Origin of the sequence: Acidovorax sp. (genome assembly GCF_046294525.1) — a bacterium.
Lineage (GTDB): Bacteria > Pseudomonadota > Gammaproteobacteria > Burkholderiales > Burkholderiaceae_C > Acidovorax.
Window position 1 is genome coordinate 168,764 of record NZ_JBKBKQ010000001.1, and the last position, 53,710, is coordinate 222,473.

A 53,710-nucleotide genomic window follows, 5' to 3' on the forward strand; every position below is an offset into this window, starting at 1 on the left:
CGTATGAGGCCGAAAGCCGCCGCCTGGCGCGCTTCTCGCGCATGGGGCACACGCCGGGGCGGCTGGCGGTGCCGCCGGCGACGATTGAGCTGCCGGGCAGCCGGGAGTTTCCGTTCACGCTGGATCTGCGGCGAAAAATGAGGCCGTAGAGAAGCCCCCTGAGTCGCTGCGCGCCTTCCCCCCAGGGGGGGCGACGCCCTCGCTGCGGGGCGACCCTTGCTCGGCATCTCTGGCCTGGGCCGTGCCGTTTTCGACGGGGTGGGTAACCCGCAGAGTGCCGGAGACCAAATGCCCGAAAATCGAGTGCAGTGACAAACCCCAACGACCGCCTCTTGCCCACCGACCTCCCCGAAAGCGCGGCCCAGCTGGCTGCTGCGCTGGCGCCCACCGCTGCGGCGGGGCATTTTGACGAGCTGCGGGGCGCTGCGGCCCCCGCGCGCACGGCTCCCACCGACCGCATCGCAGGCGCTACATCAGCTCCCATTTCAATAGCAAATAACCAAGGCCTGTCGCGCCCATGGGCCGATTTTTTTGAACAACTGGGGCCTGAAGGCTTCCCCGACCTGGATCGGCGCATGGCGAGCCTGCAGCGCCAGGTGCGCGACAACGGCATCACCTACAACGTCTATGCCGACGCCGACGGCCCGCAGCGGCCCTGGTCGGTGGACCTGTTCCCGCTGATCCTGTCGCAGCACGACTGGGCGCTTATCGAACGCGGCGTGCTGCAGCGCGCCCGCCTGCTCGACCGCGTGATGGCCGATGTCTATGGCCCGCAGGAGTTGCTGCGCACGGGCCTGCTGCCCAGCGCGCTGGTGCAGGGCCACCCCGGCTACCTGCGCCCCATGCATGGCGTGCAGCCCGTGGGCGGCACGCACCTGCCGATTGCAGCCTTCGACATGGCGCGTGACGCGCAGGGCAGCTGGTGGGTCGTCACGCAGCGCACGCAGGCGCCATCGGGCCTGGGGTATTTGCTGGAAAACCGGCTGCTCATCTCGCGCCTGTTCCCCGAGGCGTTCAGCCAGATGCATGTGCAGCGCCTGGCCGCCACCTACCGCGCACTGCTCGACGGGCTGCGGCAGATGAGCCCGGCGGGGGCGGATGCGCGCATCGTGCTGCTCACGCCCGGCCCGTACAACGAGACTTACTTCGAGCACGCCTACCTGGCTCGCTACCTGGGCCTCACGCTGGTGGAGGGCAACGACCTCACCGTGCGCGATGCGCGCCTGTACCTCAAGACGCTGCACGGCCTGCAGCCGGTGCACGGCATCCTCAAGCGCCTGGACGACGAGTTTCTGGACCCGCTGGAGCTGCGCAGCGACTCGCGCCTGGGCGTGCCCGGTCTGCTGCAGGCCATCCGCGCAGGCAATGTGCTGGTGGCCAATGCGCCTGGCTCGGCGTTTCTCGAATCATCCGCGCTGCTGGGCTTCATGCCCGCGCTAAGCCGTCATCTGCTGGGCGAAGAACTGGCGCTACCGTCCCTGCCGACGTGGTGGTGCGGCGAGCAGGCGGCCCAGCAGGCCGTGCTGCCGCAGCTGCTCCACAGCGTGATACGCCCCACCTGGCCCAACCTGCAGCGCCCACCCGTGCTGGGCGGCATGCTGTCGGCACAAGACCTCGCCGAATGGGCAGCGCGCATCCAGGCCCAGGGCGACGAATACACCTTGCAGGCCTACCAGCCGCTGTCGCAGATGCCCACCTGGCGCCCCGGCAGCGGTGACGGCCCGGGGCCAGGAGCAGTTGGCGGCCACATTGCGCCGCGCTCCGTCATGCTGCGCGTTTTTGCGGTCTGCGACGGGCCGCAGTCGTGGCGCGTGCTGCCCGGAGGGCTGGCGCGCATCGCCAACGACGATCGCGAGATTACCTCCATGCAGCGCGGCGGCAGCAGCGCCGACGTGTGGGTGCAGACCGGCGGACCGGTGGACACCACCACGCTGCTGGCGCACAACCAGGCTGCGCCCGCCGTGGTGCACCGCAGCCGCCAGGTCACAAGCCGCGCGGCCGAGAACCTTTTCTGGCTGGGCCGCTACACCGAGCGCACCGAAAACACCACGCGTCTGGCGGGCATCACGTTGCAGCGGCTCAATGGTGAAGAGCAGTCGTCCCAGCCCCTGCTGGCGTGGCTGAGCACGCTGGCCGTGAGCCAGGGGCTGGTGCTGCCCTCCGTGCCGCCGGCCACGCAGGCGCGGCGCGTTTTTGAACGATCGCTGGTGGCGGGCCTGGCACAGCCCGCGCAGGTGACCAGCGTGGGCTACAACCTGCGCGGCATCGTCGGTGCCGCCTCGGCCGTGCGCGACCGGCTGTCGCAGGAGCATTGGCACCTGATCGTGAGCACCGAGGCGGAATTTTTTGCGCAGCCCCACACAGGTGACGATGCCCACGGCGACGGGGATCACGACTACTCGCACCTGGATGCGCTGCGCCAGCTGGAAGCCTTGAGTGGCCGCACCGCCGCCATGACCGGCCAGCAGACCGACCGCATGACGCGCGACGACGGCTGGCGGCTGCTGTCCATCGGCCGGCACCTGGAGCGCCTGGGCTTTCTGGCGGCGGCGCTGCACAGCGGGTTGCAAACGGGCGCCGTGTTCGACGAAAGCGGCTTTGAGGCCATGCTGGCGCTGTTCGACAGCACCATCACCTTCCACGCGCAATACCAGCTGCGGCGCGACATGCCGGCGCTGCTGGACCTGCTGGTGATCGACCGCGACAACCCCCGGTCGCTGGCCTGGGTGGCGCAAACGCTGCGCGGGCGCATTGCCAAGATCGAAGCGGCCGCAGGCACAGTGGGGGAGTCGGCCAACGCGGGCATCCCCGACGTGGCAGAGCTGTCTCTTCCCATCCTGTGCACCCAGGACGCCGACGGCCGCTACGCCGCGCTGGAGGACTACCTGGAACGCTGCGTGCGCGGTTCCCTGGGCCTGTCGGACGTGCTGGCCACGCGGTACTTTGCACACTCTGCCGATGCGGTGCGGCACAGCGTAGGGGTATGAGGTGGGATACCCCCCCGAGGCGCTGCGCGCCTTCCCCCCGCTCTCGCAACGTTGTGCGTTGCGGGCAAGGGCGCGCAGCCCTCGCATCAGCTCGCGCCTGTCTCGCACGCTGCCTCCTATGCCAAAGAATAGATTTCCATGAGACTGCGCGTCATCCACGAAACGGTGTACCAGTACACCCCAGCGGTGCAGAACGCCCAGCACCTGGCGCATCTGCGGCCGCGGTCGGCGGGGGGGCAGCAGGTGCTGGCGCACACGCTGCAGGTGGACCCCACTCCGTCGCAATGCATTACCGGCCAGGACGTGTTTGGCAACGGGCGCGCGTTCCTGTTGCTGCCCTTCACCCACGAGCGGTTGCGGGTGCGTGCAGAGACCTTGCTAGAAACCTCAGCCCGGCCTCCGGCCCCGCCAGGCGCACCGTGGGAAGCCGTGCGCGAGCGTCTGGGGTACCAGCGCGGCATGCCTTACCACCCGGCGGCAGAGTTTGGCTTTGCGTCGCCCTACATTCCCCGGCATGCCGACTTTGTGGACTATGCGCGCGACAGTTTTGTACTCGGTCGCCCACTGATGGACGCGGCACGCGAGTTGATGGCACGCATCCATGCCGACTTTGCCTACACCGCCCATCTCACCGATGCGGGCACGCCCGCGCTGGAGTCGCTGCGCCTGCGCCGCGGCGTGTGCCAGGACTTTGCGCACGTGATGATCGGCTGCCTGCGCAGCATGGGCTTGGCCGCACGCTATGTCAGCGGCTACCTGCTGACAGAGCCCCCACCCGGCCAACCCCGGCTGGTGGGGGCCGATGCGTCCCACGCCTGGGTGTCGGTGTGGTCGCCGTCGCTGAAGGCAGAGGGGGATAGAGATGGCGGGGGCAATGCACCCGAGTGGTTTGATCTGGACCCGACCAACAACCGCGCAGCGGGTGAAGACTATGTGACCTTGGCCATCGGTCGGGATTTTTCAGACGTCTCGCCGCTGCGCGGCGTGATCCACGGCGGCGACCGCCATGTGCTGCAGGTGGGCGTGACGGTGGAGCCGGCGGAGCCCGCCCGACGCAATTGACCATGGCGTCGACTGCTGCATGCGCACACAGTCGCCGCCAGCAAAAAAATCCTATAAAACAGGCGCTAGCGCTTGCCCAGCAATGGTTTCTTGCTACTGTTTTTGTCAACCCCTTTGACAACTGGCGCAGGTGAAGAAGCCGATCCGGGGGCAATACCCGCCGATGTGGGCGCAGGCACCGGCGCTGGGCGTGGCGCGGCGGGGCGGCTGACGGCGTCGCGGACCACGTCGTGAACAAACCGCAGCTTGGCCGGCGCTTCACCGATCAGGGCAAACGGGTAGGCGTCGGACTGCCCCAAGCTGCGCGTGAGGCTGTTGAGCAGCAGCGTCAGCGGCACCAGGTTCCGCAGCATGGTGTCAAAGTCGGGCACAGGCTGGGCAAAGGGGTCCACCGCGGCGCTGCGCTGTGGGCCAAAGATGCCCGGCACAGTGACCTGTGTGCCGTAGCTCGCTGCGGTTTCCAGCAAGTCGATCATGTGCAGGTAGTGCGCCCAGGTTTCGGCCCAGTCTTCCCAGGGGTGCGCGGCGGCATACGCGCTGACATGGTGCTCCGCCCAGTCCCCAGTGTCATTGCCTTTGGCGTAGTGGGCCTCCAGCGCCGCAGCGTAGTCCTCGCGCTCGTCGCCAAACACGGCGCGAAAGTCCTCCAGCCGGCCGCCATCGCGAATGAGCTGATCCCAATAGAAGTGGCCGGACTCATGGCGCAAATGACCGATGAGGGTGCGGTATGGCTCGCGCAGCGCAATGCGGCGGCGGGCGCGTTCATCGTCGTCGGCCTCGGCCACATTGAGCGTGATGGTGCCTTCGTTGTGCCCGGTGAGTACGGGCGGCCCGCCGGGCAACTCGGCCAGAAATTCGAACACCGGGCCGCTGCGCCCTGGGGCGGGCTCCAGGCCCAGGCGGGCCAGCGTGTAGAACAGGCGCCGCTTGGCGGCCTCGATCTGCATCCAGCGCCCCATGTTGGCCGCCTCCGAAAGGTCCGGCAGGATCCGCGTCTGCCGGCACGACACGCACAACATGTCGGGCTCGTCCGCCGGCACCGCAAAGTTGCAGGCTTGGTATTCGGTGTGGTTGCGGCACATGCGGTAGTACTTGCCGCTGCTGCCAGCCTTTCCTCCCCCCTCTTTGGGGCCCACGCGACGCCACAGCGTGGGCGGCGCTTCAGGTGGGGTGGTGTCCGGCTCTGATGCAGCGGACGGCTCGGGCGCCGCAGCAGCCTCCTCCGGTTGTGGTGCCACGCGGGCCAACGCCGACATGGCCAGCACGTCAGGCAGAAAGGCCAGCATGTGGCCGCAGTGCAGGCATTGCACGCTGTCAAAAAAAACCAGGTGACCGCAGTGGTCGCAATTGAAGATGCGCATGGTTTGAATGAGTACGTGGCGGGCGTGTTGGTCAGGCAGACAACAAAAGGCAGACCTGGGACGATGCCCCAGGTCTGCCAGTGTTGCATGGGAACCTGCGCCGTAGCGCGAAGGCTCAACCGCGACGGTCAGGGACGCACAACAATGCTGTTGCGCACTTCGCGGACGTTCTTGGTGTTGCGGGCGATGTTTTCAGCCTGGTTCTTCTCGGCTTGCGACTTGGCAAAGCCGGACAGCTGGACCGTACCGTTCAGCGTTTCGACGCTGATGGAGGTCGCGGACACACTCTTGTCTTCCGCCATCTTGGCCTTCACGGCAGTGGTGATGCCTGCGTCGTCCACATAGGCGCCCACCGTCTGCTGCTCGCGGGCAACCGAGCAGCCCGTGGCGGTGATGATGGTGGCGCCGGCCAATGCGGCAAATGCGAGAGCGCGAACGTGTTTCATGGTGTTGTCCTTTGGTTCAGTGGGTTGGAAACGCGGGTGCTGAAAAGCATCAAATCTGCCGGTCTGTTGCACCCTCCGCGACCGGCGGATCAGGAATTCGAGTTCTGTGTAGCTGGGTCTACGTTCAGTAGGCGGTATGTTGGTGACGGCGCGACATCCACATCACCAGCGTGGCCAGCAGGGCACCGGATGCGGCTGCAATCACGATGGACTTGCCCGGCTGCTCCGCTACGTACTTGCCGGTGGCATCCGCAGCTTCCATCATCTGACGGCGCGCACGGGCGCTCGCCTCGGCGCAGTAGTCGATGCCCTTGGTGGCAAGCTCCTGGGCGCGGGCTGCCAGGTCGTCAATGGCGGGGTCAGTGTGACTGCGCAGGGAGCGCACGCCTTCTTCAGCGCGGTCCAGCGTGTTGTTGGCGGCGCTGCGGGTGGACTTCACCGCGTCTTCTGCGCTTTGCAGCACGTCGTCGCTCAGGTTGCGGGCACTGTTGGCAACTTTGTCGGTGGCGGTCTGGATGCTCATGGAAAAACTCCTTGGGATGCGGGGTTGAGGGATTCGACGCCGAAGCGCCGTTGTCGAACGGGTCTCGGAACGTCAGCGCCTCTTCAGAAGGCCCAGCACAAAGGTCACCACGGCCATGATCACGAAAACGAAGAAAAGGATCTTGGCGATGCCCACGGCACCGGCGGCTATGCCACCAAAACCGAACAGGGCTGCGATGAGCGCAATAACCAGAAAAACCACTGCGTAGTGCAACATTTCTACTATCTCCTTCTATCGGGGCCACTGTGTGGGCTGGTGGGTTGGCGAGAGAAGTTCAACGCCTGGAGATGACTGTAGGCAAGTGCGTTCGTGGCGGCTGCCGGTAGCTGGCGCGCTCCCTTGTCGGCAGCATTGCGCCGCCAGCGTAGGACGGCGCCCACCTGCTGCGGCACCAAATCGTTGGCCACAGGAATGGACGACGGGACGAGGTCTCCCAACGTTGGAGGCCGGCCCCGGCAGAGCGGACCAGCCATCGGGCCTGAGGCCCGCGGCAGTCAGCCGGCTGTGCGGCCTGCGATCTTGGGAAGATCGCTCGTTCCGCGCTGCAGCGGCAGCACGGCCGACAGAAGCGTGCCCTCTCCGGGCCGTGATGTGAGCACTAGGCGGCCGCCCGCTGCTTCCACGCGGTGGCGCATGCCCGACAGGCCGTGCGAGGTCGGCCGCACCGTGGTAGGGTCAAAGCCCACGCCGTCGTCGCGCACCTGCACGGCCACGTGGGTGGGATAGCCATGCACCGACACCAGCACCTTTTTGGCCTGCGCGTATTTGCCGATGTTGGTGAGCGCCTCTTGCACCATGCGGTACACGGTGAGTTGCATGGCATCAGGCAGCTTCACGGCCTCCAGGCTGGTTTCCACCTCAATGCCGGCGCGGTCCGCAAACTCGCGCGTGAGGATCTCAATGGCGGCGGTCAGCCCCAGGTTGGCCAGCGACGACGGGCGCAGGTCCTCGATGATGCGCCGCTTGAGCGCAATCCCGCTGTTGAGTGTTTCGGTCAGGTGCTTGAGTCGCTCGCCCACGTCAGGCGCCGTGGCATCAATCTTGGACTTGAGCCGCGCCACGTCGAGCTTGGCGGCAGTGAGCAAGGCGCCCAGTTCGTCGTGCAGTTCTCGCGCCAGGTGGCCCCGCTCTTCCTCCCGCACATCCTGCAAGTGGGTTGCCAGTTCGGTCAGCGTGGCGGTGCGGTTGCGCACCAGGCCCTCCAAGCGGTCGCGCTCGCGCTCCAGCAGTTCCTGCTCGCGCTGGTTGACGGCCTGCAGCGCCTGCGCCTGCCGCAGGTACATGTAGAACGCCAGCAGCCCGATGGCCGTGACGGTTGCAATGCCGATGCGCGACAGCATGAGCGATTGCTCGATCTGCTCCTTGCCCTGCTCCACGCGCACATCGCTGCGTGCAATCAGCTCTTGAGCGTGCTTTCGGATGGCCTGCATGTGTTCCTTGCCCACATCGGTGTGCAGGATGAACTTCCAGGCATCTTCGTTACCCTGGCGGCGCAGGCGCAGGCTCAGTTCCATCTCCGCCAGCTTGCGCGATATCTGGCGCGACAGCAGCGCGAACTCCTGCATGTCCGCGGGGGACGACATGAACTGTGCGCGCAGCCTGTCGAGGTTGGTTTGCACCGAGCCCACCGCCTTGTCATAGGGCTCCAGGTAGCTTTCGTCACCAGTGAGCAGGTAGCCGCGCTGGCCGGTCTCTGCGTCGAGCATGCTCTGCAGCAGGGTGTTGACGGCGGTGCGCGTGGCTTGGCCTTGCGCCATGAGCTCCACCGCGTCCTGCGAGCGCATGTGCCCCGTCTCGTTGATGCCCACCAAAACCATGGCCGCGAGCAGCGCCATGGGCAGGCTCAGCGCCATCTTTCGGACCTTCGGCAGCCACCGTCGGGTGTTTTCTTTGAGGTTCATTCGCATATTCTGGATAATGGCCGATCAGCTGGTAGTGGCATCGACCGATGATGACCATGCCGACCCCCCGTTGAAATCAACATGCACCGGAGTGGCCCCGCCGCTCCCTTGAAAGAAAGATCAATGATCAAGATTGGCATTGTGGATGACCACGCAATTGTTCGTTCCGGGCTGCGGCAGTTCCTGTCGGAGCATGTGGACCTGCGTGTAGAAGGTGAAGCGGGCAACGGCCGTGAAGCCATTGACCTGGTGCGCAACAAGGAAATCGATGTGCTGGTGATGGACCTTTCCATGCCGGGCCAAAGCGGCCTCGATGCACTGGCCATGCTGCGCGCCAAGGCGCCCGACATGGGCATCCTGATCCTGAGCGGATACCCCGAGGAACACTACGCCATCAACCTCATTCGCCAGGGTGCCAGCGGTTACCTCAACAAGGAATGCGATCCCGCAGAAATCGTGGAAGCGATCCGCACCATCGCCCTTGGCCGCCGCTACCTCACGCCCGCCGTGGCCGAGCTGCTGGCCCAGCAGCTCAACCGCAAGGACGATGCCCCGCCGCACGAGCAGCTGTCCGAACGCGAGTTCCAGGTGTTCCTTAAACTCGCCAAGGGTGAAACGGCAGGCGACATCGCCAAGTCGCTTTCGCTGAGCGTGAAGACCGTGAGCACCTACCGCACGCGCCTGATGGAGAAGATGAGCCTGTCGTCCAACAGCGACCTCACCTACTACGCGCTCAAAAACCGTCTGATCGACTGATAGGCTGGGTTGGCCTGAGGGGCTCTGCCTCTCGGACCCGAGCCCGCCCTGCGCGCAAAAATTACGGGCGGGCTCATCATTGTTGCCAATGCTCGCCATGGCCCGCGTCATGGTTGCGCGTTGCGCTCTGGTCGGAGCCGTTTCAGCCCGTCCTCCCGGCTCGGTCAAAAAACTCTTTGCCTGTGGCATGAAGCTCGGCCTCCATCTGTGCAAGCGAGATCTGGGCGAGCCTGCTCAGAAGGGGTGGGAGTTGCCAACGGTGAGCCCGGCCCGTGGGACGGTGCGCGGGTAGAGAGGGTCAGGCGGAGGGGCCGGCCGCTGACAGGGGGTGCTGCGCCACAGGCTCCATGGCGCCGGGGCTTGTACTGTGCTGGATGCAATAGTCCACCAGCGCGTCGATTTCGTTGGATTTGTCGAACACCGCGTCCACGCCGAGCTGGGCACAGCGCATCCGCACATCGGGAGTGGCGTAGTTGCTCAGCACGACCATCTTCTGACCGGGCCGCCGAGACCGGCATGCCGCAAGAACGCCCAGGCCACTGCCCTGGCGCAAGAACAGATCCACGATGGCAAGGTCCCACTGGTCGCCGTGCGAACTCAGCCAATCCTTGCCCTCGTCTTCCGTTTCCGCCACACCCACGGCCTCCACCGACGCCAACTCTTCCAGCGTCCCGATGAGGTTCTCGCGGATGGTCGCGTTGTCTTCAACGATATAGGTGCGCAGTTTCACAGACAGGTCCACATTGGCGAACGTTGCGGGGCGCGCGGTTCGAACCGTAAATTTAGGCTTTCCCCTCGGAGGATTCTGCCAGCGGCCACAGGCTGGGGATGTAGGAAAACTCCTACCCTGACATACCCGCGCAGACACTGCAGTGTGGCACGCGCTGCAGGCGCATGGTGCTCCATTCCATGGAGCGTCCGTCCAGCATCAACAGGCGCCCGGCGAGGGACGGCCCGACCCCGATGATGAGCTTGAGCGCTTCGGCCGCCTGTACTGCGCCCACCACACCCACCAGCGGTGCAAAAACCCCCATGGTGGAGCAACGCACTTCTTCAAAATCCGCCTCGGGCGCGAAGATGCAGGCGTAACACGGCGAGTGGGTATCGCGCGTATCCACGACGGTGATCTGCCCGTCAAACCGGATCACCGCCCCCGCGACCAGCGGGACACCATGGCGCACGCATGCCGCGTTGACGGCCTGGCGCGTGGCGTAGTTGTCGCTGCAGTCCAGCACCACGGTCGCCGCCGGAACCAAACCTTCCAGTGCAGCGGCATCCGCCCGCGCTTGCACCGCCGCCACCTGCACATCGGGGTTGATGGCAGCCATCGCCTGCGCTGCCGACTGCACCTTGGGCAGGCCGACGCGCTCGGTGGTGTGTGCAATTTGGCGCTGGAGGTTGGTGAGATCCACCACGTCGTCGTCCACCAGCGTAATACGCCCCACGCCAGCCGACGCCAAATACAGGGCCGCAGGCGAACCCAGCCCGCCTGCGCCAATGATCAGTGCATGGGCGGCCAGCACGCGCTCCTGCCCTTCAATGCCCACCTCGTCGAGCAGGATGTGGCGGGAATATCGCAAGAGCTGGTCGTCGGTCATAGGGCGAAAAAACTCACGAAGCAAAAAAGAAGAAAGGGGACGTAAAAAAGGCCGGATTCGCTAGAAATCCGGCCTGGGGTCAGAGGGTGCGCGAAACGCTCAATTCTCTTTCTTTTCGTCCTTGCGCTCGGTCAGTGTCTTGCTGATGAGCACAGGACGACCCTTGAGCTGGTTGAGCGCCTGCGCGAGCTGGAAGTCCTTGTCCGAGCCGAACTCGGGCATCTTGCGGTCGGCTGCGGGCTTCTTGGCCTCTTCTTCCATGCGCTTGCGGGCTTCCTCGCGCGCCTTTTCACGGGCTTCGTCCTTCTTTTCCTCGCCCTGGCCGCTGCCCAGGTGCTTTTCGAGGTCGGCCTCGCGCATGCGCAGCGCTGCAAAGATGTTCCCCTCTTCCGACTCGTCGATCATCACGTCGGGCACGATGCCCTTGGCCTGGATGGATTTGCCGCTGGGGGTGTAGTAGCGCGCCGTGGTCAGCTTGATGCCGGTGTCCGGCCCCAGCGGACGCACGGTTTGTACCGAGCCCTTGCCGAACGTCTGGCTGCCCATGACGGTGGCGCGCTTGTGGTCCTGCAGCGCACCGGCCACGATTTCGCTGGCCGAGGCCGAGCCTTCGTTGACCAGTACCACCAGCGGCACGGTCTTGAGGGCGGCCGGCAGGCGGCGCAGCGGATCTCCGCCGCCGCGGCGCTGGTAGAAGTCGGGCGAGGCCTTGTACGTGGCCTTGCTGTCGGGCAGCTGGCCGTTGGTGGTGACCACGGTCACGTTCTCGGGCAGGAAGGCGGCGGAGATGGCAACGGCGGCGTCCAGCAGGCCGCCCGGGTCGTTGCGCAGGTCCAGCACCAGGCCCTTGAGGTTGGGTTCCTGCTTGTAGACCTCTTCGACCTTGCGCACAAAGTCGTCCACCGTGCGCTCCTGGAACTGGGACAAGCGAATCCACGCGTAGCCGGGTTCCACCACCTTGCCCTTCACGGACTGGGTCTTGATTTCCTCGCGCGTGATCGTGACCGGGAACGTACGACCCTCGTCCTTGCGGAAGATCGTGAGCGTGACCTTGGTGTTGGGCTCGCCGCGCATGCGCTTGACGGCCTCGTTCAGCGCCAGGCCCTTCACTGCCGTCTCATCGATTTTGGTGATCAGGTCGTTGGTTTTGAGACCCGCGCGGAAGGCAGGCGAGCCTTCGATGGGCGAAACAACCTTGATCAGGCCGTCTTCCTGAGTGATCTCGATGCCCACGCCCACAAAACGGCCAGACGTGCCCTCGCGGAATTCCTTGAATGACTTCTTGTCGAAATACTGGGAATGCGGATCCAGGCTCGCCACCATGCCGGTGATGGCGTCGGTGATGAGCTTTTTGTCATCGACCGGTTCCACGTAGTCGGTCTTGACCAAGCCGAACACCGCAGACAGCTGCTGGATTTCTTCGAGCGGCAGCGGCGTCATGGCCCCGCGTGCCACCGTCTGCAGCGACACCGTCGTCAGCGCACCGGCGACCACGCCCACCGATACCCACCCCGCAATTTTGAGTTTGTGGCCCATACAACACCTTTTCCCGCTTTAATCAATATACACCCGCAGCCCCCGCGCCGCCTTCGTAGAAACATCAAGGCGGACAGGCACTAGGATTGGCCGAGCCCGCCGCAGTTCCGCGCGGGCACTCAGTTTTGCGTGGAGATAAGCCGGGGTTTCCCCGCCTTTACGTGCGCTTTACGCCTTGCCCTGCGACGCCACCGCAGCTGCGGCCTTGGCCGCCGCCTCGGCGTCGCCCAAATAGTAGTGGCGGATGGGCTTGAGGTTGGCGTCCAGCTCGTATACCAGTGGAATCCCGTTGGGAATGTTCAGGCCCACGATGTCGGATTCGGAGATGTTGTCGAGGTACTTCACCAGCGCGCGAATGGAGTTGCCGTGCGCCGCCACCACCACGCGCTTGCCCGAGCGGATAGCGGGCGCCATGGCCTCGTTCCAGAAAGGCAGCACACGCGCCACGGTGTCCTTCAGGCACTCGGTCAGCGGCACGCTGCCCTCGGGCAGGCCGGCATAGCGGCGGTCGCTGCGCTCGCTGCGGGGGTCGGTGGCTTCCAGCGCGGGCGGCGGGGTGTCGTAGCTGCGGCGCCAGACCAGCACCTGCTCGTCGCCATACTGCTTGGCCATGTCGGCCTTGTTCAGCCCCTGCAGGGCACCGTAGTGGCGTTCATTCAGGCGCCAGTCCTTCACCACAGGCAGCCAAGTGCAATCCATTTCGTCCAGCGCGTACCACAGGGTGTGGACGGCACGCTTGAGCACGCTGGTGAACGCCAGGTCGAACTCGTAGCCCTCGGCCTTGAGCAGCTTGCCCGCCGACATGGCCTGCGAAACGCCGGTGGGGGTCAGATCGACGTCGGTCCAGCCGGTGAAGCGGTTTTCAAGATTCCAGGTGGATTCGCCGTGGCGGATCAGGACAAGTTTGTACATGGCAGGGCGGGGGCAAAATCAAGCATTCTAAAATTACGCAGTTCGCCAACCCAAGGAATCTTTGTGAAATTCATTATCGACAACTGGTATCTGTTCATCGTTGCACTGGCCTCGGGCAGCATGCTGCTGTGGCCGGTGCTCAAGAACGCCAGTGGCGGCTCGCTCTCGCCTGCGGGGGCCGTGCAGCTCATCAACCGAGAGAAGGCTGTGGTCATTGATGTCTGTGAGACTGAGGAATTTGCCGCTGGCCACGTGGGCGGCGCCAAGAATGTACCCCTGGGCCAACTGGAAGAACGCCTGCCTTCGGTGGTCAAGAACAAGGCACTGCCGCTGATTCTGGTGTGCGCGAGCGGCGCCCGCGCCAACCGGGCCGTGGGCATTGCCAAAAAACTGGGCTACGACAACGCCCAGGCCATGGCCGGCGGACTGAAAGCCTGGCGCGAAGCCAGCCTGCCTGTGGAAAAAGCCTAAACCGCCCCCATCTGCCTCAGATATTCACTCTCCACGCTTCAGGAAGGACCTCGCCATGCAAGCCGTCAAGATGTACACCACCGCCGTCTGCCCCTACTGCATCCGGGCCAAGCAGATCCTCAAGTCCAAGGGCGTGGAGCAGATCGAGGAGATCCGCATCGACACCGACCCCGCAGCGCGCAGCCACATGATGGAGATCACCGGCCGCCGCACGGTGCCGCAGATCTACATCGGCGACACCCACGTGGGCGGTCATGACGATCTGGTGGCATTGGACAGCCGCGGCGAGCTGATGCCCTTGCTGGGCGCTGCCTGAGCGCACCTTCGGGCGCTGCATAATGCAGCCCCATGTGCCCGCTGCGGGAGCTGATCCCCGGCGGGTTTTGTTTTGCTAGCAATTCTGTAAGAGCAAAGAGACTTCATCACCATGGCCGACCAAGAAAACCCCGTCTTCCAGATCCAGCGCGTCTACCTCAAGGACATGTCGCTGGAGCAGCCCAACTCCCCCGCCATCTTGCTCGAGCAAGAGCAGCCCAGCGTCGACATCCAGCTGGGTGTTGAAGCCACCCCCGTCGCCGAAGGCATCTTTGAAGTGGCCGTCACGGCCACCGTGCAGACCAAGATCAAGGACAAGACCGTGTTCCTGGTCGAAGCCAAGCAGGCAGGCATCTTCGAGATCCGCAACGTGCCTGAAGACCAGATGGGCCCCATCATGGGCATCGCCTGCCCACAGATCGTGTACCCGTATCTGCGCGGCAACGTGGCCGACATCATCAACCGCGCTGGCTTCCCGCCCGTGCACCTGGCAGAAATCAACTTCCAGGGCATGTACGAGCAGCAGCAAGCTGCGGCGGCGGGCCAGGCCTCGCCGATCATCACGCAATAAATCTTCCAGCGCGGCTTGAGGCCTTTTTGGCCTCTAGCGCTTTATACACAAGCGCTAGCAGCTATGAAAATCATAGTATTAGGAGCCGGTGCCTGGGGCTCGGCGCTGGCCATGAGTGCGGCCCAGCACCCCGCCGGCCACGCCGTCACTTTATGGGCGCGCGACGCGGCCCAGGCCCAGGTCATGCGCAGCCAGGCGGAGAACACCCGGTATCTGCCGGGCATTGCTTTCCCTGCTTCTCTTGCCGTGGCCGACGGCGACTTTCACGCGCTGCTGCCAGGGGCCGACTTGGTTATCGTCGCGACGCCCATGGCGGCGCTGCGCGACATGCTGCGGGCGCTGGCCGGCTGCACCGCCCCCGTGGCGTGGCTGTGCAAGGGTTTCGAGGCGGTGCCGCCCGACGCGGATCTGGGCACTTTTGGGCTGATGGCGCATGAGGTGCAAGCGCTGGCAGCTCCCGATTTGATAGCTGGCGTGTTCAGCGGCCCCAGCTTTGCGCAGGAGGTGGCCACGGGCCAGCCCACCGCGTTGGTGGCAGCGAGTCCCCATGCAGCCGTGCGCGACGCGCTGGTGCGCGCCTTCCACAGCCCCAGCGTGCGCGTGTACGCGAACGAGGACATCGTGGGCGTGGAAGTGGGCGGCGCCGTAAAAAACGTGCTGGCCATCGCCACCGGTTTGTGCGACGGGCTGGCGCTGGGGCTCAATGCCCGCGCCGCGCTCATCACCCGGGGATTGGCCGAGATGACGCGCCTGGGCGTAGCCCTGGGTGCGCGGCCTGACACTTTTATGGGCCTGTCGGGCCTGGGCGATTTGGTGCTTACGGCCACAGGCGACCTGTCGCGCAACCGGCGCGTGGGGCTGCTGCTGGCGCAGGGGCAGACGCTGCAGCAGGCCGTGCAGTCGCTCGGCCACGTGGCTGAGGGGGTGTACAGCGCTCGCACGGTGGCGCAGCGCGCTTCGGTACTGGGGGTGGACATGCCCATCACCCGCGCCGTGGTGGCGCTGCTCGACGGCGAGCTCACCCCGGCAGCTGCGGTGGCGCAACTGATGGGCCGGGGGCCGGCTTCCGAGCTGCCGTAGTCTCACGTTGACACCCGCAAAAACGCCACAGGGCGCCCCGTCTGACGGAGGCGCCCTGTGGCGTTTTTGTGCGTGTTGCTGCAGGCTGCGATGGCCTGCCGCGAGATCAGAACACGCCGAACAGCATGAGCAACAGAACAACCGAGAGGGGTACGCCGAGAAGCCACAAGATGATGGGCATGGTGATCTCCTGAAAAAGGTGAATGGGATAAGCAAGTGACTCCACCTTATCCCCGCCCCCGGCGTGCCCCTGTGCGCCAGCGCTGCGCCTGCCCGTAGTCCCCTGCCTACCGGTTGTCGGCCCAGCGCCCGCCTACACCTGCTCCAGCGCCAGCAGTTCGTCCACCGTCTGGCGGCGGCGGATCAGGCGGGCCTGGCCACCGTCCACCAGCACCTCGGCAATCAGGGGGCGCGTGTTGTAGTTGGAGGACATGCTGGCGCCGTACGCGCCCGTGTCGTGAATGACCAGCAGATCACCCACCTGTGCGGCAGGCAGGTCGCGCGGCAGCACCACACCGCCGTCACCCTGGGTGAACACGTCGCCCGATTCGCAAAGCGGGCCCGCCACCACGCTGGGCTGCTCGGCCGCCTGGGCGCCATCGCGGCGCAGCACGCTCATGGCGTGGTAGCTGCCGTACATGGACGGGCGCATGAGTTCGTTGAAGCCGGTATCGACGAGCACAAAGTGGTTGCTGCCCGCGTTCTTGGTGGCGCGCACCTGGCCCAGCAGCACGCCCGATTCGGCCACCAGGAAACGGCCGGGCTCGATCTCCAGGCCCAGTGGGTGGCCCACGATGGCCTCGGCCTGCTGGCGCGCGGCGTCCCACAGGCCGTGGTAATGCTGCGTATCCACCACCGGGTCGCCGCTGCGGTAGGGGATGGACAGGCCGCCGCCCGCCGAAATCGCCTGCAGGTCATGCCCTGCCGCATGGGCAGTGCGCACCAGGCCCACCATCGCGCCGCAGACCTCGGCCAGGTGGCTGTAGTCCACGCCCGAGCCGATGTGCATGTGCAGGCCCACCAGCTTCAGGCCGTGCTGCGCAATGGCGGCCAGCGCCGCGGGCAGGTCGGTGTGCCAGATGCCGTGCTTGCTGTGCTCGCCGCCGGTGTTGGTCTTGTTGCTGTGGCCATGGCCAAAGCCCGGATTGATGCGGAGCCACACCGCGTGGCCGGGGGAGCGCGCGCCCAGCTGGTGCAGCATGTCGATGGAGCCTGCGTTGACCGGCACGCCGTGCTCCACCACGCAGTCGAGCGTGGCGGCGTCGAACAGGTCGGCGGTGAAGACGATCTCCGACGGCTCGCCCCCCGCCACATAACCTGCCGCCAGCGCACGCAGGATCTCGCCGCGCGAGACCGCATCCACCTTTACGCCCTGCTCGCGCATGAGCTTGAGGATGTGGATGTTGGAGCAGGCCTTCTGCGCAAAGCGGATGGTCTCGAAATTGGACACCTGCGCAATGCGCTGGCGAATGGTGGCCGCGTCATACACCCACAGCGGGGTGCCAAACTGGTCGGCCAAGGCCCAAAGCTGGGCGGGGGAGAAGGGGTTGGACATGGGGAGGCTCCGAAGGCAGAAGGCGTGAACGATTCGCGGATGATGCCGCCACCCATGTATTCAGTCGAATGCTTTGATTTACGCCACCCATTCAGTATTGATATGCTCTGCGCATGACTGGCATGACCGAGCCCCCCCTCACCCACCGCATCACCCACCGCCATATCGAGGTCTTCCGGGCCGTGATGACCGCCGGCAGCGCCACCGGTGCGGCCGACCTGCTGCACAGCTCGCAGCCCACGGTGAGCCGCGAGCTGGCGCGGCTCGAATCGCTGCTGGGCTATGCGCTGTTCGAGCGCGTGCAGGGCCGCCTGCGCCCCAACGCGCGGGCGCTGGCGCTGTGGGACGAGGTGCAGCGCTCCTGGCAGGGGCTGGAGCGCGTGGTGGACCGGGCCGTGGCGCTGGGGCGGTCGGATGCGGTGCAGCTGTCAGTGCTGTGCCTGCCGGCCCTGGCGCATGCGCTGCTGCCGGGTGCGGCGGCCCGGCTGATGCGGGAGCACCTCCACGCGCGCCTGTCCATTACCCCGCAGGAATCGCCGCTGCTGGAAGAGTGGATGAGCGCCCAGCGCTTTGACCTGGGCCTGTGCGAGCAGGCCACCGCCCCGCCGGGCACGCGGGCCGAGGTGCTGCTGACGCTGGACGAGGTGGCCGTGCTGCCGTCCGACCACCCGCTCGCCAGCCAAGCCGTGCTGGACCTTACGGACTTTGCCGACCACGCCTTCGTCAGCCTCTCGGCCGACGACCCTTATCGCCGCCTTATCGACGCGCGGTTTGCCCAAGCGGGTATTGCGCGCGCCCTGCGGGTCGAAACGCATAGCGCCACCGCCGTGTGTGCCATGGTGGAACAGGGCCTGGGTTTGGCCATCGTCAACCCCGTGACGGCGCTGGCTGCGGCGGCCAGCCACCGGCTGGTGCTGCGTCGGCTGGCGTTCTCCATACCGTTCAGTGTGGCGGCGCTGCTGCCGCTGTACCGCCCGCCCCTGCCCGAGGCGGCACCCATGCTGCAGGCGCTGCAGCAGCAGGCAGCCGAGGTAGCGCGCCAGGTGGAACAGGCCCTGTCAGCGCCGCGATGAGCCGGGCCAGCAGACTGTCAGTGGACCAGCACTATAATTTTGATAGCTTTCAGCGCCTATGCAGAAAGCGCTAGAGGCATATTTGACTGATATTTTCAGGGCGGCGTGAGGCTGCGCACCTTGGCGGCCAGCCGCGCTTCCACCGAGGGCGAGACGAACTTGGTCACCTCGCCGCCCAGCACGGCGATCTCACGCACAAAGGTGCTGCTGATGAACTGGTACTTGTCGCTGGGGGTGAGGAAAACGGTCTCCACCTGCGGCATCAGGCTGCGGTTCATGCCCGCCAGCTGAAACTCGTAATCAAAGTCGGTCACGGCGCGCAGGCCGCGGACCATGGCCTTGCCGCCGCGCGACACAACAAAGTCGCGCAGCAGGCCCGAGAAGCTTTCGACCTGCACCTGCGGGTAGTTCTTGACCGCCTCGCGCACCATGTCGATGCGCTCTTCCAGCGAGAACAGGGTCTTCTTGTGGTGGCCCGCCGCCACGGCCACGATCACGCGTTCGAACAACTGGGTGGCCCTGCGCACCACGTCTTCATGCCCCAGGGTGATGGGGTCAAAGGTTCCGGGGTACACGGCGAGCACGTTCTGGGCCATGGCTGGTTGTCTCCTCTATGGCGAATGGACGGTGGCCCGGGGACTGAAGCAGGGTCGCGGCCCCGCGGGAGCCCCGCCGGACCGCGTGGGGCGCATTATGCAGTGCACTGCAACATGAACCCGGTGCGGCTGGCCGACGGCCGTCTGGGGCCTCAGACCAGGGGGATGCCCTGCAGCAAAGACGACGGCGCGGCCCCATCCGGCACCTGCCCCGGCGCCAGCAGCATGAGCCGCGCCACCAGCGCCACCAAATCCTGCTGGCGCTGGGTACGCGTCTTGGCCAGCAGCGCGCTCAGCTGCGTACGCACGGTGGTGATGCGCGAGCCGCGCGCGTCGGCAAAATCCTGCGGGGTCTGGCCGCGCATCAAGGCCAGCAGCAGGTCGGCCTCAGTGGGGCTCAAGCGGTAGGCCTGGCGGGCCAGCGCCACGGCGGATTCGGCGCCCAGGCTGCGCTCCAGCACCGCCCAGGCCACGCCCGGTGCGCGCTGGTGCACGCCCAGCGCGGCAAGTTCGCTCACGGGCAGGGTCACCAGCAGAAGCCCGCCGGTCAGTTCCACGCAGCCGCTGCGCCCCGCCAGCGACTGCTGGAACAGCGCGCGCAGCGCCGAATCGGCCGTGCTGGCCAGCACCGGCGCGTGCAGCAGGGTGCGCAAGGCGGCGCTTTGGGGGCGCGTGCTCAGCGCCCGCGCACGGGCATTGGCGTGCAGCAGCCGGCCCGCAGTGTCAAAGAACAGCAGGCCCACGGGCAGCTGCTCCATCAGCGCCTCCACCCCCTGGGTGCGCGCCCGCAGCGCCACCATTTCACGGTGCAGGAAGGCCGCGCGCTGCACGCCGCCAAATTCGGCCTGAAAGCGCGCCACTTCCTCGGGCGCAAAGCCCTCGTCGTCGCCCTGGCGGTAGACCGACATGAACAGGTTGCCGACCGGGTGCGACGCGCCCTGGCTGCCGCCAAACATGCGCGTGCCAATGCCGTATTCACGCAGGAAGTCGCTGTAGATCTCGGTGCGCCGAAAGCCGCGGGTGGCTTGCGCCGGAGCGTCCGTGGCCACCCAGTTGCCCGGTGCCGCACCCAGGCGCGCGCGCTGCGCCATGGCGTCGTCCCACAGCGGGTCTTGCAGGCGGTAGTGCGTGGCGTAGCGCTGCGCGGCTTCCTGCGTGACGCCCATGGCCAGCAGCGCAGGCGCGCCGTCGCTGGACGGCGACTGCAGCCAGTAGTCCACCGAGGGGTGTGCGGCAAACTCCGCCCCCCACTGCGCGAGCTGGTCCAGGTCGCGCGCCAGAAAGGCACCGCCCAGCAGGTCGGCGCGGAAGCTGGCCGCATAGCGGGCCAGCGCATCGCTCCAGCGCGCATCGTCGGCCACGGAGCCCAGTAGATCACCCAGAGCGTGGTGCAAACGAATCCTTTCTTCAATAAAAAAGGCGCGGATCGTAGGTGCCTCCACCTTCCCCGTCATCGTCCATCTGAACGATGTTGCGCCAACGCTGGGTTCCTTCAGGTAGCGGATGTGCAACGGGACGCTGGCTTTCTACATTCGCCTGCGTGTCGCTGTTCGCATAAGCGGGCTGCAAATTCCACTCTATTTTGAATCCAGCAACTATGAATCGTCATCACCGCCCTATCCGCCTGCTTGCCGTCGCATGCACCATGTTGTCAGCAGCAAGCGCCCAAGCCCAATGGGCCACCGTCAATACCGTCAGCAATCCACCCGGCGCGTTCACCATTACCTGCACTGATTTCCCGATCCCCTCCGCCGAGCAAACCTGTGCCATTACGCCTCCGCCGTCAGCGCCCGGCGCCACCGTCCAAGGCAATTGCGGCGGCAACGTCCGACAGCCCGATGACCCGGCCCAGCCGAACACCTGGTTGTACCTGGTGGGGCCCAGGCCATTGAACCCGCCCACGGCCACCTGCACGCTAACGGTGAACTCCCCAGCGACCGCCGGCAGCGCCACCGCCATCCCCACCCTGAGCGAATGGGGTCTGATCGTGATGTCGCTGCTGGCAGCGGGCTGGGGCTTGGTGGCGGTGCGTCGCCGCAACGAAATGTAGGTATTTTGGCCTCCAGCGCTTATCCAGCATTCGCTAGCAGCTATTACAAATATAGCAATCACTTTCCGCACGGCGCTCTGCTGCCGAGCGCTGCATCGTTCACCTGAACGATGGCAACGGGCCGCGGGCGGCCTACCATCCGCAGCCCGCTGGACTGCTTGATGGCCCGCTCGTGCGCCGCTCCTCTCTTTGTGACCTCCGCCCCGCCTCCCGCCATACAGCCGGCGCCCGCCGCCATCAGCGACGCCCTGTTCGACACCCCTCACTGCCTGAACTGCGGCGCCGTGCTCTCCGGCCCTTTCTGCGCGCAATGTGGGCAGAAGAAAGCCGCGCGCATGGGCGGCAGCACCGTGCGCAAGGAAGCCTGGGCGCGCTTTCGGTGGTTTGAGTGGGCAGCCATCCGCAACGCGCTGCGCGTGCTGCCGCAGCCAGGCACCATGGCGCGCGAATATGTGCTGGGCCAGCGCAAGGAGCACCCGCACCCGCTCACGCTGCTGTTCCTGTGCATCGGCTTTTTGCTGATCGTGCTCGGGCACACGGAGTACCTGCGGCCCGATCTGCCCAGCGAGGCCGCGCAACGCATGTATGCGCTGGTCACTGGGTATTCGAAATGGTCGTTCTCGCTGGGGGCGGCGGCCGCGTTTGCCAGCACCTGGCTGGTCTTTCGGCGCCGGGGCTACAACATGGCCGAGCTGCTGGCGCTGGCTCTGTACTGCCAGGCTGTGTTCATCGCGCTGCAGATGTTGAACCAGCTGCCGTTGGTAGTGGCGCATTCGCCGGGGCTCCTCAAGTGGCACAAGCAGTGGTCGCCCTGGTACATGACGGCGCTGCAGACGCTGATGTTCATGTTGGCGCAGCGGCAGTTCTTCCTGCTCGACCTGCGCCGCGACGCGGGGTGGCTGCTGTTGGCCGGTGCGCTGTTTGCGGGCCTCAAGTGGCAAGCCACCCAGTTGTATGCGCGCGCGGTGGTGGAGCTGGTGCTGTGGCAGATGGCCGGCTGAACCGTGAACCAGTTCACAGAACCTTGTCGGCGGCCCGCCACATCCTTCACCTGAATGATGCTGCCGGGGCGGCAAGGCCCCTACGATCCGCCGCAGTTCAACACGCGCAGCGAGGAGCCCCATTTGACTGGTCCAGTGACCGCCCCCCAGCACCTGGGCATTCCCGGATTTGACGCCCTGATGGCCGAAAGCCTGGAGGCCCTGGGCGAGCCCGGCATGGTGGAGCGCCTGCTGCGCCGCCTGGGCGAGGCGCTGGGCAGCAACAAGGTGGTGCTGTTCTGCCCCCTGCCCGGCTCGGATGACCCGCTGGCCGCCTACCAGTGGGGCATGCCCGACGATTTTCTGGCGCGCTACGCTCAGTTGATACAGGGCTGCGACGCCTGGAGTGCGGCTCTGGAGCGGCAGCAGGACGCGGCGCTGTCGCGCGGCGGATCGCTAAGCCAGCAACTGGTGGGAACGGCCGCGCTGCGCAAGGGCGCGTTTTATGCCGACTACCTCCTCCCCCTGGGCATCGACGCCATGGTCAACAGCATCGTGGAGGCATCACCCGAGGTCGGCATGCACGTGCTGGCGATGTACAACGACCTGGGCCAGAGCGAGTTCACACGCGAACAATTCGCCCGCCTGCGTGCCGCCACACCGTGGGTACGCGGCCTCATGCGCGCACAGCGCCGCCTGCAGCAGGCCCAGCGCCACACCACCGCCCTGGAGCGCACGCTAGACCAGCTGCCCCTGGGCGTGATGCACGTCAACCGCCGCGGCGACGTGCGCTACCTGAACGAAAACGCCCGCGCCTGGCTGGGCATTGAAGACGCCTGCCGCATCCTGCTGCGCGGCGCCCAGGGCTGGCAGGCGCGACAGCCGCAGCAGCTGGGCCAAATCCACCCCGCGCTGGTGCCGCTGCTGGGTGCCAGCCTGACCACCCAGATTCCCGTCTCCGCCCGCCTGCAGCCCCAGCACGCAGGAGCACCCGCCACGCTGGTGGCGCTGGCCGCACCGCTGCGCGGGGCTGGCGCGGGCCAGGCAGCTGGCGAGCCGCTGGCCCAGTTTGTCCTGGTGCCCGAAACGCCTCCGCACGCGGGCGCCACGGTGTCGGTGTGCAGCGCGCTGTATGGCCTGACGCCCGCCGAAGCGGCCCTGCTGCCCCTGCTGCTGCAGGGCATGACGCCGCGCGAAATGGCCGACAACCGCCAGGTGAAGATGCCCACGGTGCGATCGCAACTGGCCAGCCTGTACGCCAAGACCGGCACGCGGGGCCAAGCCGAACTGGCCCAGCGCGTGCTGCGGGTAGCTGCACTGGTCGCCTGACCCCTCTTTTTTCTCTTCGCAATCGCTTTGAACGCCGCATGAAAGGCCCCTGCCCATGAAGAACCTTCGCTCTCCCCTCCCGCTGCGCCCCGTCACGCTGGCCTGCTGCGCGCTCATCGGCCTGGCCGCCGGAGGCCTGGCCATGGCCCAGAAGACCGCCGCCACCGCCAAGCCCAGCAAGGCCCAGCTGGTGGCCGAGCTGGCCGCCACGCTGCAGGCCTGCTCGTACGACGGCAGCCCGTTGGCGTTCTCGCCGCCCGACCTGTCCAAGGGCGGCGGCACCGGCAAGCAGGTGGTGGCCGAGATCATGAAATACACCGGCCTGCCCGCCAACTTTGTGGTGGTGGAGGGCAAGGTGCCCAACGCAGCCGCCGTGATCATGCAGGGCCCCGACCAGGTGCCGCGCCGCGTGATTGCCTACAACCCCGCCTTCATGGGCCAGGTGATTGAGGCCACCAAGTCCAACAACTGGGCGCCCGTGAGCATCATGGCGCACGAGATCGGGCACCACCTCTCGGGCCACACCATCGTGCCCGGCGGCAGCCAGCCGCCCATCGAGCTGGAGTCCGACAAATTCAGCGGCTTTGTGCTCTACAAGATGGGCGCGCCGCTGGCCGACGCCCAGCGCGCCATCGCCACGCTGATCCCCGAGAAGGACGGCGAAACCCACCCCGGCCGCAGAAAGCGCCTGGCCGCCATCGAGGCAGGCTGGAAGGAAGCCTGCGAACTGCAGGGCGGCGGGCCACAGTGCTCCGGCGGGCTGCCGGTGCGCACAGCGGCGGCAGCGCCCGCTGCGCCATCGCCAGCACAGACACCTGCCACACCGGTGGCCAAGGCCCCGGCACCCACGGCTGCGCCAACCCCCACGCCAACCGCCCCTGCGGCCAAGGCGCCAGCCCCGGCCCTGACTGCTGCCGCTGCCGAAACCCTGCCCAAGGCCGATGTGGCCGCCATCCCGTCCAAGGGCACACAGTTCATCTACGACGAGTTCGGCATCCTGGACCCGGCCATCCGCGCGCAGTTTGAAAAGCAGATGTACGAACACGCGCAGGCCACGGGCGTGGAGATCGTCACCCTGCTGGTGAAGGACCTGGACGGTAAAAGCGCCGAGGACTATGCGCACGCCATGCTGCGCCAACTGCGCGTGGGCAAGCTGGACGTGGGCAACGGCGCCGTGCTGGTGGTGGCGCCCGAGCAGAACCAGGCCGCCGCGGTGCTGGGCTCTGGCGTGGCGCTGGAGATGGGCAGCCACGACAAGACCGAGCAGCTCAAGCGCTGGATGAACACCGCCTGGGCGCTGTGCAAGAAAAAGAATGCCTGCGGCACCTGGACCGAAAACCTGATGCTGGCGGCCGACCACATCCGCCGCGACACCCGCCACGCCGACTGGACCATCGCCTACCAGTCGCTGGGCGACATCCAAAAGGCCGACGCCGCGGAAAACGGCAAGGTTACCGACCCCAAGCAAAGCAAGGTGTGGCGCAAGATCGTGCGCCTGTCGGGCACGGTGGAAAGCGTGAACCCACCCGCCGGCAACAAGGCCGCCTGGGTCAACGACGCCAAGGTCAAAAACGGCATGCAGCCCGTGCTGATGCGCAGCACCGAAGGCCTGACCACGATGCTCTACGTGGACCCGCGGACCGCCGCCCTGCAGCCTGGCGGCAAACTGGAGCCGGGCAAGACCTACACCGTGATCGCGCGCGCGGCCGGCCTGTCGTGGAACCCCAAGGACACGCAGTCGCTGGACGTGCTGAGCTACAGCATCACCGAGTAAGCCGGAGGCCTGCATCACATGTCTCCCCCTACCGGATCGATGCTGCTGGCCGGCGGCGCCAACCTGCTGCTGGCCGCTGCCTGGATGTTTGGCGCGCTGATCGGCAGCAACGGCATGGACGGCCAGCGCGGCGGCGTCTTCCTGGCCGGCATGGCGCTGGCGCTGGCCTTGCTGTGGGCTGGCAGCCTGGTGCTGGCGCGCAGCTTGACCGGGTGGGGCCTGGCGCGCGACTGGCATGTGGCCGTGTGTGTGGTGCTGGGCGCGCTCATCGCCGTGGCCGCGTGGGTGGCGCTGGCCTTTGCCGCGACGGTGGTGATGGCCATGGTGGCGAGCCGTTGAGCCCCGCCCGCCCACCTGTCGCAGCCCCTCTCAACCGATGACGAAAACCCGCATGACGACCTTCCCACAACCCACCGCAGCCGCAGCCCTGCTTGTGGCCTGGGCCCTGGCCGGACAAGCCCATGCCGCCGAACATTTCTGCGGCCGCGCCACGGCCCATCCCATCGACAAAACCCTGGCCGCCGCGGCCGAGCGCAGCGGCGGCGTGACGGCGGACCTGCTCGACGCCCAGTCTGCCGCCTACGCTGCGTGGGACAAGGAGCTCAACCGCATCTACGCCCAGGCACTGAAGGCCGCCGGCCCCGCGCGGCGCGACACCCTGCGCGCCGCGCAGCGCGCATGGCTGGCGTTTGATGCCGCCCAGCACCAGTGGGACATGGCGCTGTTTGCCGACCAGGGCAGCTCGGCCGCGCTGAATGTGGGCGGCGCTGCACTGGAGCGCCGCCGCGCCCGCGTGTGCAAGCTGGGCGACGACCTGGACAGCCTGAAGGACTCGCCATGATGCGCCGCCAGGTGGTGCGCGCATTGCCCTGGCTGGCCCTGGCCGTGCCCGCCACATGGGCGCTCGCCCAGGCCCCGGGTGATGGCAAGGTGTGGCTGCGCGTGCGCAACGACAGTACCGAGGCTTTCACCCACGTCTGGCAAGGCCTGCCGCAACAGGGCACGGATGTGGACCTGGGCCCGCTGCGGCCGGGCGACACCAGCCGCTGGCATGCACTGCCACCCGTGCTGGCCCACTACCGCAAGACGCGCATCCAGATCGGCCAGCGCCAGCTGACGCACGTGACCGACACCGCCTTCCCCGGTGGGCAAGCCACGCTGGCGCCCGGGCGCTACACCTTGATTTACACGCTGGAGGGTGGCGCGCTGCGGCTCATGGTGGTCTCTGAAGACGCAGCCGCACGGTGATGCGCAGCCCGATCTGCTAGCTCAGATAGCTATAAAAACAATAGCTATCAGCGCTTTCTTGATAAGCGCTAGAGCACTTTTCATTCAAAAATCTCCCAGTCCAAGAGGGCGCCCGGCGTGGCGTGGGAAGCCGCCGCCTGGGGTCAGCCGCGCTTCAGCAGGTGCGCGTGCACCGCGCCAGCCTTCAGGTGCCGGTACAGCACGAGACCGGTTTCGGCCAATTCCGCGTCTGCCCAGGCGCGGGGTGCCTCAAGGTAGATGAAACCCTCCGCCGTCACGGCCTTGGCAGCGGCGTGCAAGGCGGGGGCAAACAGGTCGCCGTCAAACGGCGGATCGATCAGCACCAGGTCCAGGCTGGCGGGTGCGGCCTGCTTCAGCGCGGCCACGCCGTCGCCGCGCTGGATGCGCACGGCGCTCGCCTTCAGCTTGGCCTGCAGCACCTGCAGCTGGGCAACCAAGGCGGCGTCGCTTTCCACCAGCTGCACCGATGCCGCGCCGCGCGACGCGGCCTCCAGCCCCAGCGCGCCCGTACCCGCAAACGCGTCCAGGCAGCGCCAGCCCGCAAGGTCTTGTCCCAGCCAGTTGAACAGGGTTTCGCGCACGCGGTCGGGCGTGGGGCGCAGGCCGGGGCGCTGGGCCACGGGCAGGCGGGTACGCTTCCACTGCCCGCCGATGATGCGGATTTCGCCCGCGCCCTTGGGGGCTGCTGCGGCGGCGGGTTTGTCCTTGGCGCCCTTTTTGGGCGCCACGGGGGGTGCCGCTGCCGCCGCCTGCGCCTTGCGGATTTCGGCCGTGATGGCGCTGCCGCGCAGGCTCGACCGGCTCATGGCTGCTTGCCCCCCACTACCACGGTCACCATGCGGTCGGGCTGCAGCTTTTTGGCCATGGCGCGGCGCACGTCAGCCACCGTCAGGGCTTCGACCTTCTTCGTCCACTGGTCCAGGTAGTCCAGCGGCAGGTCGTTCCAGGCGATGTTGGCCACGTTGCCCAGCAGCTTTTTGTTGCTGTCTATGCGCAGCGCAAAGCCGCCGATGAGGTTGTCCTTGGCGGCGCGCAGCTCGGCCTCGGTGGGGCCTTCGGCCACAAAGCGGGCGATCACGTCGCGCGAGACCTGCACGGCCTGCGCCGCCTGGTCGGGCCGCGTCTGCAGGCCCACGGTGAAGGCGCCAGCGTGCAGGCCCGCCGCAAAGTAGCTGTACACGCTGTACGACAGGCCACGCTTCTCGCGTACCTCATTGGTCAGGCGTGACACGAACCCGCCGCCGCCCAGAATGTGGTTGCCCACCAGCAGCGCGAGGAAGTCCGGGTCCTTGCGCTGAAAGCCGGGCTGGCCGATGAGCACATGGGCCTGGGCCGAGGCGAAGGGGATGTTCCGCTCGGCAGGTGCCGAGAGCGCATCGATCTCGCTCACGGGCGGCAGCGGCGCGCAGCCGGTGGTGGCGGGCAGGCGCGACAGCAATGTGGCCACCAGCGTCTGCGCCTGCGGTCGCGACACGGCGCCCACGATGCTGACCTTGGCGCGGCAGGCGCCGATGTGCTGGCTGTGGAAGGCCTGCATGTCGGCCACGCTGATGCGGGCCAGGGTCTCTTCGGTGGTGCGCACGCCGTACGGGTGGCTGCCGTACACGGCCGTGCCAAACGCGTGGGCCGCGACGGTGGAGGGGCGGGTCAGCGATTCCTTGATGCTGGCGCTCCAGCGCGCGCGGTCGCGCTGCCACACGTCGGCCGGAAAGCTGGGCTCGCCGATCTGGCGCGCGGCCAGGCGGGCGGCCTTGTCGAGCAGCGGCGGGTCGGTCAGCGACCGCAGCGAATATTGCAGTCGGTCGTTGTCGGCCGCGGCCTCAAAGCTGGCGCCCAGGTCGGCCCAGGCCTCGCCCAGGCCGTTTTCGTCCAGCGCGGGCTCGTCGCCCAGCGCCTTCACGCCCTTGCTGGCCATGTTGGCCACCGCGCTGGCTAGGCCCGACTGGCCCGCCGGGTCGCGGCGCGTGCCGCCGTCAAAGTCGATCTGCACGTCCACCATGGGGATCACGGGGCTTTCGACCAGGTACACCTTGGCGCCGCTCGGCTCCGTCCAGTGCTGAATGGGCAGCAACGCCCAGGCAGAATTTGAGTAAAAAACCACTCCAGCGCTTATCAGCAAAGCGCGAGCAGCTATCTTTTTAATAGTATTCATGACAAATAGGGGACTGCGCAAGACAGGTTCGGTTCAGTGGCGGGCCGCACCGGGCGCGGGCTGCGCGCGGGGGGGCCGGGGGGCGTCCAGCGGCTGGGGCAGCAGCGTGGCCACGGTGAGCTGGTCGTCACCAAAATACTTGGCGGCAACGGCCTGCACCTGCGCCGGTGTCACGGTGCGCAGCAGGGCCAGCAGGCGCTCGTTGGCATCCAGCGGAAAGCCCTGCACCCAGTTGCCGCCCAGCTCCTGCGCCTGGCTCATCACCGAGTCGCGCTCATACACGGTGGAGGCGATCCATTGGGTCTTCACGCGGTTCAGCTCGGCCTCGCTCACGCCCTCGTTCGCCACCCGGGTCACCTCGGCGCGCAGCGCGTCTTCCACCTGCTGGGCGGTCTTGCCGGCCGCAGGCACGCCACTCAACATGAACAGGCTGGGCCCGCGCCCCGTCACCATCGCGCCGCTGCTGGCGCTGTCGGCCACACGGTTGTCGCCCTGGGTCAGGGCGCGGTCCAGCCGCGCGCCGTCGTAGCCGTTGAAAACGGCCGACAGCACCATCAGCGCCAGTGCGTCGCGGTCCGCGTCGGTGAGGTTCTCCACCCGCTGCAAGCTGGGCGCACGAAAGGCCAACGCCACATAGGCCTGCTCGGCCGGGGCCTTGACGGCGATGCGGCGCAGGCCTTTCTGCTCGGGCTCGGTGCGGGGCTTGCGCGCGGGCAATGCGTGGGCCGGCAGGCTGCCGTAGTACTTCTCGGCCAGGGCACGCACTTTGGCTACGTCCACATCGCCAGCCACCACCACGGCGGCGTTGGTGGGCGTGTACCACTGGCGGTAGAAGGCGCGCACGTCCTCGGGCGTCATGGCGTCCAGGTCGCTCATCCACCCCACGATGGGGCGGCGGTAAGGCGACGCAATGAAAGTGGTGGCAAAGAGCTGCTCGGCCAGCATGGCACGGGGCTGGTCTTCGGTGCGCAGGCGGCGCTCTTCCTTGACGACTTCGATCTCTTTCTTGAACTCTTCGTCAGGCCAGTGGCTGTTGGCAAACCGGTCCGATTCAAGCTTCATCACATCTTCGAGCCGGTTGGACGGAATCTGCTGGTAGTAGCCCGTGTAGTCGCGGCTGGTGAAGGCGTTTTCGCGTCCGCCCAGGGCCGCCACACGGCGCGAGAACTCGCCCGGCGGCAGCGTCTTGGTGCCCTTGAACAGCATGTGCTCCAGCACGTGGGCCACGCCGGTCACGCCGTCCACCTCATCCATGGAGCCTACGCGCACCCAGACCATGTGCACCGCAGTGGGCGCGCGCCGGTCGGGCTGCACGATGAGCTGCATGCCGTTCTTGAGCGTGAACTGCTGCGCGCCCGAGGCGGTGGGGGCAGGCTGGGCAGCGGGTGGAACAACCGGCGTGGTGGTCGCAAGGACACCCCCGGACGAGAAGCAGGCCAGCAGGGCCAGAAGGGTGAAGGCGCGTTTCATAGAATGGGGTGATTCTAAGAACCCGCCAATGTTCAGTTTTTTCAAGAAAAAGCCCACCCCCGAGACCACCCCGGCCCCGGACACCGCCCCCCCGTTGACGCCCGAGGCCCCCCCTGCCGCACGCGCGCCCCAGGCACCTGCAGCCCTGCCTCCTGCAGCCGCAGCACCGGCACCCTCGGCCTTTGGCTGGCTGAAGAATCCGTTTGGCACCAAACCCGCCGAGCCCGCGCCTGTGGCGGAGCCGCCCCCGGCACCGGCGGCGCTCCCAGTCCCCGCATCCGTCCCCGCATCCGTCCCCGCTTCGGTGTCCGCGCCTGTCGCTGCGCCTGCACCTGTGCCCGTGGCTCCCGCCACGCCTCCTGCGCCAGCCCCCGTTACACCCGCACCCGGCCCGGCACCGGCGCCCTACGTAGCCACGCCGGTGACGCTGCCCCCCGTACATGCGCCCATGCCTGCCGCGCCGGTCCCGGCGGCCGCTCCGGTCTCGGCCGCGCCGGCCACCGCGCCCGCCCCCGAACGCAAGGGCTGGCTGGACCGCCTGAAAAGCGGCCTGCGCAAGACGGGCACCAGCATCACCACCGTCTTCACCGGCACGCAGATCGACGACGCGCTGTATGAAGAGCTGGAAGAAGCCCTGCTCATGGCCGACACCGGCGTGAAGGCCACCACCCACCTGCTGGCCGACCTGAAACGCCGCGTGAAGGAAGCCAAGGCCACCGACCCCGCCGCCGTGAAGGGCCTGCTGGCCGACGCGCTGGCCGACCTGCTGCGCCCGCTGGAGAAGCCACTGGTCATTGGCGAATACACGCCCACCGTGATCATGGTGGCGGGCGTCAACGGCGCGGGCAAGACCACCTCCATCGGCAAGCTCACCAAGCACCTCGCGGATGAAGGCGCGGCCGTGCTGCTGGCCGCCGCCGATACCTTCCGCGCCGCTGCGCGCGAGCAGCTCGGTGTCTGGGCGGACCGAAACACGGTGGAGATCGTGAGCCAGGAAGGCGGCGACCCTGCCGCCGTGAGCTTTGACGCCGTGACGGCCGGCAAGGCGCGCAGCAAGGATGTGGTGCTGGTGGACACGGCGGGCCGCCTTCCCACGCAGCTGCATCTGATGGAAGAGCTGAAGAAGATCCGCCGCGTGGTGACCAAGGCCGACGCCACGGCCCCACACGAGGTGCTGCTGGTTATCGACGGCAACACCGGCCAGAACGCGCTGGCCCAGGTGCGCGCGTTTGACGACGCGCTGCAGCTTACCGGCCTGATCGTGACCAAGCTGGACGGCACGGCCAAGGGCGGCGTGCTGGCCGCCATTGCGCAGGAGCGCCCCGTGCCGGTGTATTTCATCGGCGTGGGCGAGAAGCTGGAAGACCTGGAAACCTTCAACGCGCGCGAGTTCGCCCAAGCGTTGCTCGCATAGTCACCGGGGCCCTGCCCCGCCCCCCCGCGAATTTCACATTTACGGAATCGGGCAATTCCCCCATGATGGCCTTTCGGACCGCCCCGTACCGAAAGGCCCATGTTCATCGAACTCGTCAAAGGCGTGGCACTGCTGCTGGCCCTGTGCTTTCTGCACGGGGTCAACATCCGCGTGTGGCGCCAGCGCCCGCGCGTGGGACAGGTGTTTTCGGGCATCCTGTTCGGCGGCATCTGCGTGGTGGGCATGCTGACGCCGGTGGTGCTGATGCCGGGCGTCATCTTCGACGCGCGCTCGGTCGTGCTCAGCATGGCGGGCCTGTTTGGCGGACCCGTGGTGGCCGGCATTGCTGCTGCCATGGCCATTGCGGGCCGGCTGTGGCTGGGTGGCGCGGGGATGGAGGTGGGCGTGATGGTGATCACGCTATGCACGGTGATGGGCCTGGCGTATCGCGAGGGGCGCGCCCGCGGATGGCTGGGTGTTGAGCCCCTGCCGCTGGCGTTTTTTGGACTGCTGCTGCACACGGCCGTGATCGGGCTGTTCCAGTTGCTGCCCCCGGCGACCGTAGTGCGCGTCAACGAAACCCTGGCGCTGCCCTTTCTGCTCACCTTCACCCCCGCTACGGTGGTGCTGGGCCTGCTGCTGCGCGACGTGGAGGCGCGCCTGGCCACGGAGGTGGCGCTCAAGGACACGGCAGCGCGGCTGCACGCCATCACGCACGCCATCCCCGACGTCCTGCTGGTGCTGGACGCCAACGGCCGCTATGTGGAGGTGCTGTCGCCTGACGACGACGCCCTGGTGGCCAGCGCCAGCCAGCTCGTCGGCAAGCGCCTGCACGACGTGCTGCCGCACGACCAGGCAGAGCGGTTCATGGCACTGATCCGCGACACGCTGCGGTCGGGCCAGACCCACAGCATCGAGTACGAGATCACCACACGCGCGGGCCTGCGGCACTTTGAAGGGCGCGCCCAGCCGCTGGCTGCGCGCGTGGGCGGCCAGGCAGCCGTCGTCTTTCTCGCGCGCGACTGCACGCAACGCAGGCAGGCCGAGAGCGCGCTGCGCGAGTCGGAGCTGCGCTTCCGGTCGCTGCTGCGCAACATCCCGTCCATCTCCGTGCAGGGCTACTTGCGCGACGGCACCACGAGCTACTGGAACAAGGCGTCCGAGCAGCTGTACGGCTACCCCGCCGAGGAGGCCCTGGGAAGCAACCTGCTGGAGCTCATCATCCCGCCGCCCATGCGCGATGCGGTGCGCACACATGTCGAGCACATGTTTGCCACGGGCGAGGTGATCCCCGCGGGCGAGCTGCAGCTGCAGCGCAAGGACGGGTCGCTGGTGCATGTGTTTTCCAGCCATGCCTACATCCACGTTCCCGGCCACCCGCCCGAGATGTTCTGCATCGACATCGACATCTCCGGCCGCAAGGCGGCTGAGGAAGAGGCGCGCTACCTCGCGTTCTACGACGCGCTCACCCAGCTGCCCAACCGCCGGCTGCTGGTGGACCGGCTGCAGCAGGTGCTGGCAAACAGCGCCCGCTCCGGCCTCACGGTGGCCGTGCTGTTTGTGGACCTGGACAACTTCAAGACGCTGAACGATTCGCGCGGCCACGAGGTCGGCGACCTGCTGCTCACGGAGGTGGCGCGGCGCCTGCGCGACTGCGTGCGTGAGCAGGACACCGTGGCGCGCCTGGGCGGCGACGAATTTGTGGTGGTGCTGCAAAACCTGAGCGGCGACCCGTCCGAAGCCGCCGCCCTGACCCGCACGCTGGGCGAGCTGCTTCTGGCGCAGTTGCGCCAGCCCTATGACCTGGCGGGCCATGAACACCACTTCACAGCCAGCATCGGCGTGACGCTGCTGCGCGACCACAGCGACACGGTGGATGAAGTGCTCAAGCAGGCCGACATGGCCATGTACCGTGCAAAGGACGCCGGCCGCAACACGCTGCGCTTCTTCGACCCCGACATGCAGCAGGCCGTGAACCGCCGCGCGCTTCTGGAGGCCGAGCTGCACAACGGTCTGCGGCAATCGCAGTTTCTGCTGCTCTACCAGCCACAGGTGGACGCCGAAGGCCGCGTGGTGGCCGCCGAGGCGCTGGTGCGCTGGTGCGCTGGCAGCACCCCGTGCAAGGCGTGGTTCCGCCGTCGGAATTCATCCCGCTGGCCGAGGAGACGGGACTGATCCTGCCGCTGGGGCGCTGGGTGATGGAAACCGCGCTGCGCCAGCAAGCCCAGTGGCGGCTGGACCCGTCCCTGGCGCACCTGGGCCTGTCCATCAACGTGAGCGCCCGCCAGTTTCTGCAGGACGATTTTGTGCAGCAGGTGCGACAGGCCTTGCTCCACACCGGCGCCGAGCCCGCGCGCATCAAGCTGGAGCTGACCGAGAGCCTGCTGCTGGACAACGTGGACCACGTGGTTACCACACTGCTGGCCCTGCGCACGCATGGGCTGGGCTTCTCGCTGGACGACTTCGGCACGGGCTATTCGTCGCTGAGCTACCTCAAGCGCCTGCCGCTGGACCAGATCAAGATCGACCAGGGCTTTGTGCGCGACGTGCTGCTGGACCCGAGCGACGCGGCCATCGCGCGGTCCATCATCGCGCTGGCAGACAGCCTGGGGCTGGACGTGATTGCCGAGGGTGTGGAGACCGAGGCGCACCTGGACTTCTTGCGCACCCATGGCTGCCGCACGTTTCAGGGCTACCTCTTTGGACGGCCGCTGCCGCTGGCGGACTTTGAGCAGATGGCCCGCACGGCGCCTGCCCGCGGAGCGCCGGGCGCGGCTTAAGCGTGCAACGCCACCGCCGCATCCGCCATTTGCGCGTCCACCCATCCGCCGTATTCGGCAGAAGCCTGCACGGGCTGCACCACCAGTTGCGGCAGCGTGTAGGGGTGCTGCGCCCGAACCAGCGCCAGCAGGGCTGGCACCGCTCTGGGCATGGTCTTGCAGACCACGCGCACCTCGCGGTCCTCCTGCAAGGCGCCCTGCCAGCGAAAGTACGCGGTGATGGGCTCCACCTGCACGCAAGCCGCCAGCCGCGCCTGCAGCACCGCCTGCGCCAGCCGACGGGCTTCGGCTTCGGTGGCCACGGTGGTGGTGACCAAATGGATCTCGCGGACGGCGGTGGGCTCGGTCATGCGCTGCTCCCGAAGGCTGTGGGCTGCGCAGTCTGCCACAGGGAGTGACGCAAGGCCATAGAAAGAACGCCCAGGAAAACTATGATTTTTATAGCTGTCAGCGCATACCCACAAAGCGCTAGAACCTATTTTTAATCAATATTTTCCCGGTGATTTGTCCTACAGATACCAGGGAACTCCGTCCTTAGCACTCAATCACAGAGAGTGCTAATATTCACGGCTTAGAGGAAAGGATTCCCGGAATGAACATTCAATCTGGAACCGCAACGACCACGCTGGCGCCCGCCAACCCCTGGGCGCTGGTGCCCCCGCTGGGCAATCTGGACGCCTACATCTCAGCCGTCAACCGCCTGCCCCTGCTCACCCACGAAGAAGAGCAGACCTACGCACGCCAACTCAAGGATTCGCACGACCTGGACGCCGCAGGGCGGCTGGTGATGTCGCACCTGCGCCTGGTGGTGTCCATTTCCCGCCAATACCTGGGCTATGGCCTGCCCCATGGCGACCTTATCCAGGAAGGCAACGTGGGCCTGATGAAGGCCGTCAAGCGCTTCGACCCCGACCAGGGCGTGCGCCTGGTGAGCTACGCCATGCACTGGATCAAGGCCGAGATCCACGAATACATTCTGAAGAACTGGCGCATGGTCAAGGTGGCCACCACCAAGGCCCAGCGCAAGCTGTTCTTCAACCTGCGCTCGATGAAACAGGGCTTCAAGGCCGACGCAGCAGCAGCTGATGCCGCCACGCACCGCGACACGCTGTCGGATCACGAGATCGACGCCGTGGCTGCGCAGCTGAACGTGAAGCGCGAAGAAGTGATCGAGATGGAAACCCGCATGTCGGGTGGCGATGTGCTGCTGGACCCAGCGCCGTCAGACGACGGTGAACAGGCCTTTGGCCCCATCGCCTACCTGGCCGATGCCTCGCACGAACCGACGGCCATGATCGAGTCGCGCCAGCGGGATTCGCTCGCCACCGACGGCATTGCCACGGCGCTGGACAGCCTGGACGATCGCAGCCGTCGCATCGTGGAAGAGCGCTGGCTCAAGGTCAACGACGATGGCAGCGGCGGCATGACGCTGCACGAGCTGGCGGCCGTGTACGGCGTGAGCGCCGAGCGCATTCGCCAGATCGAAGTGGCCGCGATGAAGAAGATGAAGAAGGCGCTGGCTGAGTACGCCTGACGAGGCGGCGCGGGGGCGCGTTAATATCCCTCCTTGTGCAGAAGTTGCCGTGCAGGCCCCAACTCTGGGGCCTGCTTCATTTTGGCCCGTACATTTTTGGAGGAGATCCATCCATGCCCCGTCCGTCGTCCCCCCGTTCGACCTCCCGCAACCTCTCGCGCCGCGCCGCCGTGCTGGTTGCGCTGGCAGCCGCGTCCCCATGGGCCCTGGCGCAGAACAACGCGCGCCCGGCCGCCGGTGCGGCAGCCACCACCGCCGCGCAGGCCTGGCCCACCAAGCCGCTCAAGATCATCGTGGGCTTCCCGGCCGGCACGTCGCCCGACCTGACGGCCCGCACCTTCTCGGAGCCACTGTCCAAGGCGCTGGGCCAGCCCGTGATCGTGGAGAACAGGGTGGGTGCAGGCGGCAACATCGGCGCTGACGCCGTGGCCAAGGCCCGCGACGACCACACCATCGGCCTGATGATCAACGGCAACATGACGATTGCCAAGCTGCTGAACCCGGCCGTGCCCTACGACCCCCTCAAGGACCTGGCCCCGCTGAGCCTGATCGGCACGTCGCCCCTGGTGCTGACGGCGCCCGTAAGCCAGCCCGGCGTGCCCGCCAACACCGATGCGCGCGACTTTTTTGTGGCCGCCCGCAACGCTGGCGACAAGTGGAGCTATGGCACGCCCGGCGTGGGCACCGTGGGCCACATCGGCACCGAGCTGCTCAAGTCCCGCAGCAACATCAACCCCGTGCATGTGCCGTACCCCGGCTACCCCCAGGTCGCCAATGCGATGCTGGGCGGCCAGCTGCAAATGGCGCTGATGCCGCCGGCACTGGCGCAGGCGCAGGTGCGCGCCGGAAAGCTGCGAGCGATCGGCGTCACGTCCGCCGGCCGCAGCCCGCTGGCGCCCGACATCCCGAGCCTGTCCGAGGCAGGTATCCGCGGGTTTGACCTGGAGATCTGGAACGCCTTTGCCGCGCCGTCCACCATGCCCAAGCCCATTCAGGCCAAGCTGGCGGCGCTGATCGGCGAGATAGCCCGCAGCCAGGATGTGCGTGGGAAGCTGTTCCAGCAAGGCTGGCAGGTGGCCGGTACGTCGCCAGAAGGCTTGGCCAACCGCATCAAGGCCGACACCAGCCTGCTGGGCGGCGTGATCGCGATGCGCGGCATCAAGGCGGAATAAGCCCTGGCGGCGCCTTGCGCCGCCAGGCAGTGAATCCGGGCCCGGTCCATGGACCTGATCCGGGTTTTTTGTTTCGGGTGCGGGGCGTGCCCCCGCCGCGTTGCTCAGCCAGCTTCGGCCAGCAGCACCTTCACGTCCGCCGCCAGCGCCTGCGCGCCGCTGCCGTAGCGGTTGTACACACGCAACCGCCCGGCGGTGTCGTACACGTAGCTGCCTGCGGAGTGGTCCATGGTGTAGCTGGTGGGTGTCTTGCCTTCGACCTTCTTGTAGTAGATCTTGAAGTCCTTGGCGACGGCGGCAAGCTGCTCTGGCGACCCGCGCAAGGCCAGAAAGCTGGGGTCGAAGTTCGCCATGTAGGCCTTGAGCACTTCGGGCGTGTCGCGTTCCGGGTCCACCGTCACGAAGATGCCCTGCAGGCGGTCGCCATCCTTGCCCAGGATCTGTTTGACCTCGGCCAGCTCCTGCATGGAGGTGGGGCACACGTCCGGGCACTGCGTGAAGCCGAAGAACACCACCACCACCTTGCCGGCGAAGTCCTTGATGTGGCGCTGCTGGCCGTTGTGGTCGGTGAGCGGCAGATCGCGCGCGTACTCGGCGCCCGTGATGTCCACGCCGCGGAATTCGGCCTTTTTCTCGGTACAAGCACTAAAAATGCCTGTAGCGCTTATGGATAAAGCGCTGACAGCTATCGTTTTCAGAGCATTTCTTTTGTTCAGCATGGGATCAGTACACGTAGTGGTCCACCAGCAGCGCCGCAAACAGCACGCTCAGGTGGATGAGTGAAAAGCGGAAGGTCTTGCGGGCCAGCGCGTCCGAGTAGTTGCGCCACAGCGCAAAGCCGTAGCCGCAAAAGCCGGCGCTCAGCACCACGGCCGCAGCCAAGTAGATCCATGAGCTCATGCCATAAACAAATGGCATCAGGCAGCCGGCAAACAGAATGAGGGTGTACAGAAAAACCTGCAGCCGCGTGAACTCGTTGCCATGCGTGACAGGCAGCATGGGCAGGCCGGACTTGCGGTAGTCCTCCACGCGGTACAGCGCCAGCGCCCAGAAGTGCGGGGGCGTCCACAGGAAGATGATGAGGAACAGGATCAGCGCCTCGGGCCCCACGTCGTTCGTCATCGCGGCCCAGCCCAGCACGGGCGGCATGGCGCCGGACGCCCCACCGATCACGATGTTCTGCGGCGTGAGGGGCTTGAGGATCACGGTGTAGACCACTGCGTAGCCGACGAACGTGGCGAAGGTGAGCCACATGGTGAGCGGGTTGACGGCGAAGTACAGCAGGGCCGAACCCGCGCCACACAGCACGGCCGAGAACAGCAGGGTCTGCGCATTGGACAGCTCGCCTTTGGCCGTGGGGCGCCATGCGGTGCGCTTCATTTTGGCGTCGATGCCCTGCTCCACGATGCAGTTGAACGCGGCGGCGGCACCCGCCACCAGCCACACGCCCACACAGGCCAGTGCCATCAGGCCCAACTGGGCTGTAGTCGGGAGGCCGGGCACCGCGAGCACCATGCCAATCAGTGCGCAGAACACGATGAGCTGCACCACGCGCGGCTTGGTCAGCGCGTAGAACTGCCGCAAGCGCGACGGCGGGACAACCAGGGCGGGGGCAACACTCATGCGGATACTCTCGATGCGCCGGTCGGCGCGGAAATCTCTCGGGGCGACTTGGCGGCGGTGCGGCTGGCCACCAGGGCCCAGGTCAGCACCACTACCATGGCCGCAGCACCGCCGGTGTGAAGCACCGCGGCTACCAGCGGCCAGCCCAGCACCACGTTGGACAGGCCTGTCACCAGTTGCGCCGCCGTGAGCGCCAGCAGCCAGGCAGCCTGCGCCTGCAGCACGGCGGCGCGGCGCAGCCGCCACACCAGCGCGAGCAGTGCCGCGAGCACCACATAGGCCATGAGGCGGTGCGTGTAGTGAATGGCTGTGAGGCCAGCGAAACTGATGTGGCTGCCGTCCTGCAGCATGCCCAGTTGGCGCCACACCTGAAAACCCTGCCCGAAGTCCATGGGCGGCCACCAGCTGCCCTGGCAGGTGGGGAAGGTGGTGCAGGCCAGCACGGCATAGTTGGTGCTGACCCAGCCACCCAGCACCACCTGCGCAGCCACCAGCACGCCCGTCCAGACCATGCCGGCACGCAGTGCGGGCGCAATGCGCACCGGTTGGCGGCCCTGCGCCCAGTGACTGTGCCGCACGGCCTGCACGCACAGCAGCCCCAGCAACACCAGCCCGCCGATCAGGTGCAGCGTGACGATGGCGGGGAAGAGCTTCATGGTGACCGTGAGGGCACCAAACGCTCCCTGCAGGCACACCCAGAACAGCGTGAAGGTGGGCCACCAGGGGCTGATGGGCGGCGCCTCGTCGGCCCCGGCCTGGCGCGCGCGGCGATGCTGCACCCACGACGACACCGTGATCACGATGATGAGCACGCCCACGCCAGTGGCCAGGTAGCGGTGGATCATCTCCACCCAGGCCTTGCTGTGTGTGACCGGGCCGGTGGGCATTGCCTCCTGGGCGGCGGCGATTTCAGCGCGGGCGCCCACGGGGCTGGCGCTGCCGTAGCAGCCCGGCCAGTCGGGGCAGCCCAGGCCGGAATCGGTCAGGCGCGTGAAGGCGCCAAACAGCACCAGGTCGAAGGTGAGAAACAGCGTGAGCACGGTGAGCGCCTGCAGGCGTCGCACCGGCGAGCTGCGGCGGTTGCGCAGCCACACCCAGGCCAGCGGCCCGAGGGCGATGACCACGCCCAGCAGCATGAGCCGCGCGAGCGGTGCCAGGTCGTAAAGAGGCTGGGTACTTTCCATCATGGCTTTGCAGGCCGGCCGGCCTCGTCCCACGAGGACGAGGCGCGCAGGAGGCGCTCCAGATCGCGTTTGGCCTTGGCCGCGCCGCCAGAGTCCATGGCGGCCGGAAACCGCATCATCCAGTTGCCCATCGGGTCCACCACATAGAGGTGGTCTGGCAGGGCGTGGCCCGCCGCAGGAGTGAGCCAACCTGCCAGATCGGCCGGGTCCATCCGCAGCACCGTGGCCTTTTGCACGGCCGTGGCCAAGGCTGGGGGGGGCGTAGCCGAGTCGTTCACCAGCCAGACCCAATCGAGGCGGTCTTTTTCTCTACCGAGGCTCTCGCGCAGCTGGCGTTGCAGGTACAGGTGCTTTTGGCAGGTGGCATCGCAGGCACCCCCGCCCACGCTCACCAACAGCCACTGGCCCTTGAGGGACGACAGCGGCACCGCCGAGCCGTCAAGCGCGGTGGCGGTCCGCTCCGGCAGGGTGCGCTGCGGGTCGATGAGCTCGCCGTAGTTGCGCCGGCCTTCGGGCCGAATGACGTAGTAGGTGAAGTACGAAGCGATCACCGGCGCGGCGCACACGGCCAGAACCGCCAGCATCTTCCAGCGCCCATGGCGGGTGCGCTGGGCGGACGCCACCGCATCGCCTGCGGACGGCAGGGTGTGCACTGTCAGTCCCAGCGGGTGGTCTGCCTGCGCTTCAGGCGGCAGGCTGGCTGCGCGGGCGAATGAACCGTCGGACGATTTGGAACCAGACATAAAGAAGTGCAATCAGGCCGCAGAGCCCGAACCATTGAAATGCGTAACCGTAGTGTTTGTCGACGCCTGCACCCACCACGGGCCAGTCGCGGAGCAGGCCATCGCCGGTCGGGCCTGCGGGGTCGGTCTGCAGCACCGTCAGGCTGGAAAGCGCCAGCCCTGTCTCGGCGCGAAAAGCTGCCAGGTCGAGATTTTGCCGGATGCGCGAAGACCCCTCTGCGCTGTGGCCCCCCTGGAACTCGTACAGCCGCGACGGTGCAGCCGCCACCCGGCCCTGCACGCGCACCGGCCCCACGGGAGTGGACACCGGGGGCAGTTGCGTGCGGTCCTGAAAATTGCGCGGTATCCATCCGCGCTGCACCATCACCACGTCGGCCCGCCCCTGCAACTGCAGCGGCGTGAGCACGAAGAAGCCGGGCCGGCCCTGCATCTGGCGGTTGTCCAGAAACACCGTGTGGTCCGCGAGCCAGTGCCCTTCCAAGCTGACCTGACGGTGCACGAGATTGGGGGCGTGTGGTGAGACCTCCGCATCGGTAGGCGGCGCACCCATTGGCCCTTGCTGCTCCTTCGCAGCCTCCAACAGCTCGTCTGCGCCCACCGCAGGCAGGCGCGTCCGCGTGTCCAGCGTGGCCTGCAGCGCCTGCTTTTCAGCGGCGCGCGACAGCTGCCAGCGGCCCAGGGACGCGGTGATGGCCATGGCGGCCAGCGCCGCCGCGGTGATCAGCCAGAACCGCAGTCCCACACGGGAAGCAGACGGGGGTATGGATGGGCTCACGGGATAATGCGCTCCATGAAATATCTCGTTGTGTTGGCGTTCATCGGCATCCTGGCCAGCTTGGGCTCCGCCCTGTTCTTCATGATGCGCAGGGGCAAAAGCGACACGGACGACAAGGCCAAGGGCAGCCACATGGCCCGGGCCCTGGCGGTGCGCGTTGGGCTGTCCATCGTACTGTTCCTGTGCATTCTGGTCGCCTGGCAACTGGGCTACATCCAGCCCACGGGACTGCCGGCGTCCCGCTAAGCGTTCAGCCAGCAGCGCTGACGCGAGTACGCCACGCCCGCCCCTTGCGCTCGCCACACGCAACAAAAAAGCGCCTGGCGGCGCTTTTTTGTTGATGCCGAGGGGTCGGTTACATCCAGTACACCAGCACGTACAGGCCCAGCCACACCACGTCCACAAAGTGCCAGTACCAGGCCGCGCCTTCAAAGCCGAAATGCTTGTCAGCCGTGAAGTGCCCCTTCTGCAGGCGCAGCGTGATCACCAGCAGCATGAGCATGCCCAGGAACACATGGAAGCCGTGGAAACCGGTCAGCATGAAGAAGGTGGAGCCGAACACGCCCGAGTTGAGCTTGAGGTTCAAGTCGGTGTAGAGGTGGTAGTACTCATAGCCCTGCACCAGCAGGAAGACAAAGCCCAGCAGTACCGTGGCCCACATGAAGGCGATGGTCTTGCCTCGGTGGTTTTCGCGCAGGGCGTGGTGGGCAATGGTCAGGGTCACGCCCGACGTCAGCAGCAACGCCGTGTTGATGGTTGGCAGCCAGAAGGGGCCCACAGTCTGGAATGGCTCCACGATGCCTGCGGGCGACGCGGTGGCGCCAGCCACCACGCTGGGCCACACGGCTTTGAAGTCGGGCCAGAGCAACGCGTTGTCCAGGCTGCCTAGTGCAGGCACCGAGTGCGACCGAGCCCACCACAGGGCCGTGAAGAACGCACCGAAGAACATCACTTCGGAGAAGATGAACCAGCTCATGCTCCAGCGGTAGGAGAGCTCGATCTTGTGCCCATACAGGCCGCCTTCGCTCTCACGCACGGCATCGCCAAACCACTGGTACAGCGTGAACAGCCACCACACCAGGCCCAAAGCCAGGGAATACTTGCCCCAGTCGTGCCCGTTGATCCACTGGCCAGCGCCCAGGATGACAAAGAACAGGCCGGCGGCCGCCATCACCGGATGGCGCGACTCGGCCGGCACGTAGTAGTAAGGGGTTCCGCCGTGGGTTGATGCACTCATTTCAGCTCCTGAATCTCAAATCTTTTGTTTTCAGCGTTGTTTGGCTACGTCTGTCTGTCTGTATGCCTGGCCGTTTCCCAACCTCACACCACCCAGTTGACCAGCCCGATCAGGCCGACCACCAGCAGAAAAACCGCCACCAGCCCCACCACGATGATATGCAGCGGGTTGAGGCTTTCCACATCTTTCTGGTACTCGCTGCCCTTGCGCAAGCCCACCAGCGACCACGCCACCGCACGAACCGTGCGCAGTAGTGAGCCTTTGCGCTGGTGCGGCTTGGTCATTGCAGGATCATCGGCGGGCGAGCGGGTCATGTGCCGGCTCCATTCACCATGATGGCGCGTTCGGTGGGCGCGACCGCGGTGGACTCCGGCGCAACCGGCGTCTTGCCACCCACTTCAAAGAAGGTATACGACAGCGTGATCGTGGTCACGTCCTTCGACAGACGCGGGTCGATCACGAAGGCCACGGGCCATTCTTTCTTCTCGCCGGGCTCGAGTACATACTGGTTGAAGCAGAAGCACTCCAGCTTGTTGAAATGTGCCGCAGCCTGGCGGGGCGCGTAGCTAGGGATCGCCTGTGCGGCCATGCGGCGGTTCTGGATGTTCTGGAACTCGTACATCACCGTCGTCAGCTCGCCGGGGTGCACCTGCACCGAGCGCTGCGCGGGCTTGAAGTCCCAGGGACCGCGCGCGTTGGCGTCGAATTCGACCGTGATGGTCCGGCTCCTGTCCACCTGCGTATTGGCGGGCACCTTGACATCTCTACCCGCCACGCCGTTGCCCGGCACCTGCCGCTCGGAGAGCGACAGGATGTTGATGCCCGTCATCTCACAAATGTGCTTGTAGATGGGAATCAGCACATAGCCGAAGGCGAACATGCCAGCCGCAATCACGACCAGCTTGCCGACCATCTTGGCGTTTTCGCGGCGCAGGCTCATGGCAGGTGGGGCCTCAGCTCAGCGGGAGAGAAAGAACACCTTGGCCATGAACCCGACGAAGAACACCGCCGCAATCGACGCCAGGATCAGCGCCATCCGCAGGTTGCTCTTTTTTTGCTCGGGTGTCATGCCATCAATCCTCAGCCGATCACACGGGTGGCCGTGGCGTCCAGCTTGGGTGGGTTCTCAAAGGTGTGGAAAGGCGCAGGGGATGGGACTTCCCATTCCAGGCCCTCGGCACCATCCCATGGTTTGGCAGCGGCCTTTTCACCCTTGCCACGCATGGCGGGCACGATAACGGCCAGGAAGAAATACACCTGCATCAGACCGAAGCCGAATGCACCCACGGAAGCAATTGCATTGAAGTCAGCGAACTGCATGGGGTAGTCGGCATAGCGGCGGGGCATGCCGGCCAGGCCCAGGAAGTGCATCGGGAAGAACGTGATGTTGAAGGTGATCAGCGAGCCCCAGAAGTGGATCTGGCCACGGGCTTCGGAGTACATCACGCCAGTCCACTTGGGCAGCCAGTAGTACACGCCAGCGAACATGGAGAACAGCGAACCGGCCACCAGCACATAGTGGAAGTGGGCCACGACGTAGTAGGTGTCTTGCAACTGGATGTCGATGGGTGCCATGGCCAGGATCAGGCCGGTGAAACCACCCATGGTGAACACGAAGATGAAGCCCACCGCAAACAGCATGGGGGTCTCAAACGTCATGGAGCCACGCCACATCGTGGCGATCCAGTTGAAGATCTTCACAGCCGTGGGCACGGAGATCAGCATGGTGGCGTACATGAAGAACAGCTGGCCGGTCACAGGCATGCCGGTCGTGAACATGTGGTGGGCCCACACGATGAACGACAGAATGGCGATGGAAGACGTGGCATACACCATGGAGGCGTAACCGAACAGCTTCTTGCGCGCAAAGGCGGGCACGATCTGGCTGATGATGCCGAAGGCCGGCAAGATCATGATGTACACCTCGGGGTGGCCGAAGAACCAGAAGATGTGCTGATACATCACCGGGTCACCACCGCCTGCGGGGTTGAAGAAGCTGGTGCCGAAGTGGCGATCCGTCAGCGTCATGGTGATCGCGCCAGCCAGCACGGGCATCACGGCGATCAGCAGGTAGGCCGTGATGAGCCAGGTCCAGGCGAACATGGGCATCTTCATCAGCGTCATGCCGGGGGCGCGCATGTTGAGGATGGTCACGATGATGTTGATCGAGCCCATGATGGACGAGGCACCCAGGATGTGCATCGCAAAGATGCCGGCGTCCATGGAGGGACCCATCTGCAGCGTCAGCGGGGCATACAGCGTCCAGCCGGCGGCGGGTGCGCCACCGGGCATGAAGAACGATGCCACGAGCATGATGGCCGCAGGAATCATCAGCCAGAAGCTAAAGTTGTTCATGCGCGCAAACGCCATGTCGGATGCGCCGATCTGCAGCGGGATCATCCAGTTCGCGAAGCCCACAAAGGCCGGCATGATGGCGCCGAACACCATGATCAGGCCGTGCATGGTGGTGAGCTGGTTGAACAGCTCGGGGTTCACGATCTGCAGGCCGGGCTGAAACAGCTCGGCGCGAATCAGCAGCGCCAGGATGCCGCCGATCATCAGCATGGTGAAGGAGAACAGCAGGTACAGCGTACCGATGTCCTTATGGTTGGTGGCATACACCCAGCGGCGCCAGCCAGTGGGGCCATGGTGGCCGTGATCATCGTGTGCGTGGTCGCCCGCGTGACCGTGGTTGTCCAGAACTGCGCTCATGTTCGATTCCTCAATACGTTGGGGCGGTGATTACTTGCCACGCTGGGCCACGATTTCGGCGGGCTGCACCAGCTGGCCGGTCTTGTTGGACCACGCATTCTTGGTGTAGGTGGCCACCGCAGCGATGTCAGTGTCGCTCAGTTGCGCCCAGGCGGGCATGGCACCGTTGGCAGCACCCTTGAGCAGAATCTGGATCTGCTTGGCGTGGTCGGCGTCCAGCACCACGGCCGAGGCGTCCAGCGCCTTGATGGGGCCGGCGCCCTTGCCATTGGCCTGGTGGCAGGCCGCGCAGTTGGCGGCGTACACCTTTTCGCCGCGCTTCACGAGGTCGTCCAGCGCCCAGACCTTGCTGGGGTCGTCCAACTTGGCCGCGGCCAGCTTCTTTTGCTCGCCAACCCACGCCGTGTAGTCCTCGGCAGACACCACTTTCACATGGATAGGCATGTAGGCATGCTCCTTGCCGCACAGTTCGGCGCACTGACCGTAGTAGTCGCCAATCTTTTCGGCACGGAACCAAGTATCGCGCACGAAGCCAGGAATCGCGTCTTGCTTGATGCCGAAGGCCGGCACCATGAAGGCGTGGATCACGTCATTGGCGGTCGTGATGATGCGGATCTTCTTGCCCACGGGCACCACCATGGGGTTGTCGACCTTGAGCAGGTAGTCGGTGGGTGCGTCCTTGACATTACCGCTGTCGGACATGACGCGGTGATTGCTGTCCAGCGTGGAGAGGAAGGCAATGCCCTCGCCTTCACCGGTGATGTAGTCATAGCCCCACTTCCACTGGTAACCCGTGGTCTTGATGGTGAGGTCGGCGTTGGTGGTGTCTTTCTGGGCTACAAGCACCTTGGTGGCGGGCAGCGCCATAAGGATCACGATGATGAACGGCACCACCGTCCACACCACTTCCACCGTGACGGACTCGTGGAAGTTGGCCGACTTGGCGCCCTTGGATCGGCGATGCTTCCAAATGGAATAGAACATTACGGAGAACACTGCAACAAAGATCACCGTGCAGATGATCAGCATCATCCAGTGCAGGAAATGCTGCTCTTCAGCAATTTTCGTGACCGGCGGATGCAGGTTCAGCTGGTTGACTGCAGGGCCGCCAGGCAGGTCCTGGACAGCATGGGCCGCGGAGCCCACCCATGCACCGGCAATCAGCAGCAGAGAAGCCAGCTTGTTGGAAATGCTCTTCATAGTTCTCACTTACTTCTAAGCCTCAATTTAACCAATCCCTTGGCGCGCCTGCGTGGGGTCAGGCTGCGCGCAAGGCCATGCGGATCTCCGATGCCAGGGCCGGTCGAAGTTCGGGGCGCACGTAGCGCCCCACTTCCACAGATCGGCCCTGTGCAGACAACGTGATCAGCGAACGGTCTCCGGTCTTGGGTTCGACTCGAACCCGGCTCCGGTCAAACTCGGCGCGTTGCAGTTTGCCTGCTGTCTCCAACTCCACCACAAGGCGCGAGCCCTGCAATGAAATCCTCTCGCCATCCGCCGCATGGCGACCGTACATGGCGAATGCAATCCCGACTGCCACTATCTCCAACCATGCGAATGGCATGACCAGACGGGCACCCAACATCCAGAAACCTGTCGCAATACCCAGGGAGACCACGCACAGCGACAGATAGATCCAGCCCAGTTGTGTCGGCGTGACCGAACAATTGCGGACCAGACGCCAGTCAATTCGCTGACCTGACACCGTGGCAAAACGAAAAATCAAGCCCGTCACCGGAAGTGCTCACAAGGCTGCCGGCTGCACCCTTTGCCATGCATTGGCACAACAGGCGCGGCCCGCAAAGTTGCACGGGAAGATGCCCAAACCAAACTCTCAATAACCTGGAATTGTAGCGTGCCTTGTTCCATGTCATTGACAGCAGGTAACAGGTTAGTTCTCTTTGCCGCCCTTGCGCAACATGGCGCGCATATCCTGAAGCGACACGGCACTGCTTTCGCTGACGCGCACGCGCGGCGCGGGCTTGAATGCATGGCCGTAGATGATTTCAAAAGTCAGCGCCAACTGACCGCCGTGGGTGGCATCACCCAGCCGGTCCGTCAGCGCTTGATAGAGCATCTCGCGCCAGCGCCGTCCGCGCAATGAGGGAAAGCGATCAGGGTGCAGGTTGCAGCCCAGCTCGCGCAGCTCCTGAATCAGGCGCTCAGGCGTGGCAAACGTGAGCGTGATGCGCTCCATGTCCATCACCGGCTCGGCAAAGCCGGCGTGAACCAGCATGTCGCCCCAGTCGTGCATGTCGGTGAACGCATGGCCCGCCGGCGGCCAGCCCAGATCAGCGTACACGGCGCGCAGTTCGCGCAGCGTGTCGGGGCCCAGGCACGAGAACATCAGGTAGCCGTCCACGGCCAGCGCGCGGTGCCACCGGGCTATCAGGCCTTGCGGATCGGCTGCGGTGTGCAACGCCATGTTTGCCCACAGCATTTGCACACTGGCTTCGGGCGGGGGGCCAAACTGCGGACTGGCGGCGCTCCAGCGCGATGGGCTCCACCAGGGCTTTGCCAACGTGTCGCGCGCCACAGCCTCGCAATGCGGGGCTGTTTCGTGCACCAGCGTGCGCGCATTGCGATAGCGGGTACTGACCAGCGCGTGGCCTTCGACACCGCCGCGCACCATGTCCCAATCGCACCAGACTGCTGGCGCAGTGCGAATCCACTGCAGGCGGTCCTCCATGCGGCGGGCCACTTCTTCGTGCAGCCAGGGGGACAGCGCCGGGGCGCGCGCATGCCAGCGGGCCGCAGCAACAGGATCAATGGTGGGAGGACGCTCGGACGACATGGCGGCAATGAGGGACGCGCGAGTATATTGATTCATGCTCTTCAAGGCCTTGCCAAGGATTTTCCGCCCTCTGCCTGCGCTGGCCGCACGCATACCCAGCCAGTGCGCTGCCTGCCACGCCTGGCCGGCAGAGCGGGTGTGCCAGGCCTGCGTGGCCCGGTTTGCGCAGCCTGCGGCGCGCTGCCAACGCTGTGCCGTGCGCGTGCCGGAGGGCGTGGACGTATGCGGCGCCTGCCTGCGCAAACCGCCCGTGCTGGACGCATGCCTGGCGGCCGTGGACTATGCCTACCCCTGGGCCGGCGCGCTGTCCGACTTCAAGTTTCGCGGCGACCCGGGATGGGCCCACACGCTGGCGGCTCTCCTGCGCGGCACGCCCGGGGTGGGGCCCGCGCTTGCGGCCGCGGACCGGGTGCTGCCCGTGCCGCTGTCCGCGGAGCGCTTGCGCACGAGGGGATTCAATCAGTCGGCCTTGCTGGCACAGCATCTCGCCACCTCCCAGGCTGACGCCCACACGCTGCTGCGCCTGCACAGCACCGACGCCCAAAGCGGCCTGCCCCGCGCACAGCGCCTGCGCAATCTGCAGGGGGCCTTTGCCGTGGAGCCTGCCCTGGCGCCGGGCCTGCGCGGCCAGCGCGTGGTGCTGGTGGATGACGTGATGACCACGGGCGCCACGCTGGAGGCTGCCGCAATGCCGCTACGGCAGGCGGGGGCAGCCCACATCACCGGCATCGTGCTGGCACGCACCGCGCTGGACTGAGCAGGCTCACCAACCGCCCGGGCGGAATACTTTTGTTTACCAGCGGTTGCTTAACTCACAATCCGGCCGATCACAATAGCAAGCATGTTCCATATCGTCCTCGTTGAACCGGAGATCCCGCCGAATACCGGCAACGTGATCCGGCTGGCGGCCAACACCGGTTGCACCCTGCACCTCATCGAGCCCCTGGGGTTCTCGATGGAGGACCGGATGATGCGCCGGGCGGGGCTGGACTACCACGAGTACGCCCAGGTGCAGCGCCACGCCGGCTGGACTGCCTTTTTGCGCGACGCCGAACCCGACTCCGCCCGCATGTTCGCCATGACCACCCACGGCTCTCAACCCGTGCACTCCACTGCCTTTTACCCCGGCGACTGGCTGGTGTTTGGCGCCGAAACCCGTGGCCTGCCGCCCGAACTGCGCGACAGCTTTCCGCCTGCGCAGCGGTTGCGTCTGCCCATGGTGGCGGGGCAGCGCAGCCTGAACCTCTCCAACGCCGTGGCGGTGACGGTGTTCGAAGCTTGGCGGCAAAACAGCTTTGCCATGCCCGACGGGGAAGTGACCGTGGAGCCCGAGGGCACCATCATCAGCGGTTTCGCGCAGCTGGGCTAGCTGCCGCACCCCGCCCCTTTAAGCCAGTTGCGCGCGCTGCTCTGCCATCGCAATGGGGACCTGCTCCGTCAGGAAGTCGAGGAACACCTTGGTGCGCGCCGGCAGGAGGCGACCGGAGGGCAACGCCGCATAAATCGTGTAACGAGAAAATATCCAGCTGGGCAGCAGATGCACCAGCTCACCCCTGGCCAGATGGTCCTCCGCCAGCAGGCGCGAAGTGACTGCCACCCCCATGCCGTCAACGGCGGCACGCATCAGCAGTTCGGTACTCACCGACTGCAGCACTGCAGGCGCGTCCACCTCTTCGTCGGGCAGGCCAGGTTGCAACGACTGCAGGCGCAACTTGCGTCCCGCCCCCATCTGCGCACGCACAGGGGCGCTGGAGTCGCGCAAGTGGTCATGGTGCGCCAGGTCCCGTGGCACGCGCGGAATGCCTTTGCGTTCCAGATAGTCAGGCGAGGCCACTACGATCGCCTCTCCTTTGAGCAAAGGGCGGGCCACGATATTGGCATCGAAGTCCTCGCCCGCCACCATGATGGTCACATCGAACTCGTCCACGCGGCTTGATGCATAGGCGTCCAGGCTTACGTCCAGCATGACCTTGGGATGGCGCGAATGCCAGACCGCCACCATGGGCGCCAGAAAGTTGGTGGCCAGCACCGGTGCCGCCACGATGCGGATGGTGCCGCGCAGGTCGCGCGTGCTGGCTGCAGCCGCAGCCTCGGCGTCGTCGATCTCGTGCAGGATGGCGCGCACGCGCTGCAGGTAGGCGTCGCCCGCATCCGTGAGCGCAAGCTTGCGGGTGGTGCGCTGCAACAGCCGTGTGCCCAGGTGCTGCTCCAGTTCGGCCACCATGCGGGTGACTACCGGGGGAGACATGTCCATGGCGCGGGCGGCGGCGGCAAAGCCGCCCTCTTCCACCACACGCTCGAAGATCTTCATGGCTTGGAGGCGGTCCATGGTTCAGACCTTCTGCCTAAAAACACGAACGTCTGGCGAGAACGCAGTCGGTGAAACACGCGCGATGCAGGCCAGCGACCGCCGCGCAAGGGCCGTCCAAGCTGGGCCGCGGCCCCATGCCTGCCTGCGCAGGCATGGACGTGCCCGAAGAGCCGTCGCTTCTGGCAGCGGCACCGAGCGGCGCTGCCGCTCAGGAGGTTGTCCTGCTACGCCGGAGCGCCGAAGTTCCGCGCCAGCGACTCGGCCACGCACACGGGCTTGTCGCTGCCCTCGCGCTCCACGGTCACCAGCCAGGTCATCTGCATGCCGTCTGGCGCCACGGGCTCGGCCGCCTGCAGCGTAAGGCGCGCGCGCAAGCGGCTGCCCACCGGCACCGGCGCCGTGAAGCGCACCTTGTTCAGGCCGTAGTTCACGCCCATGCGCGCGCCTTCGATGGTGAGGCCGGCTTCGAAGAACTTGGGAATCAGCGACAGCGTGAGGAAGCCGTGCGCAATGGGCGCGCCAAACGGCCCGGCCTTGGCGCGCTCCGGGTCCACATGGATCCACTGGTGGTCGCCCGTGGCCTCGGCAAACAGGTTGACCTGTTCCTGCGTGATGGTGATCCAGTCGGTCACGGCGACCTCCTGGCCTACGCAGGCGCTGACTTCGGAATAGGAGCGGAAGATTTTCATCGGCCCAATGTAGCGCCGCACCAGCAGGGCCATTGTCTGCAGGGTGACAGGCTATTTCTCTCACGGGTACTGGCAAGTGCTGTTTCACACGGTCCTTGTTTGCTTGCTTTTTAGCTTCAGTCGTTGAGCCAGGTGCAGATGGCCTGCCACTGCTCCAGGTCGCGCGCCACGCGCCCTGGCGCCACATCAAACAGCGTAAGGCCGTGCGCCGCCAAGTGCACGTAGTTCTGCGTGTCGCGCAGATAGCCCAGCACCGGAAACCCCAGGCTGTCCACAAAATGGTGCAGTTGCTCGGCCGCCTTGGTGCGCGCGTCCACCCTCATGCCAACGATGCCGATCTGCACGCCCTCAGCCCGGCGGTGCTCGGCCAGCTGGTCCAGAAAAGCGCGCGTAGCGAAGATGTCGAACACGCTGGGCTGCAGCGGCACGATGACCTTGTCGGCCAGCTTGAGCACGTCGTTCAGGCGCCAGCCGTGCAGGCCGGCGGGCGTGTCCAGCACAGCGTGCGTGGTGCCCTTGGGCGGGCGGCTGACCACGTCCGAGCTGGTGTCCCAGCCACCAATCGCACGCGCGGCCGGGGGGCGCAGGCCCAGCCAGAGCCGGGCAGATTCCTGCCGATCGGTGTCGCCCAGGATGACCGGATGGCCCTGGCTCGCAAAGTAGCCCGCGATGTTGGTGGACAGCGTGGATTTGCCTACCCCGCCTTTGGGGTTCGCTACGACAACGACTGGCATGACAAGCTCCTTGGAAACAACGAACGACGGATTCCTGAAAATACTGGTCAAATATGCCTCTAGCGCTTATCCAGCAAGCGCTTGCAGCTATCAAAATTGAAATATAGGCGGCACATCCGGAACGTCACGCGTGCTGCCCGCCCCGCTTCACAAAGAACAGCCCCGCGCCCACCGCCATCAGCAGGCCGCCAAACACGCGGTTCTGCGTGCGCACCGCGCGCGCACTGCGCATCAGGCGGCGCAGCGCGCTCGCGCCAAAAGCGTAGCCGTGCATCACCACCACGTCCACCGTCACCGTGGTGGCCGCCATCACGGCCAACTGCGTCCACAGCGGGCGCGTGTCGGTCATGAACTGGGGCAGCACAGCCACCATGAAGATGATGCCCTTGGGATTGGTGGCGTTGGTCAGAAAACCCGTCAGACAGCGCTTTTTCCAGGTGCCGGCAGCCTCCTGGGCATCACCCCGCACGGGCGACGCATCCCCGGCGCGCCACTGGGCGAAACCCACATAGATCAAATAGCAGGCGCCCAGCACCTTGACCACGCTGAAGGCCAGCTCAGAAGCCAGAAGCAGCGACCCCACACCCGCCCCGGCAATCAGCAGGATCAGCAACAGCCCCAGCTGCAGGCCCAGGATGGTGGCGCCTGTCTTGCGCACGCCGTACGAGAGCCCATGGCTCATCGACAACACCGCACCCGAACCGGGCGAGACAGCAATAAGGCACGACGCCGCAAAAAAAGCGAGCCAAGTCTGCAAATCCATGAGTGAAACGCCGAGCCCCGAGCGCAAGAAGAGAAGAGGGGCCGCATCTTAGCAATGGATGGTTAGAGAGGCTGGGGGTGGAACTGATGATGTGCAAAAAAGGCCCTGGCGCTTTTCAGTAATGCGCCGGAAGCTATCAAATTTGAAGCACGCGGCCAGCGAGGCCGCTGCTGGTGTCGGGGCAGAGTCCACATTGCGTCAACACGGCTTCCCGTCACCCAACCCAAACAGGCTAGGCCAACAAACAAGAACGATTCGCATTAGAATTCACCACCCGCCGCCAGCCAACGTCCCGAATTGCCACGTGAGCCAGCGCCTTCTGCGTTTTTTGCTCAACTTTTTCGGGACTTCCATGCTTCCTCAGCCCCTGCGCTCTGCGCGCACTTCGCCCTTGTTGGCGTCTGCACGCCTGCCCTCGTCGTTGTCCCGCCAGACCACCCTGTTTGCACTGACCCCGCTCGCCCTGTGCATCGCCCAGGCCGCCATGGCACAGCAGACCAGCGCACCGACCGCCGACCCGGCGGTGGAGGCGGTAGCCGCGCCCCAGCTCCAAGAAGTCCGAATCAACGCCAGCACCGAAAAAGACATGGGCTTTGCGCCCGTCGAAGCGCAAACGGCCAGCAAGGCCCCGATGCGCCGGCTGGAAACGCCGCAGTCCGTCAGCGTGGTCACGCGTGAGCAAATGGAATCCCGGCAGATCACCAACGTGCAGCAAGCGCTGCAGACCGTGGCGGGCGTGAGCCCGGTCAACTTTGGGCGCCGGGGGTTTGATGACCTGAACATCCGGGGCTTTCGCTCCACCGAATCCATCCTGGTCGATGGCCTGGTACAAAGCCCGGGCATGTGGGCCAAGCTGCAGCCCTACGGCTACGAGCGTTTTGAGGTGCTCAAGGGCTCGGCCTCAGTGTTGTACGGCCAGGTGCAGCCCGGCGGCATCGTCAACGCGGTGAGCAAGCGGCCCAAGAAGGAGGCGATCAACGAGGTGGGCGTGGAGGTGGGCAGCTTCGGCCAGCGCACGCTGCAGGCCGACATCAACCGGCCACTGTCCGAATCGGGCAAGACGGCGCTGCGCATCAATGCGCAGGTGTCCAACGCCGACGACCCGACGCAGTTCGTTTACCGCAAGGACCGCTGGTTTGCGCCGTCGCTCTCCATCGACCTGGGGCCGCAGACCGACCTGGTGCTGTTTGCCACCTACAGCCAGAGCCAATGGATGCGCCAGCAGGGCATCACGCCCTACGGCACGCTGCTGCCCAATCGCAACGGCACGCTGCCCGTCACGATGTTCACCGGAGACCCAAGTTTTGGCGGGTATGACGTAGAGAGCAAAACCGTGGGCTACACACTGGAGCACAAGATGTCGGAGGCCATGACCTTCCGCCAGAACGTGCGCTACGAAACCGAAAAGGGCACGGGCAACTTTGTCTCCAACCAGGCGCTGCAGGCCAACCAGCGCC

Annotated in this window: 58 protein-coding genes (2 of these 58 cut by a window edge); 25 read left to right on the forward strand and 33 right to left on the reverse strand. The window is 66.1% G+C overall.

All coding sequences use genetic code 11. The features are described 5' to 3' along the window. The 3 genes from ACK4HJ_RS00725 to ACK4HJ_RS00735 all read left to right on the forward strand — a co-directional run. Nucleotides 1-149, forward strand: the 3' end of a protein-coding gene (locus tag ACK4HJ_RS00725; RefSeq protein WP_409826780.1) for a DUF2126 domain-containing protein. It extends 3,349 nt beyond the left edge of the window; only the last 149 of its 3,498 coding nucleotides appear in the window; its start codon lies off the left edge, out of view; the stop codon is at nucleotides 147-149. A gap of 183 nt (nucleotides 150-332) precedes the next feature. Then, nucleotides 333-2,987 carry a circularly permuted type 2 ATP-grasp protein gene (locus ACK4HJ_RS00730; RefSeq protein ID WP_409826782.1) on the forward strand — a complete coding sequence of 885 codons (2,655 nt, stop codon included), beginning with the start codon at nucleotides 333-335 and terminating at the stop codon, nucleotides 2,985-2,987. A gap of 138 nt (nucleotides 2,988-3,125) precedes the next feature. After that, nucleotides 3,126-4,049 (forward strand): transglutaminase N-terminal domain-containing protein, encoded by a 924-nt coding sequence (locus ACK4HJ_RS00735; protein WP_409826784.1) that lies wholly within the window; start codon nucleotides 3,126-3,128, stop codon nucleotides 4,047-4,049. Between the two features lie 65 nt (nucleotides 4,050-4,114). On the opposite strand, the gene ACK4HJ_RS00740 is transcribed toward ACK4HJ_RS00735, so the two are convergent. From ACK4HJ_RS00740 to ACK4HJ_RS00760, 5 genes are all read right to left on the reverse strand, one after another. Beyond that, nucleotides 4,115-5,410 carry a putative zinc-binding metallopeptidase gene (locus tag ACK4HJ_RS00740; RefSeq protein WP_409826786.1) on the reverse strand — a complete coding sequence of 432 codons (1,296 nt, stop codon included), beginning with the start codon at nucleotides 5,408-5,410 and terminating at the stop codon, nucleotides 4,115-4,117. A gap of 128 nt (nucleotides 5,411-5,538) precedes the next feature. After that, nucleotides 5,539-5,856 carry a BON domain-containing protein gene (locus tag ACK4HJ_RS00745; protein ID WP_409826788.1) on the reverse strand — a complete coding sequence of 106 codons (318 nt, stop codon included), beginning with the start codon at nucleotides 5,854-5,856 and terminating at the stop codon, nucleotides 5,539-5,541. Between the two features lie 124 nt (nucleotides 5,857-5,980). Beyond that, nucleotides 5,981-6,379, reverse strand: a complete 399-nt coding sequence (locus tag ACK4HJ_RS00750; protein ID WP_409826789.1) for a YqjD family protein — start codon at nucleotides 6,377-6,379, stop codon at nucleotides 5,981-5,983. 72 nt (nucleotides 6,380-6,451) lie between these two features. Beyond that, entirely contained in the window at nucleotides 6,452-6,616 is a 165-nt protein-coding gene (locus ACK4HJ_RS00755; RefSeq protein ID WP_409784907.1) for a DUF1328 domain-containing protein, read from the reverse strand. A 278-nt stretch (nucleotides 6,617-6,894) separates the two neighbouring features. Beyond that, on the reverse strand, nucleotides 6,895-8,301 hold the full coding sequence (locus ACK4HJ_RS00760) for a CHASE3 domain-containing protein (protein WP_409826791.1): 1,407 nt from the start codon (nucleotides 8,299-8,301) through the stop codon (nucleotides 6,895-6,897). Nucleotides 8,302-8,424: 123 nt separating this feature from the next. Here ACK4HJ_RS00760 and ACK4HJ_RS00765 point away from each other — a divergent pair, with 123 nt between their 5' ends. Beyond that, on the forward strand, nucleotides 8,425-9,057 hold the full coding sequence (locus ACK4HJ_RS00765; RefSeq protein ID WP_409826793.1) for a response regulator: 633 nt from the start codon (nucleotides 8,425-8,427) through the stop codon (nucleotides 9,055-9,057). A gap of 298 nt (nucleotides 9,058-9,355) precedes the next feature. On the opposite strand, the gene ACK4HJ_RS00770 is transcribed toward ACK4HJ_RS00765, so the two are convergent. The 4 genes from ACK4HJ_RS00770 to gpmA all read right to left on the reverse strand — a co-directional run bounded on the left by ACK4HJ_RS00770 (nucleotide 9,356) and on the right by gpmA (nucleotide 13,103). Then, complete coding sequence (locus ACK4HJ_RS00770) at nucleotides 9,356-9,787, reverse strand: response regulator (protein WP_409826795.1); 432 nt, start codon at nucleotides 9,785-9,787, stop codon at nucleotides 9,356-9,358. A gap of 112 nt (nucleotides 9,788-9,899) precedes the next feature. Beyond that, nucleotides 9,900-10,655, reverse strand: a complete 756-nt coding sequence (locus tag ACK4HJ_RS00775; RefSeq protein WP_409826797.1) for a HesA/MoeB/ThiF family protein — start codon at nucleotides 10,653-10,655, stop codon at nucleotides 9,900-9,902. Nucleotides 10,656-10,754: 99 nt separating this feature from the next. Beyond that, nucleotides 10,755-12,191 carry a S41 family peptidase gene (locus ACK4HJ_RS00780; RefSeq protein ID WP_409826799.1) on the reverse strand — a complete coding sequence of 479 codons (1,437 nt, stop codon included), beginning with the start codon at nucleotides 12,189-12,191 and terminating at the stop codon, nucleotides 10,755-10,757. Nucleotides 12,192-12,359: 168 nt separating this feature from the next. Continuing rightward, nucleotides 12,360-13,103 (reverse strand): 2,3-diphosphoglycerate-dependent phosphoglycerate mutase, encoded by a 744-nt coding sequence (gpmA, locus tag ACK4HJ_RS00785; RefSeq protein WP_409826801.1) that lies wholly within the window; start codon nucleotides 13,101-13,103, stop codon nucleotides 12,360-12,362. Between the two features lie 63 nt (nucleotides 13,104-13,166). On the opposite strand from gpmA, the gene ACK4HJ_RS00790 reads away from it, so the two are divergent. From ACK4HJ_RS00790 to ACK4HJ_RS00805, 4 genes are all read left to right on the forward strand, one after another. After that, nucleotides 13,167-13,574: a rhodanese-like domain-containing protein gene (locus tag ACK4HJ_RS00790; RefSeq protein ID WP_409826803.1), complete on the forward strand. Its 408-nt coding sequence runs from the start codon at nucleotides 13,167-13,169 to the stop codon at nucleotides 13,572-13,574. A gap of 55 nt (nucleotides 13,575-13,629) precedes the next feature. Continuing rightward, nucleotides 13,630-13,890 (forward strand): glutaredoxin 3, encoded by a 261-nt coding sequence (grxC, locus tag ACK4HJ_RS00795; protein ID WP_409826805.1) that lies wholly within the window; start codon nucleotides 13,630-13,632, stop codon nucleotides 13,888-13,890. Between the two features lie 111 nt (nucleotides 13,891-14,001). Next, nucleotides 14,002-14,460, forward strand: a complete 459-nt coding sequence (gene secB / locus ACK4HJ_RS00800) for a protein-export chaperone SecB (RefSeq protein ID WP_409826807.1) — start codon at nucleotides 14,002-14,004, stop codon at nucleotides 14,458-14,460. Nucleotides 14,461-14,523: 63 nt separating this feature from the next. Further along, nucleotides 14,524-15,540, forward strand: coding sequence for an NAD(P)H-dependent glycerol-3-phosphate dehydrogenase (locus ACK4HJ_RS00805; RefSeq protein WP_409826809.1), 1,017 nt, complete (start codon nucleotides 14,524-14,526; stop codon nucleotides 15,538-15,540). Between the two features lie 313 nt (nucleotides 15,541-15,853). Here ACK4HJ_RS00805 and lysA read toward each other — a convergent pair whose 3' ends face one another. Beyond that, nucleotides 15,854-17,095, reverse strand: coding sequence for a diaminopimelate decarboxylase (gene lysA / locus ACK4HJ_RS00810; RefSeq protein ID WP_409826810.1), 1,242 nt, complete (start codon nucleotides 17,093-17,095; stop codon nucleotides 15,854-15,856). 122 nt (nucleotides 17,096-17,217) lie between these two features. Here lysA and ACK4HJ_RS00815 point away from each other — a divergent pair, with 122 nt between their 5' ends. Continuing rightward, complete coding sequence (locus ACK4HJ_RS00815) at nucleotides 17,218-18,168, forward strand: LysR family transcriptional regulator (protein ID WP_409826812.1); 951 nt, start codon at nucleotides 17,218-17,220, stop codon at nucleotides 18,166-18,168. A 95-nt stretch (nucleotides 18,169-18,263) separates the two neighbouring features. On the opposite strand, the gene coaD is transcribed toward ACK4HJ_RS00815, so the two are convergent. Both coaD and ACK4HJ_RS00825 read right to left on the reverse strand, forming a co-directional pair. Next, on the reverse strand, nucleotides 18,264-18,764 hold the full coding sequence (coaD, locus tag ACK4HJ_RS00820) for a pantetheine-phosphate adenylyltransferase (protein ID WP_409826814.1): 501 nt from the start codon (nucleotides 18,762-18,764) through the stop codon (nucleotides 18,264-18,266). A gap of 152 nt (nucleotides 18,765-18,916) precedes the next feature. Further along, nucleotides 18,917-20,158, reverse strand: a complete 1,242-nt coding sequence (locus tag ACK4HJ_RS00825) for a helix-turn-helix transcriptional regulator (RefSeq protein WP_409826816.1) — start codon at nucleotides 20,156-20,158, stop codon at nucleotides 18,917-18,919. Nucleotides 20,159-20,409: 251 nt separating this feature from the next. Here ACK4HJ_RS00825 and ACK4HJ_RS00830 point away from each other — a divergent pair, with 251 nt between their 5' ends. The 7 genes from ACK4HJ_RS00830 to ACK4HJ_RS00860 all read left to right on the forward strand — a co-directional run bounded on the left by ACK4HJ_RS00830 (nucleotide 20,410) and on the right by ACK4HJ_RS00860 (nucleotide 26,145). Next, nucleotides 20,410-20,814 (forward strand): IPTL-CTERM sorting domain-containing protein, encoded by a 405-nt coding sequence (locus tag ACK4HJ_RS00830; RefSeq protein ID WP_409826818.1) that lies wholly within the window; start codon nucleotides 20,410-20,412, stop codon nucleotides 20,812-20,814. Between the two features lie 191 nt (nucleotides 20,815-21,005). Continuing rightward, the gene (locus ACK4HJ_RS00835; protein ID WP_409826820.1) at nucleotides 21,006-21,815 is read left to right on the forward strand and encodes a DUF3667 domain-containing protein; all 810 of its coding nucleotides are present in this window, start codon (nucleotides 21,006-21,008) and stop codon (nucleotides 21,813-21,815) included. A gap of 135 nt (nucleotides 21,816-21,950) precedes the next feature. Then, nucleotides 21,951-23,123, forward strand: a complete 1,173-nt coding sequence (locus ACK4HJ_RS00840; RefSeq protein WP_409826822.1) for a hypothetical protein — start codon at nucleotides 21,951-21,953, stop codon at nucleotides 23,121-23,123. A 55-nt stretch (nucleotides 23,124-23,178) separates the two neighbouring features. Continuing rightward, on the forward strand, nucleotides 23,179-24,897 hold the full coding sequence (locus tag ACK4HJ_RS00845) for a TPM domain-containing protein (RefSeq protein WP_409826824.1): 1,719 nt from the start codon (nucleotides 23,179-23,181) through the stop codon (nucleotides 24,895-24,897). 18 nt (nucleotides 24,898-24,915) lie between these two features. Next, entirely contained in the window at nucleotides 24,916-25,236 is a 321-nt protein-coding gene (locus tag ACK4HJ_RS00850) for a hypothetical protein (protein ID WP_409826826.1), read from the forward strand. A gap of 52 nt (nucleotides 25,237-25,288) precedes the next feature. Further along, on the forward strand, nucleotides 25,289-25,738 hold the full coding sequence (locus ACK4HJ_RS00855) for a lysozyme inhibitor LprI family protein (RefSeq protein WP_409826828.1): 450 nt from the start codon (nucleotides 25,289-25,291) through the stop codon (nucleotides 25,736-25,738). Next, nucleotides 25,735-26,145: a hypothetical protein gene (locus tag ACK4HJ_RS00860; protein WP_409826830.1), complete on the forward strand. Its 411-nt coding sequence runs from the start codon at nucleotides 25,735-25,737 to the stop codon at nucleotides 26,143-26,145. Before ACK4HJ_RS00855 ends, ACK4HJ_RS00860 begins: the two co-directional genes overlap by 4 nt. Nucleotides 26,146-26,288: 143 nt before the next feature. Here the strand turns inward: ACK4HJ_RS00860 and rsmD are convergent, their stop codons facing one another. Genes rsmD through ACK4HJ_RS00875 form a run of 3 tightly spaced genes read right to left on the reverse strand, consistent with a single transcriptional unit; the run spans nucleotide 26,289 to nucleotide 29,788 of the window. After that, nucleotides 26,289-26,972, reverse strand: a complete 684-nt coding sequence (gene rsmD / locus ACK4HJ_RS00865; protein ID WP_409826832.1) for a 16S rRNA (guanine(966)-N(2))-methyltransferase RsmD — start codon at nucleotides 26,970-26,972, stop codon at nucleotides 26,289-26,291. Beyond that, nucleotides 26,969-28,318: a M16 family metallopeptidase gene (locus ACK4HJ_RS00870; RefSeq protein ID WP_409826834.1), complete on the reverse strand. Its 1,350-nt coding sequence runs from the start codon at nucleotides 28,316-28,318 to the stop codon at nucleotides 26,969-26,971. Before ACK4HJ_RS00870 ends, rsmD begins: the two co-directional genes overlap by 4 nt. Before the next feature lie 33 nt (nucleotides 28,319-28,351). Next, entirely contained in the window at nucleotides 28,352-29,788 is a 1,437-nt protein-coding gene (locus ACK4HJ_RS00875; RefSeq protein ID WP_409826836.1) for a M16 family metallopeptidase, read from the reverse strand. A 28-nt stretch (nucleotides 29,789-29,816) separates the two neighbouring features. Between ACK4HJ_RS00875 and ftsY the strand changes: the two genes are divergently transcribed. The 3 genes from ftsY to ACK4HJ_RS00890 all read left to right on the forward strand — a co-directional run bounded on the left by ftsY (nucleotide 29,817) and on the right by ACK4HJ_RS00890 (nucleotide 33,982). Further along, nucleotides 29,817-31,202: a signal recognition particle-docking protein FtsY gene (ftsY, locus tag ACK4HJ_RS00880; RefSeq protein ID WP_409826838.1), complete on the forward strand. Its 1,386-nt coding sequence runs from the start codon at nucleotides 29,817-29,819 to the stop codon at nucleotides 31,200-31,202. Nucleotides 31,203-31,301: 99 nt separating this feature from the next. Then, a complete protein-coding gene (locus tag ACK4HJ_RS00885) occupies nucleotides 31,302-33,377 on the forward strand; it encodes a diguanylate cyclase domain-containing protein (RefSeq protein WP_409826840.1) in 2,076 nt (691 codons plus the stop codon). Then, nucleotides 33,320-33,982: a putative bifunctional diguanylate cyclase/phosphodiesterase gene (locus ACK4HJ_RS00890; protein ID WP_409826842.1), complete on the forward strand. Its 663-nt coding sequence runs from the start codon at nucleotides 33,320-33,322 to the stop codon at nucleotides 33,980-33,982. The genes ACK4HJ_RS00885 and ACK4HJ_RS00890 overlap by 58 nt, the downstream gene beginning before the upstream one ends. Here the strand turns inward: ACK4HJ_RS00890 and cutA are convergent. Beyond that, the gene (gene cutA, locus ACK4HJ_RS00895; protein ID WP_409826844.1) at nucleotides 33,979-34,332 is read right to left on the reverse strand and encodes a divalent-cation tolerance protein CutA; all 354 of its coding nucleotides are present in this window, start codon (nucleotides 34,330-34,332) and stop codon (nucleotides 33,979-33,981) included. The genes ACK4HJ_RS00890 and cutA overlap by 4 nt on opposite strands. A gap of 242 nt (nucleotides 34,333-34,574) precedes the next feature. Here cutA and rpoH point away from each other — a divergent pair, with 242 nt between their 5' ends. Beyond that, nucleotides 34,575-35,516 carry an RNA polymerase sigma factor RpoH gene (rpoH, locus tag ACK4HJ_RS00900; RefSeq protein WP_409826846.1) on the forward strand — a complete coding sequence of 314 codons (942 nt, stop codon included), beginning with the start codon at nucleotides 34,575-34,577 and terminating at the stop codon, nucleotides 35,514-35,516. Nucleotides 35,517-35,629: 113 nt separating this feature from the next. After that, the gene (locus ACK4HJ_RS00905; protein ID WP_409826848.1) at nucleotides 35,630-36,688 is read left to right on the forward strand and encodes a Bug family tripartite tricarboxylate transporter substrate binding protein; all 1,059 of its coding nucleotides are present in this window, start codon (nucleotides 35,630-35,632) and stop codon (nucleotides 36,686-36,688) included. A gap of 104 nt (nucleotides 36,689-36,792) precedes the next feature. On the opposite strand, the gene ACK4HJ_RS00910 is transcribed toward ACK4HJ_RS00905, so the two are convergent. From ACK4HJ_RS00910 to ACK4HJ_RS00930, 5 genes are read right to left on the reverse strand one after another with little or no spacing between them, the layout of a single operon-like run. After that, on the reverse strand, nucleotides 36,793-37,407 hold the full coding sequence (locus ACK4HJ_RS00910) for an SCO family protein (RefSeq protein ID WP_409826850.1): 615 nt from the start codon (nucleotides 37,405-37,407) through the stop codon (nucleotides 36,793-36,795). A gap of 4 nt (nucleotides 37,408-37,411) precedes the next feature. Beyond that, entirely contained in the window at nucleotides 37,412-38,311 is a 900-nt protein-coding gene (gene cyoE / locus ACK4HJ_RS00915; protein ID WP_409826852.1) for a heme o synthase, read from the reverse strand. Continuing rightward, nucleotides 38,308-39,495: a COX15/CtaA family protein gene (locus ACK4HJ_RS00920; RefSeq protein ID WP_409827378.1), complete on the reverse strand. Its 1,188-nt coding sequence runs from the start codon at nucleotides 39,493-39,495 to the stop codon at nucleotides 38,308-38,310. Before ACK4HJ_RS00920 ends, cyoE begins: the two co-directional genes overlap by 4 nt. Then, a complete protein-coding gene (locus tag ACK4HJ_RS00925; RefSeq protein WP_409826853.1) occupies nucleotides 39,495-40,238 on the reverse strand; it encodes an SCO family protein in 744 nt (247 codons plus the stop codon). The genes ACK4HJ_RS00920 and ACK4HJ_RS00925 overlap by 1 nt, the downstream gene beginning before the upstream one ends. After that, nucleotides 40,180-41,001 carry an SURF1 family protein gene (locus tag ACK4HJ_RS00930; protein WP_409827380.1) on the reverse strand — a complete coding sequence of 274 codons (822 nt, stop codon included), beginning with the start codon at nucleotides 40,999-41,001 and terminating at the stop codon, nucleotides 40,180-40,182. The genes ACK4HJ_RS00925 and ACK4HJ_RS00930 overlap by 59 nt, the downstream gene beginning before the upstream one ends. 27 nt (nucleotides 41,002-41,028) lie before the next feature. Between ACK4HJ_RS00930 and ACK4HJ_RS00935 the strand changes: the two genes are divergently transcribed. Beyond that, a complete protein-coding gene (locus ACK4HJ_RS00935; protein WP_409826855.1) occupies nucleotides 41,029-41,259 on the forward strand; it encodes a twin transmembrane helix small protein in 231 nt (76 codons plus the stop codon). 109 nt (nucleotides 41,260-41,368) lie between these two features. Here the strand turns inward: ACK4HJ_RS00935 and ACK4HJ_RS00940 are convergent, their stop codons facing one another. The 8 genes from ACK4HJ_RS00940 to ACK4HJ_RS00975 form a co-directional block, all read right to left on the reverse strand. Then, nucleotides 41,369-42,250 (reverse strand): cytochrome c oxidase subunit 3, encoded by an 882-nt coding sequence (locus ACK4HJ_RS00940; RefSeq protein WP_409826857.1) that lies wholly within the window; start codon nucleotides 42,248-42,250, stop codon nucleotides 41,369-41,371. 83 nt (nucleotides 42,251-42,333) lie between these two features. Beyond that, nucleotides 42,334-42,564 carry a DUF2970 domain-containing protein gene (locus tag ACK4HJ_RS00945; RefSeq protein ID WP_409826859.1) on the reverse strand — a complete coding sequence of 77 codons (231 nt, stop codon included), beginning with the start codon at nucleotides 42,562-42,564 and terminating at the stop codon, nucleotides 42,334-42,336. Continuing rightward, nucleotides 42,561-43,190 (reverse strand): cytochrome c oxidase assembly protein, encoded by a 630-nt coding sequence (locus ACK4HJ_RS00950; RefSeq protein WP_409826860.1) that lies wholly within the window; start codon nucleotides 43,188-43,190, stop codon nucleotides 42,561-42,563. The genes ACK4HJ_RS00945 and ACK4HJ_RS00950 overlap by 4 nt, the downstream gene beginning before the upstream one ends. Before the next feature lie 18 nt (nucleotides 43,191-43,208). Further along, nucleotides 43,209-43,319 carry a cytochrome oxidase small assembly protein gene (locus ACK4HJ_RS00955; RefSeq protein WP_409826862.1) on the reverse strand — a complete coding sequence of 37 codons (111 nt, stop codon included), beginning with the start codon at nucleotides 43,317-43,319 and terminating at the stop codon, nucleotides 43,209-43,211. An 11-nt stretch (nucleotides 43,320-43,330) separates the two neighbouring features. Beyond that, nucleotides 43,331-44,962, reverse strand: coding sequence for a cytochrome c oxidase subunit I (ctaD, locus tag ACK4HJ_RS00960; RefSeq protein WP_409826864.1), 1,632 nt, complete (start codon nucleotides 44,960-44,962; stop codon nucleotides 43,331-43,333). Nucleotides 44,963-44,992: 30 nt separating this feature from the next. Continuing rightward, complete coding sequence (gene coxB, locus ACK4HJ_RS00965) at nucleotides 44,993-46,162, reverse strand: cytochrome c oxidase subunit II (RefSeq protein WP_409826866.1); 1,170 nt, start codon at nucleotides 46,160-46,162, stop codon at nucleotides 44,993-44,995. Between the two features lie 58 nt (nucleotides 46,163-46,220). Next, nucleotides 46,221-46,697 (reverse strand): DUF2244 domain-containing protein, encoded by a 477-nt coding sequence (locus tag ACK4HJ_RS00970; protein ID WP_409826868.1) that lies wholly within the window; start codon nucleotides 46,695-46,697, stop codon nucleotides 46,221-46,223. 156 nt (nucleotides 46,698-46,853) lie between these two features. After that, nucleotides 46,854-47,756, reverse strand: a complete 903-nt coding sequence (locus tag ACK4HJ_RS00975; RefSeq protein ID WP_409827381.1) for a biotin synthase — start codon at nucleotides 47,754-47,756, stop codon at nucleotides 46,854-46,856. 34 nt (nucleotides 47,757-47,790) lie between these two features. On the opposite strand from ACK4HJ_RS00975, the gene ACK4HJ_RS00980 reads away from it, so the two are divergent. After that, nucleotides 47,791-48,513, forward strand: coding sequence for a phosphoribosyltransferase family protein (locus tag ACK4HJ_RS00980; RefSeq protein ID WP_409826869.1), 723 nt, complete (start codon nucleotides 47,791-47,793; stop codon nucleotides 48,511-48,513). An 84-nt stretch (nucleotides 48,514-48,597) separates the two neighbouring features. Further along, nucleotides 48,598-49,125, forward strand: a complete 528-nt coding sequence (trmL, locus tag ACK4HJ_RS00985) for a tRNA (uridine(34)/cytosine(34)/5-carboxymethylaminomethyluridine(34)-2'-O)-methyltransferase TrmL (protein ID WP_409826871.1) — start codon at nucleotides 48,598-48,600, stop codon at nucleotides 49,123-49,125. An 18-nt stretch (nucleotides 49,126-49,143) separates the two neighbouring features. Here trmL and ACK4HJ_RS00990 read toward each other — a convergent pair whose 3' ends face one another. The 4 genes from ACK4HJ_RS00990 to ACK4HJ_RS01005 form a co-directional block, all read right to left on the reverse strand. Further along, the gene (locus ACK4HJ_RS00990) at nucleotides 49,144-50,085 is read right to left on the reverse strand and encodes a LysR family transcriptional regulator (RefSeq protein WP_409826873.1); all 942 of its coding nucleotides are present in this window, start codon (nucleotides 50,083-50,085) and stop codon (nucleotides 49,144-49,146) included. 206 nt (nucleotides 50,086-50,291) lie between these two features. Next, nucleotides 50,292-50,756: a MaoC family dehydratase gene (locus ACK4HJ_RS00995; RefSeq protein ID WP_409826875.1), complete on the reverse strand. Its 465-nt coding sequence runs from the start codon at nucleotides 50,754-50,756 to the stop codon at nucleotides 50,292-50,294. 116 nt (nucleotides 50,757-50,872) lie between these two features. Continuing rightward, the gene (locus ACK4HJ_RS01000; RefSeq protein ID WP_409826877.1) at nucleotides 50,873-51,490 is read right to left on the reverse strand and encodes an AAA family ATPase; all 618 of its coding nucleotides are present in this window, start codon (nucleotides 51,488-51,490) and stop codon (nucleotides 50,873-50,875) included. A gap of 124 nt (nucleotides 51,491-51,614) precedes the next feature. After that, nucleotides 51,615-52,253 carry a LysE family translocator gene (locus ACK4HJ_RS01005; protein ID WP_409826878.1) on the reverse strand — a complete coding sequence of 213 codons (639 nt, stop codon included), beginning with the start codon at nucleotides 52,251-52,253 and terminating at the stop codon, nucleotides 51,615-51,617. Nucleotides 52,254-52,605: 352 nt separating this feature from the next. Here ACK4HJ_RS01005 and ACK4HJ_RS01010 point away from each other — a divergent pair, with 352 nt between their 5' ends. After that, nucleotides 52,606-53,710, forward strand: partial view of a TonB-dependent siderophore receptor gene (locus ACK4HJ_RS01010; protein ID WP_409826880.1) — the 5' portion only. The gene runs 1,088 nt beyond the window's last position; only the first 1,105 of its 2,193 coding nucleotides appear in the window; it begins with the start codon at nucleotides 52,606-52,608; the stop codon falls past the right edge of the window.

Excerpts from the sequence above, each read along its gene's own strand:
- ACK4HJ_RS00735 (WP_409826784.1), top strand. The coding sequence starts at position 3,126 with ATGAGACTGCGCGTCATCCACGAAACGGTGTACCAGTACACCCCAGCG.
- ACK4HJ_RS00740 (WP_409826786.1), bottom strand. The coding sequence starts at position 5,410 with ATGCGCATCTTCAATTGCGACCACTGCGGTCACCTGGTTTTTTTTGAC.
- ACK4HJ_RS00745 (WP_409826788.1), bottom strand. The coding sequence starts at position 5,856 with ATGAAACACGTTCGCGCTCTCGCATTTGCCGCATTGGCCGGCGCCACC.
- ACK4HJ_RS00750 (WP_409826789.1), bottom strand. The coding sequence starts at position 6,379 with ATGAGCATCCAGACCGCCACCGACAAAGTTGCCAACAGTGCCCGCAAC.
- ACK4HJ_RS00755 (WP_409784907.1), bottom strand. The coding sequence starts at position 6,616 with ATGTTGCACTACGCAGTGGTTTTTCTGGTTATTGCGCTCATCGCAGCC.
- ACK4HJ_RS00760 (WP_409826791.1), bottom strand. The coding sequence starts at position 8,301 with ATGAACCTCAAAGAAAACACCCGACGGTGGCTGCCGAAGGTCCGAAAG.
- ACK4HJ_RS00765 (WP_409826793.1), top strand. The coding sequence starts at position 8,425 with ATGATCAAGATTGGCATTGTGGATGACCACGCAATTGTTCGTTCCGGG.
- ACK4HJ_RS00775 (WP_409826797.1), bottom strand. The coding sequence starts at position 10,655 with ATGACCGACGACCAGCTCTTGCGATATTCCCGCCACATCCTGCTCGAC.
- ACK4HJ_RS00780 (WP_409826799.1), bottom strand. The coding sequence starts at position 12,191 with ATGGGCCACAAACTCAAAATTGCGGGGTGGGTATCGGTGGGCGTGGTC.
- gpmA (WP_409826801.1), bottom strand. The coding sequence starts at position 13,103 with ATGTACAAACTTGTCCTGATCCGCCACGGCGAATCCACCTGGAATCTT.
- grxC (WP_409826805.1), top strand. The coding sequence starts at position 13,630 with ATGCAAGCCGTCAAGATGTACACCACCGCCGTCTGCCCCTACTGCATC.
- secB (WP_409826807.1), top strand. The coding sequence starts at position 14,002 with ATGGCCGACCAAGAAAACCCCGTCTTCCAGATCCAGCGCGTCTACCTC.
- ACK4HJ_RS00805 (WP_409826809.1), top strand. The coding sequence starts at position 14,524 with ATGAAAATCATAGTATTAGGAGCCGGTGCCTGGGGCTCGGCGCTGGCC.
- lysA (WP_409826810.1), bottom strand. The coding sequence starts at position 17,095 with ATGTCCAACCCCTTCTCCCCCGCCCAGCTTTGGGCCTTGGCCGACCAG.
- ACK4HJ_RS00815 (WP_409826812.1), top strand. The coding sequence starts at position 17,218 with ATGACCGAGCCCCCCCTCACCCACCGCATCACCCACCGCCATATCGAG.
- coaD (WP_409826814.1), bottom strand. The coding sequence starts at position 18,764 with ATGGCCCAGAACGTGCTCGCCGTGTACCCCGGAACCTTTGACCCCATC.
- ACK4HJ_RS00830 (WP_409826818.1), top strand. The coding sequence starts at position 20,410 with ATGTTGTCAGCAGCAAGCGCCCAAGCCCAATGGGCCACCGTCAATACC.
- ACK4HJ_RS00845 (WP_409826824.1), top strand. The coding sequence starts at position 23,179 with ATGAAGAACCTTCGCTCTCCCCTCCCGCTGCGCCCCGTCACGCTGGCC.
- ACK4HJ_RS00850 (WP_409826826.1), top strand. The coding sequence starts at position 24,916 with ATGTCTCCCCCTACCGGATCGATGCTGCTGGCCGGCGGCGCCAACCTG.
- ACK4HJ_RS00855 (WP_409826828.1), top strand. The coding sequence starts at position 25,289 with ATGACGACCTTCCCACAACCCACCGCAGCCGCAGCCCTGCTTGTGGCC.
- ACK4HJ_RS00860 (WP_409826830.1), top strand. The coding sequence starts at position 25,735 with ATGATGCGCCGCCAGGTGGTGCGCGCATTGCCCTGGCTGGCCCTGGCC.
- rsmD (WP_409826832.1), bottom strand. The coding sequence starts at position 26,972 with ATGAGCCGGTCGAGCCTGCGCGGCAGCGCCATCACGGCCGAAATCCGC.
- ACK4HJ_RS00870 (WP_409826834.1), bottom strand. The coding sequence starts at position 28,318 with ATGAATACTATTAAAAAGATAGCTGCTCGCGCTTTGCTGATAAGCGCT.
- ACK4HJ_RS00875 (WP_409826836.1), bottom strand. The coding sequence starts at position 29,788 with ATGAAACGCGCCTTCACCCTTCTGGCCCTGCTGGCCTGCTTCTCGTCC.
- ftsY (WP_409826838.1), top strand. The coding sequence starts at position 29,817 with ATGTTCAGTTTTTTCAAGAAAAAGCCCACCCCCGAGACCACCCCGGCC.
- ACK4HJ_RS00885 (WP_409826840.1), top strand. The coding sequence starts at position 31,302 with ATGTTCATCGAACTCGTCAAAGGCGTGGCACTGCTGCTGGCCCTGTGC.
- cutA (WP_409826844.1), bottom strand. The coding sequence starts at position 34,332 with ATGACCGAGCCCACCGCCGTCCGCGAGATCCATTTGGTCACCACCACC.
- rpoH (WP_409826846.1), top strand. The coding sequence starts at position 34,575 with ATGAACATTCAATCTGGAACCGCAACGACCACGCTGGCGCCCGCCAAC.
- ACK4HJ_RS00905 (WP_409826848.1), top strand. The coding sequence starts at position 35,630 with ATGCCCCGTCCGTCGTCCCCCCGTTCGACCTCCCGCAACCTCTCGCGC.
- ACK4HJ_RS00910 (WP_409826850.1), bottom strand. The coding sequence starts at position 37,407 with ATGCTGAACAAAAGAAATGCTCTGAAAACGATAGCTGTCAGCGCTTTA.
- cyoE (WP_409826852.1), bottom strand. The coding sequence starts at position 38,311 with ATGAGTGTTGCCCCCGCCCTGGTTGTCCCGCCGTCGCGCTTGCGGCAG.
- ACK4HJ_RS00920 (WP_409827378.1), bottom strand. The coding sequence starts at position 39,495 with ATGGAAAGTACCCAGCCTCTTTACGACCTGGCACCGCTCGCGCGGCTC.
- ACK4HJ_RS00925 (WP_409826853.1), bottom strand. The coding sequence starts at position 40,238 with ATGTCTGGTTCCAAATCGTCCGACGGTTCATTCGCCCGCGCAGCCAGC.
- ACK4HJ_RS00935 (WP_409826855.1), top strand. The coding sequence starts at position 41,029 with ATGAAATATCTCGTTGTGTTGGCGTTCATCGGCATCCTGGCCAGCTTG.
- ACK4HJ_RS00940 (WP_409826857.1), bottom strand. The coding sequence starts at position 42,250 with ATGAGTGCATCAACCCACGGCGGAACCCCTTACTACTACGTGCCGGCC.
- ACK4HJ_RS00945 (WP_409826859.1), bottom strand. The coding sequence starts at position 42,564 with ATGACCCGCTCGCCCGCCGATGATCCTGCAATGACCAAGCCGCACCAG.
- ACK4HJ_RS00950 (WP_409826860.1), bottom strand. The coding sequence starts at position 43,190 with ATGAGCCTGCGCCGCGAAAACGCCAAGATGGTCGGCAAGCTGGTCGTG.
- ACK4HJ_RS00955 (WP_409826862.1), bottom strand. The coding sequence starts at position 43,319 with ATGACACCCGAGCAAAAAAAGAGCAACCTGCGGATGGCGCTGATCCTG.
- ctaD (WP_409826864.1), bottom strand. The coding sequence starts at position 44,962 with ATGAGCGCAGTTCTGGACAACCACGGTCACGCGGGCGACCACGCACAC.
- coxB (WP_409826866.1), bottom strand. The coding sequence starts at position 46,162 with ATGAAGAGCATTTCCAACAAGCTGGCTTCTCTGCTGCTGATTGCCGGT.
- ACK4HJ_RS00975 (WP_409827381.1), bottom strand. The coding sequence starts at position 47,756 with ATGTCGTCCGAGCGTCCTCCCACCATTGATCCTGTTGCTGCGGCCCGC.
- ACK4HJ_RS00980 (WP_409826869.1), top strand. The coding sequence starts at position 47,791 with ATGCTCTTCAAGGCCTTGCCAAGGATTTTCCGCCCTCTGCCTGCGCTG.
- trmL (WP_409826871.1), top strand. The coding sequence starts at position 48,598 with ATGTTCCATATCGTCCTCGTTGAACCGGAGATCCCGCCGAATACCGGC.
- ACK4HJ_RS00990 (WP_409826873.1), bottom strand. The coding sequence starts at position 50,085 with ATGGACCGCCTCCAAGCCATGAAGATCTTCGAGCGTGTGGTGGAAGAG.
- ACK4HJ_RS00995 (WP_409826875.1), bottom strand. The coding sequence starts at position 50,756 with ATGAAAATCTTCCGCTCCTATTCCGAAGTCAGCGCCTGCGTAGGCCAG.
- ACK4HJ_RS01000 (WP_409826877.1), bottom strand. The coding sequence starts at position 51,490 with ATGCCAGTCGTTGTCGTAGCGAACCCCAAAGGCGGGGTAGGCAAATCC.
- ACK4HJ_RS01005 (WP_409826878.1), bottom strand. The coding sequence starts at position 52,253 with ATGGATTTGCAGACTTGGCTCGCTTTTTTTGCGGCGTCGTGCCTTATT.